Annotated in this window: 51 protein-coding genes, 2 tRNA genes and 1 pseudogene (1 of these 54 only partly in view); 32 read left to right on the forward strand and 22 right to left on the reverse strand. The window is 62.4% G+C overall.

Translation table 11 applies throughout. The features are described 5' to 3' along the window. Positions 1–130 precede the first annotated feature (130 nt). Positions 131–559 (reverse strand): large conductance mechanosensitive channel protein MscL, encoded by a 429-nt coding sequence (gene mscL / locus C8C99_RS19550; protein WP_108626625.1) that lies wholly within the window; start codon positions 557–559, stop codon positions 131–133. A gap of 145 nt (positions 560–704) precedes the next feature. Between mscL and petA the strand changes: the two genes are divergently transcribed. The 6 genes from petA to C8C99_RS19580 all read left to right on the forward strand — a co-directional run bounded on the left by petA (position 705) and on the right by C8C99_RS19580 (position 4,935). Beyond that, on the forward strand, positions 705–1,304 hold the full coding sequence (petA, locus tag C8C99_RS19555) for a ubiquinol-cytochrome c reductase iron-sulfur subunit (protein ID WP_056641080.1): 600 nt from the start codon (positions 705–707) through the stop codon (positions 1,302–1,304). 11 nt (positions 1,305–1,315) lie between these two features. Continuing rightward, positions 1,316–2,731 carry a cytochrome bc complex cytochrome b subunit gene (locus tag C8C99_RS19560; RefSeq protein WP_056641083.1) on the forward strand — a complete coding sequence of 472 codons (1,416 nt, stop codon included), beginning with the start codon at positions 1,316–1,318 and terminating at the stop codon, positions 2,729–2,731. Between the two features lie 17 nt (positions 2,732–2,748). Next, entirely contained in the window at positions 2,749–3,510 is a 762-nt protein-coding gene (locus C8C99_RS19565) for a cytochrome c1 (RefSeq protein WP_056641086.1), read from the forward strand. 101 nt (positions 3,511–3,611) lie between these two features. After that, positions 3,612–4,223 carry a glutathione S-transferase N-terminal domain-containing protein gene (locus tag C8C99_RS19570; RefSeq protein ID WP_005794209.1) on the forward strand — a complete coding sequence of 204 codons (612 nt, stop codon included), beginning with the start codon at positions 3,612–3,614 and terminating at the stop codon, positions 4,221–4,223. Between the two features lie 50 nt (positions 4,224–4,273). Further along, on the forward strand, positions 4,274–4,810 hold the full coding sequence (locus C8C99_RS19575; protein WP_108626626.1) for a ClpXP protease specificity-enhancing factor: 537 nt from the start codon (positions 4,274–4,276) through the stop codon (positions 4,808–4,810). A 49-nt stretch (positions 4,811–4,859) separates the two neighbouring features. Further along, positions 4,860–4,935: transfer RNA gene (locus tag C8C99_RS19580), tRNA-Thr, on the forward strand. A 44-nt stretch (positions 4,936–4,979) separates the two neighbouring features. On the opposite strand, the gene C8C99_RS19585 is transcribed toward C8C99_RS19580, so the two are convergent. Continuing rightward, positions 4,980–5,279, reverse strand: coding sequence for a hypothetical protein (locus tag C8C99_RS19585; protein ID WP_056060290.1), 300 nt, complete (start codon positions 5,277–5,279; stop codon positions 4,980–4,982). 32 nt (positions 5,280–5,311) lie between these two features. On the opposite strand from C8C99_RS19585, the gene C8C99_RS19590 reads away from it, so the two are divergent. From C8C99_RS19590 to C8C99_RS19610, 5 genes are all read left to right on the forward strand, one after another. Then, positions 5,312–6,295 carry a M23 family metallopeptidase gene (locus C8C99_RS19590; RefSeq protein ID WP_108626627.1) on the forward strand — a complete coding sequence of 328 codons (984 nt, stop codon included), beginning with the start codon at positions 5,312–5,314 and terminating at the stop codon, positions 6,293–6,295. Between the two features lie 136 nt (positions 6,296–6,431). Further along, positions 6,432–9,188: a preprotein translocase subunit SecA gene (gene secA / locus C8C99_RS19595; RefSeq protein ID WP_108626628.1), complete on the forward strand. Its 2,757-nt coding sequence runs from the start codon at positions 6,432–6,434 to the stop codon at positions 9,186–9,188. A gap of 96 nt (positions 9,189–9,284) precedes the next feature. Beyond that, complete coding sequence (gene argJ, locus C8C99_RS19600) at positions 9,285–10,514, forward strand: bifunctional glutamate N-acetyltransferase/amino-acid acetyltransferase ArgJ (RefSeq protein WP_108626629.1); 1,230 nt, start codon at positions 9,285–9,287, stop codon at positions 10,512–10,514. Positions 10,515–10,576: 62 nt separating this feature from the next. Then, positions 10,577–11,449 carry an ATP-binding protein gene (locus C8C99_RS19605; protein WP_108626630.1) on the forward strand — a complete coding sequence of 291 codons (873 nt, stop codon included), beginning with the start codon at positions 10,577–10,579 and terminating at the stop codon, positions 11,447–11,449. Continuing rightward, positions 11,427–11,897: an NUDIX domain-containing protein gene (locus C8C99_RS19610; protein WP_199226535.1), complete on the forward strand. Its 471-nt coding sequence runs from the start codon at positions 11,427–11,429 to the stop codon at positions 11,895–11,897. Before C8C99_RS19605 ends, C8C99_RS19610 begins: the two co-directional genes overlap by 23 nt. Before the next feature lie 117 nt (positions 11,898–12,014). Here the strand turns inward: C8C99_RS19610 and C8C99_RS19615 are convergent, their stop codons facing one another. The 8 genes from C8C99_RS19615 to C8C99_RS19650 all read right to left on the reverse strand — a co-directional run bounded on the left by C8C99_RS19615 (position 12,015) and on the right by C8C99_RS19650 (position 18,838). Continuing rightward, complete coding sequence (locus tag C8C99_RS19615) at positions 12,015–12,233, reverse strand: DNA gyrase inhibitor YacG (protein ID WP_056641105.1); 219 nt, start codon at positions 12,231–12,233, stop codon at positions 12,015–12,017. A gap of 95 nt (positions 12,234–12,328) precedes the next feature. Then, positions 12,329–13,084, reverse strand: coding sequence for a cell division protein ZapD (zapD, locus tag C8C99_RS19620; RefSeq protein WP_056641109.1), 756 nt, complete (start codon positions 13,082–13,084; stop codon positions 12,329–12,331). A gap of 85 nt (positions 13,085–13,169) precedes the next feature. After that, the gene (coaE, locus tag C8C99_RS19625) at positions 13,170–13,790 is read right to left on the reverse strand and encodes a dephospho-CoA kinase (protein ID WP_056641110.1); all 621 of its coding nucleotides are present in this window, start codon (positions 13,788–13,790) and stop codon (positions 13,170–13,172) included. Positions 13,791–13,799: 9 nt separating this feature from the next. Then, a complete protein-coding gene (locus tag C8C99_RS19630) occupies positions 13,800–14,672 on the reverse strand; it encodes an A24 family peptidase (protein ID WP_056641113.1) in 873 nt (290 codons plus the stop codon). Continuing rightward, positions 14,672–15,892 carry a type II secretion system F family protein gene (locus C8C99_RS19635; protein ID WP_056641116.1) on the reverse strand — a complete coding sequence of 407 codons (1,221 nt, stop codon included), beginning with the start codon at positions 15,890–15,892 and terminating at the stop codon, positions 14,672–14,674. The genes C8C99_RS19630 and C8C99_RS19635 overlap by 1 nt, the downstream gene beginning before the upstream one ends. Before the next feature lie 20 nt (positions 15,893–15,912). After that, entirely contained in the window at positions 15,913–17,652 is a 1,740-nt protein-coding gene (gene pilB, locus C8C99_RS19640) for a type IV-A pilus assembly ATPase PilB (protein WP_056641119.1), read from the reverse strand. A 139-nt stretch (positions 17,653–17,791) separates the two neighbouring features. Beyond that, positions 17,792–17,868 (reverse strand) — tRNA-Pro (locus C8C99_RS19645). Between the two features lie 40 nt (positions 17,869–17,908). Then, entirely contained in the window at positions 17,909–18,838 is a 930-nt protein-coding gene (locus C8C99_RS19650; RefSeq protein ID WP_056641769.1) for a polyprenyl synthetase family protein, read from the reverse strand. A 235-nt stretch (positions 18,839–19,073) separates the two neighbouring features. Here C8C99_RS19650 and rplU point away from each other — a divergent pair, with 235 nt between their 5' ends. From rplU to proB, 4 genes are all read left to right on the forward strand, one after another. Then, positions 19,074–19,385, forward strand: a complete 312-nt coding sequence (gene rplU / locus C8C99_RS19655; protein ID WP_005794184.1) for a 50S ribosomal protein L21 — start codon at positions 19,074–19,076, stop codon at positions 19,383–19,385. 15 nt (positions 19,386–19,400) lie between these two features. Then, positions 19,401–19,658, forward strand: coding sequence for a 50S ribosomal protein L27 (gene rpmA / locus C8C99_RS19660; RefSeq protein ID WP_005794180.1), 258 nt, complete (start codon positions 19,401–19,403; stop codon positions 19,656–19,658). A gap of 169 nt (positions 19,659–19,827) precedes the next feature. Further along, positions 19,828–20,898 (forward strand): Obg family GTPase CgtA, encoded by a 1,071-nt coding sequence (gene cgtA, locus C8C99_RS19665; protein ID WP_056641121.1) that lies wholly within the window; start codon positions 19,828–19,830, stop codon positions 20,896–20,898. Between the two features lie 91 nt (positions 20,899–20,989). Beyond that, the gene (proB, locus tag C8C99_RS19670) at positions 20,990–22,132 is read left to right on the forward strand and encodes a glutamate 5-kinase (protein ID WP_056641123.1); all 1,143 of its coding nucleotides are present in this window, start codon (positions 20,990–20,992) and stop codon (positions 22,130–22,132) included. A 115-nt stretch (positions 22,133–22,247) separates the two neighbouring features. On the opposite strand, the gene C8C99_RS19675 is transcribed toward proB, so the two are convergent. Then, entirely contained in the window at positions 22,248–22,925 is a 678-nt protein-coding gene (locus tag C8C99_RS19675) for an RNA pyrophosphohydrolase (protein WP_056641126.1), read from the reverse strand. Positions 22,926–23,018: 93 nt separating this feature from the next. On the opposite strand from C8C99_RS19675, the gene C8C99_RS19680 reads away from it, so the two are divergent. Then, positions 23,019–24,761 (forward strand): proline--tRNA ligase, encoded by a 1,743-nt coding sequence (locus C8C99_RS19680; protein WP_056641129.1) that lies wholly within the window; start codon positions 23,019–23,021, stop codon positions 24,759–24,761. Next, positions 24,758–25,465, forward strand: a complete 708-nt coding sequence (locus C8C99_RS19685) for a lytic transglycosylase domain-containing protein (protein WP_056641132.1) — start codon at positions 24,758–24,760, stop codon at positions 25,463–25,465. Before C8C99_RS19680 ends, C8C99_RS19685 begins: the two co-directional genes overlap by 4 nt. 37 nt (positions 25,466–25,502) lie before the next feature. On the opposite strand, the gene C8C99_RS19690 is transcribed toward C8C99_RS19685, so the two are convergent. The 6 genes from C8C99_RS19690 to hemA form a co-directional block, all read right to left on the reverse strand. After that, entirely contained in the window at positions 25,503–26,846 is a 1,344-nt protein-coding gene (locus C8C99_RS19690) for a hemolysin family protein (protein ID WP_056641135.1), read from the reverse strand. A gap of 163 nt (positions 26,847–27,009) precedes the next feature. After that, positions 27,010–28,017 (reverse strand): AAA family ATPase, encoded by a 1,008-nt coding sequence (locus C8C99_RS19695; protein ID WP_108626631.1) that lies wholly within the window; start codon positions 28,015–28,017, stop codon positions 27,010–27,012. Between the two features lie 154 nt (positions 28,018–28,171). Then, positions 28,172–28,495, reverse strand: coding sequence for a Grx4 family monothiol glutaredoxin (gene grxD, locus C8C99_RS19700; RefSeq protein WP_056641141.1), 324 nt, complete (start codon positions 28,493–28,495; stop codon positions 28,172–28,174). 61 nt (positions 28,496–28,556) lie between these two features. Next, positions 28,557–29,423 carry a peptide chain release factor N(5)-glutamine methyltransferase gene (gene prmC, locus C8C99_RS19705; RefSeq protein WP_108626632.1) on the reverse strand — a complete coding sequence of 289 codons (867 nt, stop codon included), beginning with the start codon at positions 29,421–29,423 and terminating at the stop codon, positions 28,557–28,559. A 72-nt stretch (positions 29,424–29,495) separates the two neighbouring features. Continuing rightward, positions 29,496–30,608, reverse strand: a complete 1,113-nt coding sequence (prfA, locus tag C8C99_RS19710; protein ID WP_108626633.1) for a peptide chain release factor 1 — start codon at positions 30,606–30,608, stop codon at positions 29,496–29,498. A 112-nt stretch (positions 30,609–30,720) separates the two neighbouring features. After that, entirely contained in the window at positions 30,721–32,040 is a 1,320-nt protein-coding gene (gene hemA / locus C8C99_RS19715) for a glutamyl-tRNA reductase (protein WP_108626634.1), read from the reverse strand. Positions 32,041–32,112: 72 nt separating this feature from the next. On the opposite strand from hemA, the gene C8C99_RS19720 reads away from it, so the two are divergent. Then, positions 32,113–32,391: a hypothetical protein gene (locus C8C99_RS19720; protein ID WP_056641155.1), complete on the forward strand. Its 279-nt coding sequence runs from the start codon at positions 32,113–32,115 to the stop codon at positions 32,389–32,391. Between the two features lie 338 nt (positions 32,392–32,729). Continuing rightward, on the forward strand, positions 32,730–33,698 hold the full coding sequence (locus C8C99_RS19725; RefSeq protein ID WP_108626635.1) for a tripartite tricarboxylate transporter substrate binding protein: 969 nt from the start codon (positions 32,730–32,732) through the stop codon (positions 33,696–33,698). Positions 33,699–33,771: 73 nt separating this feature from the next. On the opposite strand, the gene ugpQ is transcribed toward C8C99_RS19725, so the two are convergent. The 5 genes from ugpQ to ugpB all read right to left on the reverse strand — a co-directional run bounded on the left by ugpQ (position 33,772) and on the right by ugpB (position 38,910). Continuing rightward, entirely contained in the window at positions 33,772–34,527 is a 756-nt protein-coding gene (gene ugpQ, locus C8C99_RS19730; RefSeq protein WP_108626636.1) for a glycerophosphodiester phosphodiesterase, read from the reverse strand. After that, positions 34,524–35,534 (reverse strand): sn-glycerol-3-phosphate ABC transporter ATP-binding protein UgpC, encoded by a 1,011-nt coding sequence (gene ugpC, locus C8C99_RS19735; protein WP_056641164.1) that lies wholly within the window; start codon positions 35,532–35,534, stop codon positions 34,524–34,526. The genes ugpQ and ugpC overlap by 4 nt, the downstream gene beginning before the upstream one ends. A gap of 62 nt (positions 35,535–35,596) precedes the next feature. Continuing rightward, on the reverse strand, positions 35,597–36,448 hold the full coding sequence (gene ugpE, locus C8C99_RS19740; protein WP_108626637.1) for a sn-glycerol-3-phosphate ABC transporter permease UgpE: 852 nt from the start codon (positions 36,446–36,448) through the stop codon (positions 35,597–35,599). A gap of 147 nt (positions 36,449–36,595) precedes the next feature. Further along, positions 36,596–37,477 carry a sn-glycerol-3-phosphate ABC transporter permease UgpA gene (ugpA, locus tag C8C99_RS19745; RefSeq protein WP_108626638.1) on the reverse strand — a complete coding sequence of 294 codons (882 nt, stop codon included), beginning with the start codon at positions 37,475–37,477 and terminating at the stop codon, positions 36,596–36,598. Positions 37,478–37,596: 119 nt separating this feature from the next. Continuing rightward, the gene (gene ugpB, locus C8C99_RS19750; protein WP_056641173.1) at positions 37,597–38,910 is read right to left on the reverse strand and encodes a sn-glycerol-3-phosphate ABC transporter substrate-binding protein UgpB; all 1,314 of its coding nucleotides are present in this window, start codon (positions 38,908–38,910) and stop codon (positions 37,597–37,599) included. Between the two features lie 299 nt (positions 38,911–39,209). On the opposite strand from ugpB, the gene serA reads away from it, so the two are divergent. The 13 genes and pseudogenes from serA to aspS all read left to right on the forward strand — a co-directional run. Then, complete coding sequence (gene serA, locus C8C99_RS19755; RefSeq protein WP_108627243.1) at positions 39,210–40,439, forward strand: phosphoglycerate dehydrogenase; 1,230 nt, start codon at positions 39,210–39,212, stop codon at positions 40,437–40,439. A gap of 163 nt (positions 40,440–40,602) precedes the next feature. Continuing rightward, a complete protein-coding gene (locus C8C99_RS19760) occupies positions 40,603–44,520 on the forward strand; it encodes an FAD/FMN-binding oxidoreductase (RefSeq protein ID WP_108626639.1) in 3,918 nt (1,305 codons plus the stop codon). Positions 44,521–44,531: 11 nt separating this feature from the next. After that, on the forward strand, positions 44,532–44,951 hold the full coding sequence (locus C8C99_RS19765) for an HIT family protein (RefSeq protein ID WP_233247270.1): 420 nt from the start codon (positions 44,532–44,534) through the stop codon (positions 44,949–44,951). Positions 44,952–45,030: 79 nt separating this feature from the next. Further along, positions 45,031–45,453 carry a gamma-butyrobetaine hydroxylase-like domain-containing protein gene (locus C8C99_RS19770; protein ID WP_108626641.1) on the forward strand — a complete coding sequence of 141 codons (423 nt, stop codon included), beginning with the start codon at positions 45,031–45,033 and terminating at the stop codon, positions 45,451–45,453. A 214-nt stretch (positions 45,454–45,667) separates the two neighbouring features. Further along, positions 45,668–46,399 carry a bifunctional demethylmenaquinone methyltransferase/2-methoxy-6-polyprenyl-1,4-benzoquinol methylase UbiE gene (ubiE, locus tag C8C99_RS19775; RefSeq protein ID WP_056641183.1) on the forward strand — a complete coding sequence of 244 codons (732 nt, stop codon included), beginning with the start codon at positions 45,668–45,670 and terminating at the stop codon, positions 46,397–46,399. Positions 46,400–46,435: 36 nt separating this feature from the next. Beyond that, a complete protein-coding gene (locus tag C8C99_RS19780) occupies positions 46,436–47,476 on the forward strand; it encodes a Tim44 domain-containing protein (protein WP_056641186.1) in 1,041 nt (346 codons plus the stop codon). 61 nt (positions 47,477–47,537) lie between these two features. Beyond that, on the forward strand, positions 47,538–48,185 hold the full coding sequence (locus C8C99_RS19785) for an SCP2 domain-containing protein (protein ID WP_108626642.1): 648 nt from the start codon (positions 47,538–47,540) through the stop codon (positions 48,183–48,185). After that, positions 48,182–49,748: pseudogene (gene ubiB / locus C8C99_RS19790) on the forward strand (ubiquinone biosynthesis regulatory protein kinase UbiB). Before C8C99_RS19785 ends, ubiB begins: the two are co-directional and overlap by 4 nt. A gap of 97 nt (positions 49,749–49,845) precedes the next feature. Next, positions 49,846–51,291, forward strand: coding sequence for a sodium:solute symporter family protein (locus C8C99_RS19795; RefSeq protein ID WP_056641195.1), 1,446 nt, complete (start codon positions 49,846–49,848; stop codon positions 51,289–51,291). Between the two features lie 1,070 nt (positions 51,292–52,361). Continuing rightward, positions 52,362–54,092: a group II intron reverse transcriptase/maturase gene (gene ltrA, locus C8C99_RS19800; RefSeq protein WP_108627244.1), complete on the forward strand. Its 1,731-nt coding sequence runs from the start codon at positions 52,362–52,364 to the stop codon at positions 54,090–54,092. Positions 54,093–54,233: 141 nt separating this feature from the next. Next, positions 54,234–54,575, forward strand: coding sequence for an FmdB family zinc ribbon protein (locus C8C99_RS19805; RefSeq protein ID WP_056641197.1), 342 nt, complete (start codon positions 54,234–54,236; stop codon positions 54,573–54,575). Positions 54,576–54,583: 8 nt separating this feature from the next. Beyond that, a complete protein-coding gene (locus tag C8C99_RS19810) occupies positions 54,584–55,204 on the forward strand; it encodes a DUF502 domain-containing protein (protein WP_056641200.1) in 621 nt (206 codons plus the stop codon). Between the two features lie 48 nt (positions 55,205–55,252). Further along, a protein-coding gene (aspS, locus tag C8C99_RS19815) for an aspartate--tRNA ligase (RefSeq protein WP_056641203.1) crosses the window boundary here: on the forward strand, positions 55,253–56,846 show its 5' portion. 224 nt of this gene lie beyond the right edge of the window; 1,594 of the gene's 1,818 nt are visible here — the first part of the coding sequence; its start codon is at positions 55,253–55,255; its stop codon lies off the right edge, out of view.

Below are 56,846 nucleotides of genomic sequence, written 5' to 3' on the forward strand. Positions count from 1 at the left end.
GAGCCATACCCAGGGCGCAATCCTGCAGGCAGGGCTGCCCAAAAGCCGACGCCACCGGCGGCTGGCTGTACCAGCGCAGCGGTGGCGTTTCTCATTCTTGCGGCCAGAAATGCCGCGGCCCAGGGGCTTTTTACTTCTTCAGGCTATCGCGAATCTCGCGCAGCAGCACGATGTCCTCGGGCGGTGCCACCGGCGCAGCGGGCGCGACAGGCGCCTCGCGCTTGAGGCGGTTGATCTGCTTGATCATCATGAAGATGATGAACGCAAGGATCACGAAGTTGACTGCCACGGTCAGGAAGTTGCCATAGGCAAACACCGGTACGCCGGCCTTTTTGAGGGCATCGAGTGTGGTGCCGGTGCCTGGGGGTACGTTGCCCAGCACGATGAACAGGTTAGAAAAATCGAGCTTGCCAAAGACCAGCCCCACCACCGGCATGATCAGGTCCGCCACCACCGAGTCGACGATCTTGCCAAATGCCCCGCCAATGATGACGCCCACCGCCAGGTCAATCACATTGCCCTTGACCGCGAACTCCCTGAACTCTTGCATCATCCCCATGCTGGTGCTCCTTGTAAAACGGTGATGCGGGAGTATTGCCCGGTTCGCGCCCCTGTCAAGCCAGCAAACCACTTGGAAATAACCATTTTCACTCCGCTACAATTCGCGGTTGACCCCAATCTAGCGATGTTCATCGAGGATCCCCATGAGTGACACTCCAATCGACTCCAGCAAGCGGACGTGGATCATCACGTCAGCATGTGCTGGTGCGGTGGGCGGCGTGGCAACCGCCGTTCCTTTCGTGAGTACTTTCCAGCCCTCAGAGCGTGCCAAAGCCGCTGGTGCTGCCGTTGAGGTGGATATCTCCGCCCTCAAACCTGGAGAAAAGGTCACTGTGGAGTGGCGCGGCAAGCCCGTCTGGATCATCAAGCGCACCCCCGAGCAGCTGGCAGAGTTGCCCAAGCTCGACGGCCAGCTTGCCGACCCCAAGTCGGAGCGCAAGCCCTCTGAACTCACGCCCGAATACGCCCGCAACGAGGCGCGTTCGATCAAGCCGGAAATTTTCGTGGGCGTGGGCATCTGCTCGCACCTGGGCTGCTCGCCGTCGGACAAGTTCCAGCCCGGCGCACAGCCTTCGCTGCCTGACGACTGGAAGGGCGGTTTCCTCTGCCCCTGCCACGGCTCTACGTTCGACATGGCGGGCCGTGTCTTCAAGAACAAGCCGGCTCCGGACAACCTCGAAGTGCCTCCGCACATGTACCTGTCCGACACACGCCTCGTGATCGGTGAAGACAAGAAGGCTTGACGGAGAACGACATGGCCCACGAATTCAAAGAAATCTCGCCGAACGCCTCTGCTGGCGCCAAGGTCACCAACTGGTTCGAGAACCGGTTCCCGACGGCCTTTGACGCCTACAAGGTGCACATGTCGGAGTACTACGCTCCGAAGAATTTCAACTTCTGGTACATCTTCGGCTCGCTCGCGCTGGTCGTGCTGGTGATCCAGATCGTGACCGGGATCTTTCTGGTCATGCACTACAAGCCCGATGCCAGCCTGGCGTTCGCATCGGTCGAGTACATCATGCGGGACGTGCCCTGGGGCTGGCTGATCCGCTACATGCACTCCACGGGCGCATCGGCGTTCTTCGTGGTGGTGTACCTGCACATGTTCCGTGGCCTGATCTACGGCAGCTATCGCAAGCCCCGCGAGCTGGTCTGGATCTTCGGCTGTGCGATTTTCCTGTGCCTGATGGCCGAGGCTTTCATGGGCTATCTGCTGCCCTGGGGCCAGATGTCGTACTGGGGCGCCCAGGTGATCGTGAACCTGTTTGCCGCCATTCCCTTCGTCGGTCCTGATCTTGCATTGCTGATCCGCGGCGACTATGTGGTGGGCGATGCTACCCTGAACCGCTTCTTCAGCTTCCACGTGATTGCCGTGCCCCTGGTGCTGCTGGGCCTGGTGGTGGCGCACTTGCTGGCGCTGCACGATGTGGGCTCCAACAACCCCGACGGCGTGGAAATCAAGGGCCCCAAGGCGCCCAAGGATGCCAACGGCAAGCCGCTCGATGGCGTGCCCTTCCACCCCTACTACACGGTGCATGACATCTTCGCGCTGAGCATGTTCCTGATGGCGTTCACGGCCGTCGTGTTCTTCGCGCCCGAGTTCGGTGGCTACTTCCTCGAATACAACAACTTCATCCCTGCGGATCCGCTCAAGACCCCTGCGCACATTGCTCCGGTCTGGTACTTCACGCCGTTCTATTCGATGCTGCGTGCCATCACCAGCGAAATGATGTACGCCCTGATCGCCTGCGTGCTGGGTGGTGCAGCTGTTGGCGTGATCAAGGCAAAGCTGCCCAGCTTCATCAAGGCCGGTATCGCTGGTGCGGCCGTGGTGGTCGTGCTGCTGATGCTGTCGATCGATGCCAAGTTCTGGGGTGTCGTGGTGATGGGTGGCGCGGTGATCATTCTGTTCTTCCTGCCATGGCTGGATTTCAGCCCGGTCAAGTCGATCCGCTATCGCCCTGACTGGCACAAGTACCTGTACGGCATCTTTGTGATCAACTTCCTGATCCTGGGCTATCTGGGTGTGCAGCCCCCGTCGCCCATCGGCGAGCGTGTGTCGCAAGTGGGCACCTTGTTCTACTTTGGCTTCTTCCTGCTGATGCCCTGGTGGAGCCGCATTGGTCAAACCAAGCCAGTGCCCGATCGCGTGACCTTTGTGGCGCACTGAGCCTGGAGATAACCACAATGAAAAAAATCATTCTCACGTTGATCGCCGCTGTGGGCCTGGCCGCAGGGGCTGCCCATGCGGCGGGAGCCGACACCATCGCCTGGGACAAGGCGCCCAACAAGACCAATGACCTGGCCTCGTTGCAAAACGGTGCCAAGGTGTTCGTCAACTACTGCCTGAGCTGCCACTCGGCGGCTTACATGCGGTTCAACCGCCTGCGCGACATCGGCCTGACCGAGCAGCAGATCAAGGACAACCTGCTGTTCACCACCGACAAGGTGGGTGAAACCATGAAGGCTTCCATTGATCCCAAGCAGGCCAAGGAGTGGTTTGGTGCCAACCCCCCCGACCTTACCGTGATCGCGCGTTCGCGCGCAGGGCACGGTGGCACCGGGGCTGACTACCTGTACACGTTCCTGCGCACGTTCTACCGTGACGACACCAAGGCCACGGGCTGGAACAACCTGGTTTTCCCCAGCGTGGGCATGCCCCATGTGCTCTGGCAGCTTCAGGGCGATCGCCGCCCGGTGTTTGAAGAGCACGAGAGCCACGGCCACAAGACCCAGGTGTTCAAGGGCTGGGAGCAGATCACGCCCGGCACGATGACACCTCTGCAGTTCGACCAGAACATTGGTGATCTGGTGAACTATCTGCAGTGGATGGGTGAGCCCGCACAAAATACCCGCTGGCGCGTGGGCGTCTGGGTGTTGATTTTCCTGGGCGTGTTCACAGTGATTGCCTGGCGCCTGAACGCTGCGTTCTGGAAGGACGTGAAGTAAACGCCAGATCCATTTCCCGCACCCTTCGGGGTGCCATTGGATTTATTGCAGAGTGGGCGCTTTTGGCGTCCCACTCTTTTGATTTTTAGGAGCCTCCCACCATGATGGTGCTTTACTCGGGTACGACCTGTCCCTTCTCCCACCGCTGCCGTTTTGTCCTGTTTGAAAAAGGCATGGACTTTGAAATCCGCGATGTGGACCTGTACAACAAGCCCGAAGACATCAGCGTGATGAATCCGTACGGCCAGGTGCCGATTCTGGTTGAGCGCGACCTGATTCTGTACGAGTCGAACATCATCAACGAGTACATCGACGAGCGCTTCCCCCATCCGCAGCTGATGCCCGGTGACCCGGTGGATCGCGCCCGCGTGCGCCTGTTCCTGCTCAACTTCGAGAAGGAGCTGTTCGTGCATGTGAACACGCTTGAGTCGCGTGCGACCAAGGGCAACGAGAAGGCACTGGAGAAGGCGCGCGCGCACATTCGCGACCGCCTGACCCAGCTGGCCCCCGTGTTCCTCAAGAACAAGTACATGCTGGGCGACAACTTCTCGATGCTGGACGTGGCCATCGCGCCGCTGCTGTGGCGCCTGGATTACTACGGCATTGACCTCTCCAAGAATGCGGCCCCGCTGCTGAAGTACGCGGAGCGCATTTTCTCGCGCCCGGCCTATATCGAAGCACTGACTCCGTCCGAAAAGGTCATGCGCAAGTAAGCAGCGGCCTGCAGACTTCATTTCCTCCACCGCAGCCGTAACACCGCCTCATGACCGCACAGGAATCGACCTCCACGCGCCCCTATCTCATTCGTGCCCTGTACGAATGGTGCACCGACAACGGGCTGACGCCTTATGTGGCGGTGCGTGTGGACGAGTCCGTGCAGGTGCCCCGCGAGTATGTGAAGGACGGCGAGATTGTCCTGAACATCAGTTTTGACGCAACGAGCGCGCTCCAACTGGGCAACGAGTTCATTGAATTCAAGGCCCGGTTTGGTGGCAAGCCCCGTGAAATCCTGGTGCCCGTAGGCCGTGTGATCGCCATCTATGCCCGTGAGAATGGCCAGGGCATGGCGTTCCCGCCTCCGGTGGATCTGTTGTCGTCTGCGGATGGTGCTCCCGGCGCGCTGCCTTCAAATGCGGCACCGACCCCCTTGCAAAACGAAGAGGCTGTCGCTGCCCCTGCCGAAGACCGCGTCGTGCAGCTGGTGGGCGTGGAAGATGGCCACAAGGACGATGGCGGCGATGCGCCCCGGCCGCCGCCCGCCCAAGGCGGTGCACGCCCCTCGCTCAAGCGCATCAAATAGCTGCAGTTTCAAATTTCAGGCAGTTTTTACGGGATAAAATACTGCCTTCGCCGGTTTAGCTCAGTTGGTAGAGCACCCGCCTTGTAAGCGGTAGGTCGTCAGTTCGATTCCGACAACCGGCACCATGTTTCTTCTTTTGTTCTGCATTCCCTGGCACTGACGCTGGCCGTCAGGTTTGAACTTTCAGGCGAATCGCGTTAACCTCCCACCCCCGACTGCGCAGATGCGCCTGCAAAGCAGGCAGCAGTTGGCGTATTTTTGCCGCTGCGGCGTTGCTCTTGACCAGCAGGCACCAGCTATCCCCGTCAATGGGGCCTGCCTGGACTGCTGGACGCAATGCGGCGGGAATCAGCAATTCAATGGCCTTGAGCCGATCACTGGAGTCGCGTGTCAGCGCTGTGAGCTTCGCCAGCGTGGGGGATTCCTCACTGGCTTGCTGCAGGGTGACGGCGTAGTGGCGGCGGTTCATGGTGTGGCGCCTTCGGGCGTGGAGTATGGGCAGTGCATTTGATTATCACGGACGCCAGACTGGCGCGCAGTCGGGCCATTCATTTGTCTGGCACGCGCCTGGTTCTGGTGGGCCTTGCTGTGTCACTGTGCCTGATGGTGGTTGCGGCGGGGCTGTACCACTGGGTGTTTCTGAAAGGGGCGCGTGAAGGGTGGCCCGTCGTGGGCTCGCTGGTGCGCCTGGTGGTCAAGGACGAGTTTGCGGAGCGCGACCGTTTCATGCGTGCCAACCTCGACGCCATGGCCCGGCGTGTGGGCGAAATGCAGGCGCGCATGGTGCAGCTGGAGTCGCTGGGAGACCGTGTGCTGGGTCTTGCGGGCATGGCACCCGCCGACATCCAGAAGCCGGATGCACGCGGTGGTGCTTTGGTGAGTGCACGCAACCTGTCCATGGAGGAGCTGCAAACCACGCTGGATGAGCTGGAGCGCCTGACCAACCAACGTGTGGATCTGATGACGGTGCTGGAGTCCCGTCTGTTCGATCAGCACATCCGCAAGAAGATGATCCCTACCCATGCACCCGTCACGGGGCGTGTCGCGGGTTCGGGCTTTGGCTGGCGGGTCGATCCCATCACGGGGCAGTCGGCGTTGCACACGGGGCTGGATTTCCAGGCCGATACGGGCACTTCGATCCTGGCAGCCGCCGGGGGCGTGGTTGTGACCCAGGAATACCACCCCGCCTACGGCAACATGATCGAGGTAGATCACGGCAATCAGCTGGTGACGCGCTATGCCCATGCTTCGCGCGTCCTGGTCAAGCAGGGCGACATCGTGCGCCGCGGACAAAAGATTGCGGAGATTGGCACAACAGGGCGTTCAACGGGGCCGCATCTGCACTTTGAGGTATTGGTGCAGGGCGTTTTTCAGGACCCGCAGAAGTTCCTGAACGCGGGAGCCACGGCCACCGGCCCGCAGGTGGCAGCCGTTCAGCCCTCCGCATTGGCAGGACAGCGGTCCGCGCCGGCACCAGGCAGGTAAAATCGCGGGTCCGGCGTTCTGTGCCTGGGTTGCAATGCTTGCAATCGCGGTCGCAGCACCCACCTGAACTCAATTCATCTTAGGGATTTCGGTCGCTTGGCGCGCTGATTGCAGCGGGACAGGCGGTCCTGTTCGCATGGCCACCAACTTCCTCACCAAAATATTCGGCAGCCGCAATGACCGGCTTCTCAAGCAGTACCGCAAGACGGTGACCCGCATCAATGCGATGGAGCCCGAGTACGAGAAGCTGTCGGACGAGCAGCTCCGGGCCAAGACGCAGGAGTTCAAGGACCGCGTGGCCAAGGGCGAGACGCTGGACAACATCCTGCCCGAAGCCTTTGCCGTGGTGCGCGAGGGCTCCAAACGCATCATGAAGATGCGGCACTTTGATGTGCAGCTGCTGGGTGGCATGGCGTTGCACTTTGGCAAGATCGCCGAAATGCGCACCGGCGAGGGCAAGACCCTGACGGCCACGCTGCCGGTGTACCTCAACGCTCTGTCGAGCAAGGGCGTGCACGTGGTGACGGTGAACGATTACCTCGCCAACCGGGATGCGCAGTGGATGGGGCGCCTGTACAACTTCCTGGGCCTCACGGTGGGTATCAACCTGCCCAATATGCCGCGCGAAGAAAAGCAGGCGGCGTACCGGGCCGACATCACCTACGGCACCAACAATGAATACGGTTTTGACTACCTGCGCGACAACATGGTCTATGAAGCGCAGGACCGCGTGCAGCAGGGCCTGAACTTCGCCATCGTGGACGAGGTGGACTCCATCTTGATCGACGAAGCCCGTACGCCGCTCATCATCAGCGGCCAGGCCGAAGACCATACGGCGATGTACATCGCCATGAACAAGGTGGTGCCCCTGCTGGTGCGCCAGGAGGGCGAGGCAGATCCCCGCACGGGTGAGGGCGTGACCAAGCCCGGTGACTTCACGCTGGACGAAAAAACCCACCAGGTGTTCCTGACCGAACAGGGCCATGAAACTGCTGAACGCATTCTGGCGTCGCATGGCCTGATCGCCGAAGGCGCTTCGGTGTACGACCCGGCCAACATCACGCTGATGCACCACCTGTATGCGGCGCTGCGGGCCAATCATCTGTACCACCGCGACCAGCACTATGTGGTGCAAAACGGCGAGATCGTCATCGTGGACGAATTCACCGGCCGCCTGATGTCGGGTCGCCGCTGGAGCGAAGGCCTGCACCAGGCCGTGGAAGCCAAGGAAGGTGTGAACATCCAGGCCGAGAACCAGACGCTGGCCTCCATCACCTTCCAGAACTACTTCCGCCTGTACAACAAGCTGGCTGGCATGACCGGTACGGCCGACACCGAGGCCTATGAGTTCCAGGAAATCTATGGCCTGGAAACCACGGTCATTCCACCCAACCGCCCGAGCAAGCGCGACGACCAGCTGGACCGCGTGTACAAGACCACGCGCGAGAAGTACGAAGCCGCTATCAAGGACATTCGCGAATGCCACGAGCGCGGCCAGCCCGTATTGGTGGGGACCACGTCGATCGAGAACTCCGAAATCATCGACCAGTTGCTGAACAAGGAAGGCCTGCCGCACCAGGTGCTCAATGCCAAGCAGCACGCCCGCGAGGCCGATATCGTGGCCCAGGCGGGTCGCGAGGGCATGATCACCATCGCCACCAACATGGCCGGCCGTGGTACCGACATCGTACTGGGCGGCAACATCGAGAAGGACGTGGCGGCCATCGAGGCGGACGAATCCCTGTCCGAGTCCGAGCGCACCGCCAAGGTGGCCGCGCTGCGCGAACAGTGGAAGGTGGACCACGAGAAGGTCAAGGCGCTGGGCGGCCTGCGCATCATCGCCACCGAGCGCCATGAGTCGCGCCGCATCGACAACCAGCTGCGTGGCCGTTCGGGCCGCCAGGGCGACCCTGGTTCCTCGCGTTTCTATCTGAGCCTGGATGACTCGCTGATGCGCATCTTCGCGGGCGACCGCGTCAAGGCGATCATGGACCGCCTGAAGATGCCCGATGGCGAAGCCATCGAAGCGGGCATCGTGACCCGCAGCATCGAGTCTGCCCAGCGCAAGGTCGAGGCCCGCAACTTCGACATCCGCAAGCAGTTGCTGGAGTACGACGATGTGGCCAATGACCAGCGCAAGGTGATCTACCAGCAACGCAACGACATCCTGGATGCTTCGGACCTGTCGGACGTGATCGCTGCTATGCGCGAAGACTGCATGACCGATCTGGTGCGCCAGTATGTGCCTGCCGAATCGGTGGAGGAGCAGTGGGATCTGGCCGTGCTGGAGAAGGCGCTTGCAGAAGAATGGCAGGTATCGATTGCGCTGCAGCAGGAAGTACAAGGCGCCAATGCGATCACCGACGACGAAATCCTGGACAAGGTCCTGCAGGCTGCGCATGCCGCCTTCGACGCCAAGGTCGAGCAGGTCGGCCGCGACAACTTCACGCAGTTTGAGCGCGTGGTGCTGCTGCAGAACTTTGACTCCAACTGGCGCGATCACCTGAGCGCACTTGACTATCTGCGCCAGGGCATCCACCTGCGCGGCTATGCGCAAAAGCAGCCCAAGCAGGAGTACAAGCGCGAAGCCTTCGAGCTATTCCGTCAGCTCATCGACCAGGTCAAGAACGAGGTCACCAAGATTCTCATGACCGTGCAGGTGCAGTCGCAGGCGCAACTCGACCAGGCTGCGCAGGACATGGAGCAGCGCGCCGAAAGCATTGCCAACGTGACCTACACCGCACCCACCGAAACCGGCGAGGTGGAGACCACGGTGGATGCACAGACCGTGGCCCAGCAAGCTTTGCCTGAAGGCATGCGCGTGGGTCGCAATGACCCCTGCCCCTGTGGCAGCGGCAAGAAGTACAAGCAGTGCCACGGCAAACTGGCTTGATTTTCTGATCCAGACAACACGGGCTTCGGCCCGTGTTTTCATTGGCGCGCCACGGTTTTCCGGATAATCGGCCGCAGTTTTTTGAGAAAGACCCCCATGCCCGTCAATCTAGTCGCCCCCGTTGCTGCCGATCTGCACCCCATCGCGGGTGTGCGTATCGGTGTTGCCGAAGCTGGTGTCCGCAAGGCCCACCGCAAGGACCTTACCGTGTTCCTGCTGGACGAGGGTGCCAGCGTGGCGGGCGTGTTCACGCAGAACCGCTTTTGCGCAGCGCCGGTGCAGATCAGCCGTGAGCATCTGGGCAGCGGTCAATCCATCCGCGCCATGGTCATCAACACCGGCAACGCCAATGCGGGCACAGGGGCTGACGGTTTGGCGCGTGCACGCTCCACGTGCATTGCGCTCGCACGCCAACTGAGCGTGGCGCCCGAGCAGATTCTGCCGTTCTCGACCGGCGTGATCATGGAGCCTCTGCCCAACGACCGCATCGAAGCGGGACTGCCCGCCGCCATCGCCGACGCGCAGCCCGACCACTGGGCGCGTGCCGCCGAGGGCATCATGACCACCGACACACTGCCCAAGGCGTTCTCTGCACAGGTGCAGATCGGTGGTGCCACGGTGTCCATCACGGGCATCAGCAAGGGCGCGGGCATGATCCGCCCCAACATGGCCACCATGCTCGGCTTCCTGGCCACGGACGCCTGTGTGGCGCCCACTGTCATGCAGCAACTGGCGCGTGAACTGGCTGACGGCTCCTTCAACCGCGTCACCATCGACGGCGACACATCGACGAATGACTCCTTCGTGGTCGTTGCCACCAACAAGGCAGCGCATGCGCCCGTGACCTCGCTCGACAGCGCGGACGGCCAAGCCCTCAAGGCTGGGATGCTCTCGGTGTCACAAAAGCTGGCGCAGGCGATCGTGCGGGACGGCGAGGGGGCGACCAAGTTCATCACAGTGCGGGTCGAAGGCGGCAAGACTGGCGACGAGTGCCGCAAGGTGGCCTACGCCATTGCCCATTCGCCGTTGGTCAAGACGGCCTTTTTTGCCAGCGACCCCAACCTGGGCCGCATCCTGGCGGCCGTGGGCTACGCCGGCATTGACGACCTGGACCAGACCGGCATCGACCTGTACCTGGACGATGTGCATGTGGCGCTGCAAGGGGGGCGCAATCCTGCCTATCGCGAAGAAGACGGCCAGCGGGTGATGAAGCAGAGCGAGATCACCGTGAGGGTGCTACTCGGGCGCGGTACCGCAGCGGACACGGTGTGGACCTGCGACTTCAGCCACGAGTACGTGACCATCAACGCCGACTATCGCTCGTGAGTTGGTTTTTGCTATCTTTGTGATAGCTGTTGAGGCATATTTCACTAGCGCATGTCGCCACAATGAACGAAAAATTTGAACGCTTGGTCGAGCGTGCCGAGCAGCTCATCGCACGTATCGAATCTGTATTGCCCCAGCCGCTGGGGGCTCCCGACTGGTCCGCCTCCATTGCCTGGCGCTACCGCAAGCGCAGCAGTGGGCATGGCGCGCTGGAGCCCGTGCGCCACGTGGGCGCGATGCGGCTGGAGGACCTCAAGGAAATCGATCCGCAAAAAGAAAAGATTGAGCGCAACACGCAGCAGTTTGTGCAGGGCAAGCCCGCCAACAATGTGCTGCTGACCGGTGCGCGTGGCACCGGCAAGTCGTCGCTCATCAAGGCCTGCCTGAACGCCTATGCGGCCGAAGGCCTGCGCCTGATCGAGGTGGACAAGGCCGACCTGACCGATCTGCCGGACATCGTGGATGTGGTGTCTGACCGGCCCGAGAAATTCATCGTCTTCTGCGACGACCTGAGCTTTGAGGACGGCGAGCCAGGCTACAAGGCGCTCAAGTCGATTCTCGACGGCTCGGTGGCGGCCGCCACACCCAATGTGCTGATCTACGCCACGAGCAACCGGCGCCACCTGCTGCCGGAGTACATGGCCGACAACCTCACCTACACCCATACCGAAGACGGCGAGGTGCACCCGGGCGAGGTGGTGGAGGAGAAGATCTCTCTGTCGGAGCGGTTTGGCCTGTGGGTCAGCTTCTACCCGTTCAGCCAGCAGGAGTACCTGACCATCGTGGGGCAGTGGCTATCGTCGTTCGGTGTGCCTGCGCAGGCTATTGAGGAAGCGCGGCCTGAGGCGCTGGTCTGGGCGCTGGAGCGTGGCTCGCGCAGCGGTCGCGTGGCGTACCAGTTTGCGCGTGACTATGCGGGGCGCCATGGTGGCTGAAAATATCGCCCCTGATGGCACGCCAGCCAGCACCGAACGCAAACACACCGAAGTGGCCGTGGGCATCCTGCTGCGCGCTGACGGCGCGATGCTGTTGTCCACCCGCCCGCCGGGCAAGCCCTACGCCGGGTACTGGGAGTTTCCGGGCGGCAAGCTCGAAGCGGGTGAGACGGTGGAGCAGGCCCTGCGCCGCGAACTGATCGAGGAGCTGGGCGTGACCATCGGCCCGGCCAGCATCTGGAAAGTGACCGAACACGATTATCCCCACGCGCTGGTTCGCCTGCACTGGTGCAAGGTCTGGGCATGGACCGGTGAGTTCGAGATGCGTGAAGGTCAGGCCATGGCCTGGCAGCAAATGCCGATCACGGTGTCTCCCGTGCTGCCGGGTGCCTATCCGGTGCTGCAATGGCTGGCCGAGGAACGGGGTTTGCAGTCTGCGGTGGAGTGAGATTCCCGTCTGTGTGGGACTGATTTGCTATTGAATTAGTAGCTTCTCAGGCATGTGCTACTAGCGCTACCGCTGGTTTTGGATGAAATGGCTCCTGAATGGAGCCTGTGACCTCTGTCAATGCTGCTGGCGCGGGTCGCCATGGGGGGCGTCGTCTGGCGGTGCTTCGGTAGGCATGCGAAAGCTTTCGCTGGCCCATGCACCCAGGTCGATCTGCTTGCAGCGCTCACTGCAGAAAGGGCGGTACTCATTCGCGGGGCTGTACACGCTATCGCCGCCGCAGCTGGGGCAGGTGACGATGCGCGCCTGCGAGGAGGGGGTTGGGGAGTGGGGCATCCTGGGGTGAACCTCTTGCTCAAATCGGCCGGCCTGATCTTCTGCGGGCCTCGGCGCTATGCAGTCTCTGGGCTAGGGCTAGGGCTTGCTAAGGCCTATGCGCACAGGGTCAGTTCAAACGCTGCGTCTTCGTTGCAGGCGTGCAAACGCCCATCAGCTTCCAACCGCATGAGCCGCACCGAGACTATCAGACGGTTGCCACTGATTTCCGGGATCAGGTTCAGCGCCGGGTCGATGCGAAGCCGCAGCAGCTGGAAGGTACGGCCTTGGGGAAGGTTTTGCTGAAATTGCCCTCGTTCGGCAGCCACCTTTTGGGGAACGCCTGAATCGCGCAGCAGCTTGAGCAATACATAGATCGACTCGGCAAGGGGAGCCAGAGTAGAAGCCCATTCTTCCAGCGCCTGCTGACGCACTGCGGGAGTATGGTGCTGCCACGCGTAGTAGGCGGGCAGATCAAAGCCACAGGTCCCACCCGGAATACCGATACGGCTGCGAATGCTCATCAGCCAGTCGTTCTCGGTGAGCGCGTGGCCCGACTTGCCGCTTTGGGTGTTGAGTGCCACGAAGCAGCGATCCAACTGGCTGATGACCGCGTCGAGCGCTGCTTCAGAGATGGAGGGGTTGCCCCGGTATGCGTCGAGCTGGTGCTTGTGCCTTTCGATGTCCTTGAGCACATCCGACTTCAGATCGGCCCGGGCGGCCACGTCCATGATCTCGAAAATCGTGACCAGGGCGAAATGGTGATCCAGCGCGTGGGGCCGGGGGATCAATTCCCCCAAGCGGCGGAACAGCTGCTCCAGCCGCAGGTAGGTTCTGAGACGCTCGTTAAAGGGGTATTCGTAAAGGATCACGCTGGCGGGTTCCTGGAGGCTCAGGCAGTATTCTGACGCCGGTGGCGCACGGCATGGGGTGAAAGCACAAACGGTTTCGTACGCATCATAGCCCGAACAGTGTGGCCACTTGCCGTACCTCGGCCTGCAACTGCTCCAGTGTGCAGTGTGCTTCGTTGGCAATCACCACATCGGCCACCGCCCTGCGCGCTGAGCGCGTGGCTTGTGAGGCAATGATTCCCTGTACGGCTTCAGCGGACAGACCGCTGCGCTGCATAACCCGCGTGATCTGGGTCTGTTCTGTGCAGTCCACCACAATCACGGCGTCAAGCTGGCGAGCCCAGCGCCCGGACTCGGCGAGCAGAGGAATGTCGTGCACGATCAGTCGGGCGCCAGCCTGCAAGGCCTGCTGAATCCGTTGCTGGCTGTGCAAGGCTACCAGGGGGTGCACGATGGCCTCCAGCTGGCTGCGGGCCTCGGGTTGGCTGAAGGCCAATTGCCGCATGCGCGCGCGGTCCAGGGCACCCGATGCATCGACATAGGCATCACCAAAGGTACTTTGGATGGCTGGCACGGCCGCGCCCCCAGATCCGGTCATTTCCCGGGAAATCTGGTCAGCGTCGATCAGGGCTGCGCCGAGGAACGCCAGCATCTGACCTACCGTGCTCTTGCCGCTGCCAATGCCCCCGGTCAGGCCTAGGCGCAAGGGCTGTCGGTCAGTTGTCATGAGCGCACGTCAGAGTCCCAGGAGCCCGAGCACCGTGCCCAGAATGGCATTGGGGCCAAACACCATCGCAGTGAACCCGGCACCTACCAGGAAGGGTCCGAACGGGATGTAGCCACCTTCGCGCAAGCTGCTGAAAATCTTCATGGCGATCCCGATGATGGCGCCAATCACGGAAGACATCAAAATGATGGGCACCAGCGCTTGCCAGCCAAACCATGCGCCTAACGCGGCAAACAGCTTGAAGTCACCGTACCCCATGCCTTCCTTGCCAGTCGCCAGCTTGAACCCCCAGTACACCAACCAGAGCGAAAGGTACCCAGCCGCGGCGCCCATGACAGAGGCATACAACGGCACGTTAGTCCACTGCATGGCCGATGCCAGCAACCCTGCCCACAGCAGAGGCAAGGTGATGTCATCGGGTAAAAGCGTGGTGTCCCAGTCGATGAATGCAAGGGCCACCAGCGCTGCCGAAAAGCCGCACCATGCCAACCCCGCAGGGGTTAAGCCCCAGCGATGGAGGCAGAAAAAAAACAGTGCACCCGTTGCCAGCTCGACCAACGGGTAACGGGGGCTGATGCGTGTTTTGCAGGACGAACAACGCCCACGCAAAAACAGGTAACTCAAAACCGGGATGTTCTCATGCCACCGCACCAGGTGCCCGCAAGCAGGGCAGCGGGACCGAGGCGTCATGAGATTGAAAGTCAGCTGCGTGTCCTCGGGCGGCTCTTTGCCTTGGTTGGATGCCTCGACTTGCGCCAACTCTGCAGCCCACTGCCTTTCCATCATTTTGGGAAGGCGGTAGATCACCACATTCAGAAAACTGCCGACAAGCAACCCAATCACGCCGCCGATAGCGGCATCCAACCATGCTTCCAGCACCATTACACAACCTGACCGAGCTTGAAGATGGGGAGGTACATCGAGACCACGATACCGCCGATGAGCGTGCCAAGAAACACGATGATGATGGGTTCCATCAGGCTGGATAGGCCTGCGACCATGTCGTCTACTTCAGCCTCATAGAAGTCCGCGGCCTTGCCGAGCATGTGGTCGATGGAGCCAGACTCTTCGCCAATCGCGCACATCTGGAGCACCATGGAGGGAAAGATATTGGCGTTGCCCATAGCAGCCGTCAGGCTGGTGCCTGTAGAGACTTCCTGTTGGATCTTGTCGGTGGCCAGGGAGTACACCGAATTGCCAGCGGCCCCGCCCACCGAGTCGAGCGCCTCCACGAGAGGCACGCCAGCAGCGAACATCGTGGAAAGCGTTCGGGTCCAGCGAGCGACACATGATTTGTCAATCAACGCGCCAAAAACCGGAAGCCGCAACAGGAGCCGGTCCATGAACATCTGGACCTTTTCACTGCGGCGCCATGCCTGCATGAAAAAGTAGAAGCCACCGCCAATGACACCAAAAATTAGCCACCACCATTTGACGAACACCTCGCTGATCGCCATTACCAGCAAAGTTGGAGCTGGCAGGTCGGCACCGAATGAAGTGAAAACCTCCTTGAACGCTGGAATCACGAAAATCATGATGACAGTGACCACCACAAAAGCCACGATCACTACGGAAATGGGGTACATCAAGGCTGATTTGATCTTCGATTTGATCGCCTCGGTTTTTTCCATGTAGGTGGCTAGTCGATCCAGCAAGGCTTCCAAAATACCGGCCGCCTCACCTGCTTCCACCAGGTTGCAGTAGAGACTGTCGAAATACATCGGGTACTTTCTGAATGCCCCGTTGAGCGATGTCCCGGTCTCGATATCGGCCCGAACATCGTTGAGCAATTTGGTAACGCTGGCATTCGTGTTGCCACGACCCACAATGTCGAAAGCCTGCAGCAGAGGCACGCCGGCTTTCATCATGGTTGCCAACTGGCGTGTGAACAACGCAATATCCTTGGGCTTGATTTTCTTGCCCGAGCGCATGCGGCGCTTCTTGATTTTGGTGGGAAACACTCCCTGGCGACGCAGGGTCGCCTGTACCTGGTTTTCTCCACCCGCACGCACTTCACCCCGGACGATCTTGCCGTTGCGGTCCTTGCCCTCCCACTCGAAGACAAAATCCTTAATATCTTTGGTTGATGCTGCGGTCGCCATGGTGCCCTCGTCCGTGGATGCTATTCGTTGGTAACGGCCAGCACTTCCTCAAGGGAAGTGAGGCCCAATTTGGCTTTGTAGAGTCCGGATTCGCGCAGCGAACGAACACCCTCGGCGCGCGCCTGCTCTGCAATCTCCAGCGCGCTCCCATCGCGCAGGATGATGCGCTGGATTTCCTCGGAAATGGCCATCACCTGATAGATACCAAGCCGACCTTTGTAGCCGTTGTTGCAGGCCGAGCACCCTACGGGCCGGTAAGTCACCCAAGAGCCGTCAATTTCGTGCTCCTCGTATCCCGCGTCCACCAAGGCCTCATGGGGAATATCGGCCGGCACCTTGCACACGGGGCACAGCCGACGTGCCAATCGCTGCGCCGTGATCAAGATCACACTGGATGCGATATTGAACGGCGCGATCCCCATATTGCGCATCCGCGTGAGGGTGGTCGGAGCATCGTTGGTATGCAGAGTCGACAGCACCAAGTGACCTGTCTGTGCCGCTTTGATGGAAATGTCCGCAGTCTCCAGATCCCGGATTTCACCCACCATGATGATGTCCGGATCCTGCCGCAGAAACGACTTCAGTGCCACTGCAAAGGTCAAACCAGCTTTTTCATTGACGTTCACCTGATTGACGCCGGGCAAGTTGATTTCAGACGGGTCTTCGGCCGTAGCAATATTGACCCCAGGCTTGTTCAGCAGATTCAAGCAGGTATACAAAGATACCGTCTTGCCGGAGCCCGTGGGGCCCGTCACCAGAATCATTCCGTAGGGACGGCCAATTGCCTGGAGCAATCGCTCCTTCTCCACAGGCTCGTAGCCGAGCGCGTCGATTCCAAGCTTGGCGCTGCTCGGATCGAGAATACGAATCACGATTTTCTCGCCGAACAGCGTGGGCAGGGTGCTCACCCGAAAATCGATGACGCGCTCAGGCCCGACTTTCAATTTCATCCGACCGTCTTGAGGCACGCGCTTTTCCGAAATATCTAGGCGTGAAATCACCTTGATGCGTGAAGCAAGCTTGTCCTTGATGGCGATCGGCGGGGAGGCAATTTCGCGAAGCTCTCCGTCAATCCGGAACCGAACACGATATTGGTGTTCGTAGGGCTCAAAATGCAAATCCGATGCGCGCATGTTGAATGCATCGAGCAGCATTTTGTGCAAAAACTTGACGATGGGAGCATCTTCAACTTCCGTCGTCCCGGTATCTGCCTCTTCAGGCGCATCCTCGATGGCTACGTCATCAAAGGCGAAGTCTCCCCCCCCGCTCACCAGCGTTTCCATGGATTCGCTGGCTGACTTGGTAGTGGCTTCTACCAAACGGCTGAGTTTGTCATATTCCGCAATAATCCAATCCACCCCCATTTGGGTTGTGAATTTGATTTTCTCAGCAGCTTCCTGGTCGGTAGGATCGGCCGTTGCCACAATCAGCCGGTTGTTGCGTTTGCTCAGGACCACCACGCGATACGCCTGGCATATCTTGTTGTCGAGCAGCTCCTTGGGCAGGCGCAAAGGGTCGATGGCGTCCAGGTCGAGCAGGGGCGCCCCAAAAACCGCTGACACTGTGTGCGCCAAATCGGCCGCAGAAACAGCCCCCGAACCTGTCAATTCGGCAATGAAACTGGTCCGGCTGATTTGTGATTTTTTGTAAATGTCTTCGGCTGACTTCTGCGTGAGCTTGCCAGCGGACATCAGGGCACGGCCAAGCCCGGGCAGGGCAACTGCAGAGGCTTCTTTGAGGGCAGTATCAACAGCGGCCATGTAACCGAGAATGTGTTAGGTGTGGAAAAGAAACCATCCTATCATCCCCGATCAACCATGGACTGTACAGCGGCGCATATTGGCAACGGCGCTACAAAACGGATTGCATGAAGGGGCAACCACCCGGTGATGTGATACATGGTCGGGGTGAGAGGATTCGAACCTCCGGCCTCTACGTCCCGAACGTAGCGCTCTACCAGGCTAAGCTACACCCCGCAGCTTGCAATAGTAATCAAGTATGAATCTAATGCGATTGTCAATTCCGCCGCGCTAACAACTGTGCGGCTAATTCTAGCAAACCCTCAGAGTACGCATTTGCAGGCAATAGTTCTGCAGCAGCCATGGCGCGGCGGGCTTCAGCAAAAGCTGCGGCGCGGGTAATGTCCAAGGCGCCGGTCGCGCGGACGATATTGACAATTTCTGTGAGCTGCTCGGTCGAACCCTGCTCGATGGCTTGGCGAACGATGTGCGCTTGACTGGGACTTCCTCGCTCCATGGCGGCGATCAGAGGGAGTGTGGATTTGCCTTCGCGCAAATCATCCCCGAGGTTTTTGCCCATCTCGGCAGCGTCGCCGTCGTAATCCAGCACATCGTCAATGATCTGGAAGGCGGTGCCCAGGGCCTGTCCATAAGTCGCGCATGCCTCTTCCACTTCGGTTGGACTGCCCGCCAGGACGGCTCCCAACCGAGCGCTGGCTTCAAACAGTTTGGCCGTCTTGGAGCGGATAACGCGCAAGTAGCCTGCCTCGTCCAGCGATGCGTCGTGCATGTTCATGAGCTGGAGCACTTCACCTTCCGCGATCACATTCGTGGCCTCGGAGAGGATTTCCATGATGCGCATGCTTCCGGCCTCCACCATCATCTGGAATGACCGCGTGTGAAGGAAATCCCCCACCAAGACGCTGGCGGGGTTGCCAAAGGTTTCATTGGCCGTGGGGCGTCCGCGACGCAAGGTGGATGCGTCCACTACGTCATCATGCAGCAGTGTCGCGGTGTGGATGAGCTCAACCACCGCGGCCAAGCTGTGTCGGTGCGTGCCGCGGTAACCCAGAGCCCCACACACCATCAGCAGCAACGCAGGGCGCAGGCGTTTGCCTCCGGCTGCAATGATGTATTGCGAGATTTGGGCCACCAGGGGAACGCTGGATGTCAGGCGCTGACCGATGACCTTGTCAACCTCGTGCATGTCTTGTGCGACGAGCGCGAGGGGGGAAGCTGCGGGGGCGGTATGGTCAGTCAAGATGGTGGTCACAGAAAGTGCACGAATTATAGGAAGGCTGACCGCAGGACCGATGAGGACGGTGGCGTGCTGGTTACGTCGGATCGACGGATGATGGAGGGGCTGGCGGAGCAGCAAAAGATGCGCTATACTCGCGGGCTCTGCGGAAATTCGTCTGCAGAACTCATATCAAGAGGTCAACATGTACGCGGTCATAAAAACCGGCGGCAAGCAGTATCGCGTTGCTTCCGGCGAAAAAATTAAAGTAGAACAGATTGCTGCGGACGTAGGCCAGGAAATTGTGATCGACCAAGTTCTGGCTGTCGGCAACGGCGCTGAACTGAAGGTTGGTACGCCCCTGGTGTCCGGCGCAACCGTGAAAGCCACTGTCGTGGCCCACGGCAAGCACGACAAAGTGCACATCTTCAAGATGCGCCGTCGCAAGCACTATCAAAAACGCCAAGGCCATCGCCAGCAGTTCACTGAACTGCAAATCGGTGCGATTGCTGCTTAATCGAAGGAGCTAGTCATGGCACAGAAAAAAGGCGGCGGCTCTACGCGAAACGGGCGTGATTCCAAGCCAAAGATGCTGGGTGTCAAGGCCTTCGGTGGTGAACTGATCAGCGCTGGCTCGATCATCGTGCGTCAACGTGGTACACGTTTTCATCCCGGCACCAATGTCGGCGTGGGCAAGGACCACACCTTGTTCGCCTTGGTGGACGGCCACGTGTCGTTCGGCACCAAGGGCGCATTGTCCAAGTCCACGGTCAATGTGACTCCCGCCTGAGGATCTCTCCTCTGGCAACCATCGAAGCCCCGCTTTGCCGGGGCTTTGTTGTTTGGTCTGTACGCGTCGCTGATGCGCTGCGGGTCTTTGGCGCTTGGAATGCGTTCTGCTATTCCGCCACAATCGATCACCAGCCACGGTACGGCCCCTTTTGTAAACTGGATACCCCATGAAGTTCGTCGATGAAGCCTTTATTGACATTGCCGCTGGTGATGGTGGCAATGGCTGCGTGTCGTTCCGGCACGAAAAATACAAGGAGTTCGGCGGCCCTAATGGGGGAGACGGGGGGCGTGGGGGGCATGTGTTCGCCGTGGCCGACCCCAACCTCAACACGCTGGTGGACTATCGCTACTCGCGCCGCCACGAGGCCAAACGGGGTGAGCACGGCATGGGCTCGGACATGTTTGGCGCTGCGGGCACGGACATCACACTCAAGATGCCGGTCGGGACCATCATTACCGACGCGGAGACGGGCGAGGTTCTGTACGAGCTGCTCAATCCGGGTGAGGTCATCACCATCGCCAAAGGCGGTGACGGTGGCTTTGGCAATATGCGTTTCAAAAGCGCGATCAACCGTGCTCCACGCCAGAAAACCCCAGGCTGGCCCGGTGAGAAGAAGAACCTGAAGCTGGAGCTGAAAGTGCTGGCCGATGTAGGCCTGCTGGGCATGCCCAATGCAGGCAAGTCCACCTTTATCACCGCAGTGTCCAATGCGCGTCCAAAGATTGCGGACTACCCGTTTACCACACTGCACCCCAATCTGGGTGTTGTGCGGGTGGGGCCTGAGCAGAGCTTCGTGGTGGCCGACATTCCCGGCTTGATCGAGGGGGCCTCTGAAGGCGCGGGATTGGGTCATCAGTTTCTGCGCCATCTGCAGCGCACGCGCCTGCTGTTGCACATCGTGGATCTGGCGCCGTTTGACGACGCCGTGGACCCGGTGGCGCAGGCCAAGGCCATCGTGAACGAGCTCAAGAAATACGATCAGCAGCTGTACAACAAGCCGCGCTGGCTGGTGTTGAACAAGCTGGACATGGTGCCCGCCGACGAGCGTGAGGCGCGTGTGAAGGATTTTGTGAAGCGTTTCAAGTGGAAGGGGCCGGTGTTTGAGATCTCTGCCCTCACTCGGGAGGGCTGCGAGCCACTGATCCATGCCATCTTCCGCCATGTGCAGTCCGAGCAGCGCACGGAGAACGAGCCGGTGGAGGTGGACCCTCGCTTTGCTGGCGGCGCGCCGGTTTGACGCGCCAGTGGTCGGAGTTCAAGAATTGCTATTTTTTTGGTAGCTACTCGGGCATAAAGCAGTAGCGCTACCGGCATCAAAGATATCAAAAATGGTTTCCAGCGTATTGAGAGATGCCCGCCGCATCGTGGTGAAGGTGGGCTCCAGCCTTGTGACCAACGAAGGGCGGGGACTGGATGAAACTGCCATCGGCGAGTGGAGTCGTCAGCTGGCCGCCCTGGTGCGCGGCGATGGGGGTGCGCCGCGCGAGGTGGTGATGGTGTCCAGTGGCGCCATTGCAGAAGGCATGAAGCGACTGGGCTGGACCATGCGGCCCCAGGAAATCCACGAGCTGCAAGCGGCCGCTGCAGTAGGGCAGATGGGGCTGGCGCAGATGTACGAAACCAAGCTGCGTGAGCAGGGCATGGGCAGCGCGCAGGTGCTGCTGACTCATGCCGATCTGGCGGACCGTGAGCGCTATCTCAATGCGCGCTCCACTTTGCTCACGCTCCTGCGTCTGGGCGTGGTGCCGGTGATCAACGAAAACGACACCGTGGTCAATGACGAGATCAAGTTTGGCGACAACGACACGCTGGGCGCGCTGGTGGCCAACCTCGTGGAGGCCGATGCCCTGATCATCCTCACGGACCAGAAGGGGCTCTACACCGCCGACCCGCGCCGTGATCCATCGGCTCAATTTGTGCACGAAGCCAAGGCGGGTGATCTGGCGCTGGAGGCGATGGCGGGTGGTGCGGGCTCCAGCATTGGCAAGGGCGGCATGATCACCAAGATCCTGGCTGCCAAGCGTGCGGCGGGCTCCGGCGCATCGACCGTGATCGCCTGGGGGCGCGAACCCGATGTGCTGGTTCGCTTGGTGGGCGGCGAGTCGTTGGGTACCTTGCTGGTGGCCCAGACGCAGAAAAAGCAGGCCCGCAAGCAGTGGATGGCTGATCACCTGCAGCTGCGCGGCTCCGTGGTGGTCGATGCCGGGGCTGCTGCCAAGGTGCGCGACGAAGGCAAGAGTCTGTTGCCCATCGGCATGACTTCGGTTGAAGGGGACTTTTCGCGTGGTGACGTGATTGCCGTGCGCGACGGGTCGGGAGTCGAAATTGCACGTGGCTTGGCCAACTATGCCGCCGCCGAAGCGCGCCTGCTGTGTCGCAAGCCCTCTACGGAGTTTGAGAAACTGCTGGGCTATATGGCGGAGCCGGAGATGGTCCACCGCGATAATCTCGTGCTGGCGCAGGGCGCGTAGAGATTGACGGAGCGCATCGATAAGACCGCGTCTTTGCCGCCCATGTGCTGAGCGGTCCGTCCATGAAAACAAAACGCCTGCAGATGCAGGCGTTTTTCATGGTGGGGTCTCCAAGTCAGCGCGGTGTGTCTGATACCGATGGCATACCGTCGAGCTCTCCCGGCACGCTGTTTTGCGGGTCGGGATCAAAACTGGCGCCAGGAGGGAGCTCCATGCCGGGGTTGACGAGCATGGAGCCTGTGCGAAACATATTGGCAGCGCCCGTATGTTCGCCCTCGCGAGTACGCAAGCCGCTGCGCAAATAGCGGTTGCGCTGCTCGTTGCGTGGCAGAAAACGCGCCAGCTCGGTCAGCGCCATTTCATACACACCGCGTTTGAACTCCACCACCACATCGAGCGGAACCCAGTAATCGTTCCACCGCCAAGCGTCGAATTCCGGGTGGTTGGTCGCACGCAGGTTCAAATCCCAGTCGTGCCCCATCAATTGCAGCAGATACCAGATCTGCTTCTGGCCCTTGTAATGGCCGCGAGCGTCGCGGCGGATGTACCGGTCAGGCACCTCATAGCGCAACCAGTCCCGGGTGCGGGCCACCACGCGCACGTGGTTAGGCAATAATCCCACCTCCTCATGCAGTTCCCGGAACATGGCCTGCTCAGGGGTTTCGCCCCGGTCAATGCCACCCTGTGGAAACTGCCAGCTGTGGGTGCGTATGCGCTTGCCCCAGAACACCTGGTTTTTCTGGTTGAGCAGGATGATGCCGACGTTCGGCCGAAAGCCGTCCCGGTCAAGCATAATCAAACCCCAAATTTTTAAACTGTGTCCATTATGCACGGCGCCTAGCGCGCAGCAAGTGGACCGCCCCGTTCTGCCTGCAATCGATTTCCGATGAAAGCCTCCCAATTCTTTATTTCCACCCTCAAGGAAGCTCCGGCGGACGCCGAAGTGGTCAGCCACAAACTCATGACGCGGGCGGGGCTGATCAAGAAGCTGGGCGCTGGCATCTATAACTACATGCCGCTGGGGCTGCGGGTGATCCGCAAGGTGGAAGCCATTGTGCGCGAGGAGATGAACCGCGCAGGCGCAGTGGAGCTGACCATGCCGGTGGTCCAGCCTGCAGAGCTGTGGCAGGAAACCGGGCGCTTTGACAAAATGGGCCCCGAGCTGTTGCGTATCCAGGATCGCCATGGGCGCGACTTCGTGGTGCAGCCCACCAGCGAAGAAGTGATCACTGACATCGCGCGTCAGGAGCTCAAGAGCTACAAGCAGCTGCCGAAGAACTTCTATCAGATCCAGACCAAGTTCCGCGACGAGCGCCGCCCCCGTTTTGGCCTCATGCGGGGACGCGAGTTCATCATGAAGGATGCCTACAGCTTTGACCGCGACCAGGCGGCCGCCAAGGCCAGCTACCAGGTGATGGCGGCAGCCTACCGCCGCATCTTTGACCGCTTTGGTCTTACCTATCGCGCCGTGGCGGCCGACAGCGGCGCCATCGGGGGCGACCTTTCGGAAGAATTCCAGGTGATTGCCGCCACGGGAGAGGACGCCATCGTCTATTGCCCGCAAAGCGACTACGCCGCCAACATGGAAAAGGCCGAAGCGCTGGCGCCCGCCGGCCCTCGCGGCGGCGCCACCCAGCCACTGGCGAAAACGGCCACGCCGGGCAAGAGCACCTGTGCCGATGTGGCAGAACTCCTGGGCGTGCCCCTGAACACCACTGTGAAGTCGCTGGTGCTGGCCACGGACGAAACCAACGAAGAGGGTGAGATCGTCAAGACCCGGGTCTGGCTGCTGCTGCTGCGCGGCGACCATGACATGAACGAGATCAAGGTGGGCAAGGTGCCCGGGCTGGCGGGCTTCCGCTTTGCGACGCTCGGCGAAATCGAAGACCACTTTGGCTGCAAGCCCGGTTACCTGGGCCCCATCGGCCTGAAGAAGCCGCTGAAGCTTGTGGTGGACCGCGAAGTCGCGCTGATGGCTGACTGGATCTGCGGCGCCAACGAAGTGGACTTTCACATCACCGGTGTCAACTGGGGCCGCGACCTGCCCGAGCCCGACATGGTGGCCGACCTGCGCAACGTCGTGGCGGGCGACCGATCCCCGGACGGCAAGGGTGAGCTGGCGATTGAGCGTGGCATCGAAGTGGGCCATGTGTTCTACCTGGGCACCAAGTACAGCAAGGGCATGAACGCGACCTTCCTCGGCGACGATGGCAAGCCGGCGTTCTTCGAGATGGGTTGCTACGGCATCGGCGTGACGCGCCTGCCCGCCGCCGCCATTGAACAAAATCACGATGAGCGTGGCATCATCTGGCCGGATGCGATTGCGCCGTTCACGGTGGTGGTTTGCCCCGTGGGCATGGACCGCAGCGAAGCCGTCAAGGCCACGGCCGAGCAGCTGTATGCTGACCTGCTGGCCGCAGGCGTGGACGTGATCCTGGATGACCGTGGCGAGCGCCCTGGTGCGATGTTTGCCGACTGGGAGCTGATCGGTGTGCCCCACCGCGTGACCATTGGCGACAAGAGCCTGAAGGAAGGTGTGGTCGAGTACCAGCACCGCCGTGACCCTGCCGCCACCAAGGTGGGCGTTGCCGACATCCTGGCCCATGTAAAAGGCCGCATGGTTGTATGAGTACGCGCGGCACCTCCTCCATCGCTCCGTCGGCTGTGACTGCGGGTGCCCCTGCGGGGCTGTCGCGGCGTGGCTGCCTGGTGTCGCTGGCTTCGCTGACCGCGCCCGCCGCCTGGCTGGGCGCTCCGCAGGTGGCGCATGCCGGCGGGCAGCTGGAGGAGCCCCTGATGGACTCAGTGCGCACCGCGCTCAGCTCTGCGATTGCCAACCAGGCACCGCCCGAGCCCGAGTTTTTCACCACCGAGGCGCGCCTGCATTACCTGCGCTGGCTGGGCACGCAAAGCGATCGCCTGCGCCCACGCAAGCCGGACCTGGAGGTGCGCCGCGACTTCCTTCAGACCGTCTGGTACGAGTCCAAGCGCGCCGGGCTGGATGTGTCCCTCGTCCTCGGGCTGGTCCAGGTGGAGAGCGGATTCCGCAAGTTTGCGGTGTCCAGCGTGGGGGCGCGGGGCTACATGCAGGTCATGCCTTTCTGGACCCGCGTGATTGGCGATGGCGACCCGGGCAAGCTGTTTCACATGCAGACCAACCTGCGTTTTGGCTGCGTCATCCTGCGCCACTACATTGATCGTGAGCAGGGCGATCTGTTCATGGCACTGGGCCGGTACAACGGCAGCCGGGGCCGGCCACAGTACCCGGACGCCGTGTTTGGCGCCCAGCGCAAGTGGCTGTTTGCCGACCGGCCGCTGTCTCCGGCCGCATAGAGCGATCTGCGCCTGTGCCGCGGGGCGCTAGGCCCGGTCACTGCACCGTGGTTCCGGCTGGTGCTGGCGCGTTCACAGCGGTGCTCCCAGAGGCTCCTCCCAGCCGGGAAACCATGACCTGGTCGATGCGGTAGCTGTCCACATCGAGCACCTCGAACTTGTAGCCGCCCCAGCTCACACTGTCCGTGCGACGGGGCACGCGGCGCAGCATCACCATCAGGAACCCGGCCAGGGTTTCGTATTCACCGGTGTGGGGCAGTTCGTCCAGCGACAGCGCGTGCAGCACATCCTCGATGGGCGTCACACCGTCGATGAGCCACGAGTTCTCATCGCGCCGCACGATCTGCTCTTCGTCCGCTGGGCCGACCAGATCGCCCATCACGGTGCTCATCACGTCGTTCAGTGTGACCACGCCCACCACCAGGCTGTATTCGTTCACGATGACCGCAAAGTCCTCGTGCACCTGGCGGAACTGCTCCAGCACCTCCGACAGGGTCAGCCGGTCGGGCACGATCAGCACCTTGCGCACCAGGCTGTCGTCGGCCAGCGAAATGGGCTGGTTGTTCAGCACTCGCTGGAACAGGTCCTTGGCATCCACATAGCCCACCACGTGGTCGATGTCGCCCTCGCACACCGGGTAGGTTGAAAACGGCTCGGCCGCAATGCGCAGGCGGATGACCGAGTCGGGCTCGTCGCGCAGGAAGAATGCAATCCGGTCGCGCGGCGACATGGCGCTGGACACCGTGCGGGTATCCAGTTCAAACACATTGGTGATGACCTGCTGCTCGCGCGCCGCCAGCACCCCGGCGCGGGCGCCTGCTTCCATCATGGCCAGGATGTCGTCCGACGTGATGCGGTCATCGCGCAGCGATGACAAGCCCAGCAAGCGGAACAGCGCATCGGCCCCCCGGCTGTAAAACCACACCAGCGGCCGCAGCAGTGTCATGCACCAGGCCATGGGCTGAGCCAGCCGCACCACCAGTCGCTCGGGCTCTGCCATGCCCAGGCGTTTGGGGAACAGGTCGGCGAACAGGATGAACAGCGAGGTGATGATGAGGAAGGACGCCAGGAACCCCGCCCGCTCGGCCGTGGGCCCCGACACCCACAGCGCGAACAGTTCGCTGAAATGCGGGCTCAACGCCCCCTCGCCCACGATACCGCCCAGGATGGCCACGGCGTTTTGCCCCACCTGCACCACCGTGAAATAGTCTCCTGGCTGCTCCTGCATGCGCAGCACCCGGTCCGCACGCGCGTCGCCTTCGTCGGCCATCTGGCGCAGGCGCAGGCGGCGGGCGGCTGCGAGCGAAATCTCGGCCATGGAGAAAAAGGCGCTGGCTGCAATCAGCAGCCCGATCACGAAGAGGCTTTGGGACAGGGTCATGGGACGAGGGTGGAGCCGGTGCACGGCGTGTGTGCCACGGGCCACCAAGTGTATCTGCGCACCTTGGCGCCGGCCTGCTGTTGCCGCCTGGGCGGGAGGTGCCAACCCCGCACTAGGCCCTTGCCTGCTGCGGCGGGCGGCAGCCAGTGGGCGACCGCGCTACTTACTGCACAAAGCCGATGCGGCTGCGCCCCGTGGCGGCCTTGGGCAGGTCGGCAATCTCCACGGTAGACCGACGGTCCAACCGCGCGTTGCCAAAACCCGTCATCAGCGCCCGCCGCATCTCGCGCGGGGGCATCTGGGCGAGGTGGTCCAGCACGTCATCCAGCGGTTCCGGGTCCAGCAGACGGCCCCAGTCGTGCCCAGCGCGGATGCCCTGGTACAGGTTGCGGGCGATGGTGCGGGCCTGATCCAGCGTGGGCGCCTCCACCTCGAATACGTTCATGCGGTTCAGGATGGGGTCGGGAATGCCGCGCGTGTCGTTGGCCGTGGTGATCCAGATCACCTGGCTTGCGTCGATGGCCACTTCGGCAAACTCGTCGGTAAAGCTCTGGGCGGTGTCGTATTCGAGCAAGCTGTACAGCGCGCCGAGCGGGTCGTACTGTGCGTCGGTGCTGGCCTTGTCGATCTCGTCCACCACGATCACAGGGTTGGCGTATTCACCCTCCACCAGCGCCTCGAACACCTTGCCGGGGCGCGCGCCCTTCCACTGGGCCGACGAGCCCGACAGCAGCCAGCCCGCGGTCATGGAACTCATCGGCAGCAGGTTCATGCCCGTGCCCAGCAGCTCGGCCAAGTGGCGGGCAAAGTGGGTCTTGCCGATGCCGGGCGGGCCCAGCAGCAGCATGGGCGTGACTTCCAGCCCATCGCTGCTGTCCTGCGCCAGCGCCACGTGGCGTTTCACATCGTCCAGCACCTCGGTGAAGTTGGGCAGTTGCTCGTACAGGCTGGCCATGTCGGGGATGCCCGAGGGCTTGACCTGAAAGCGCTCCGGGCCGCGCTCCAGCATGCGTTCGTAGACGGTGCGCAAGGTTTCGTATTCGCGCTGGTTGCCGGACTCCTGCAGCCGTGCGAGCTTGCGCTCGACATCGCCGGGGTGGAACACGTTGCGCATCTGGGCCACCGGAAGGTGCAGGGCCGGCGGCTGGGGAACAAGGCTATGGCTGGTCATTGCATGCTCCTGTGAGGGTTACGTCACGCAATCATTCAAGCACACAACATGCCCGCTGCTCCATCGGAAAAGCCCCTGATTGGTGCCTCTGTTGCGGACAAACAAAAAGGCCGCCCGAAGGCGGCCTGATGGGAGGCGGGGAGGACTCTGCCGATCAGCCTTCGGTGCCCAGCACCTGCTTGAGTTCGCCCGACTCGTACATCTCCATCATGATGTCCGAGCCGCCAATGAATTCGCCCTTCACGTACAGCTGCGGAATGGTGGGCCACTGGCTGTAGTCCTTGATGCCTTGGCGGATTTCGTCGTCTTCCAGCACGTTGACGGTGACCACGCTCTTGGGGTCCACGCCGCAGGCCTTGAGGATCTGGATCGCGCGGCCGGAGAAGCCGCACATGGGGAAGCTGGCGCTGCCCTTCATGAACAGCAGGATGTCGCTGGATTTGACGAGGGCGTCGATGCGTTGCTGGGTGTCGCTCATGGGAAAACTCCTGGTAAGGGGCAGCGGGCAGAGGGTGGGTAGGAGCCCGCGATAGGGGGGATTATTTCACTGTCTGTGCCAGAGGCCACTGTCCGCCCGTGCAACGCGCAATGCCAGCGAGGTCATTGCGACTTTGCACCTGGACAAAGCCCCGGGTGGTGAGCAGCGCCTGCACGGCGTCTGCCTGGTCGTGGCCATGCTCCAGCAGCAGCCACCCGCCCGGCTGCAGGTGCGCTGGCGCCTGGGCGATGATGGTACGGATGTCTTCGAGGCCATCTGCCCCGCTGGCCAGGGCTTGCAGGGGCTCATGCGTGAGCGCGGCCAGGTGCGGATCGGCGCTGGGGATGTAGGGGGGGTTGGAGACGATAGCGTCAAACCGACCGTCAACCCCTGCCAGCCAGTTGGCTTGCTGGAACTGAACAGCCAGCCCCAGCCGTTCTGCGTTGGCCTGGGCCACGGCCAGTGCGTCGGCACTGGCATCCACCGCCAATACCTGGGCGTCGGCGCGCTGGCTGCACAGGGCCAGCGCAATGGCGCCGCTCCCAGTGCCCAGGTCCACCACGCGAGGGGCGTGGGCATTCAGGTACGGTGGGGCGATCACCTCCAGCGCCCAGTCCACCAGCGTTTCGGTGTCGGGGCGCGGGTCCAGCACGCGTGCGTCCACCTGCAGCGGCAGGCCGTAGAACTCCTTGCGTCCGGTGAGGTAAGCCACGGGCTCGCCACCCAAGCGGCGCTGGCACAGGGCGATGAACCGGGCGTGTGCTGCATCGTCCAGCGCGTCCGTGTCGTGCGCCAGCAGCCAGGCACGGCCTGCATCGGGGCGGCCTACGGTGTGCAGCAGCAGCAGTTGCGCGTCGATGCGTGCCAGACCCAAGGTATGGGCCTGCGCCAAGGCCTGGGCCAGGGTGGGGGATGCAGAGTTATTCACTATTGTTTTGATAGCTGCAAGGGCATATGAATCGGGCGCTAGAAGCCAATCGATTTCATATTCTGGTCTTGCTCAACCGGTGGTGCCCATCTCCAGCTCTTCGAGCTGCTCGGCCTCGCGGGCGTGGGCCAGAGCCTGCAGCACATCGCCGAGGTCGCCTTCCATCACGTACAGCAGCTTGTACAGCGTGAGGTTGATGCGGTGGTCCGTCAGGCGCCCCTGCGGGAAGTTGTAGGTGCGGATGCGGTCGCTGCGGTCGCCGCTGCCGATCAGGCCCTTGCGCAGCGCGGCCTCCTTGGCGGCGCGTTCGCTGCGCTCCTTTTCCTGGATGCGGGCCTGCAGCACTTGCAGCGCCTTGGCCTTGTTGCTGTGCTGGCTGCGGCCGTCCTGGCATTCGGCCACGATGCCGGTGGGCAAGTGCACCACGCGCACGGCCGAGTCCGTCTTGTTGATGTGCTGGCCGCCCGCGCCCGATGCACGGAAGGTGTCGATGCGCAGATCTGCCGGGTTGAGCTTGATGGCCTCGTGCTCGTCGGGCTCCGGCATCACGGCCACGGTGCAGGCGCTGGTGTGGATGCGGCCTTGCGTCTCGGTGGCCGGCACGCGCTGCACGCGGTGGCCGCCGGACTCGAACTTGAGGGCACCGTACACACCGCTCCCGGAGGGCCCCGTGCCGGGCTGACCCTCAATGCGCAGCACGATTTCCTTGTAGCCACCCAGCTCGGCGGCGTTCTCGCTCACCACCTCGACCTTCCAGCCCACGTTGGCGGCATAGCGGGTGTACATGCGAGTGAGGTCGCCCGCGAACAGGGCCGACTCGTCGCCGCCCGTGCCCGCGCGGATTTCGACGAACGCATTGCGTGCGTCGTCGGGGTCCTTGGGCAGCAGCAGGCGTTGCAGTTCATCTTCGAGCTGCAGCAGTTCGGCCTCGGCACTGGTGATTTCTTCCTGCGCCATTTCGGCCATGTCGGGGTCGGCCAGCATCTCGCGGGCCCCGGCCAGGTCGGCCTCGCGCTGCTGGTAGCGGGCGTAGCGGCCTGCGACCTGCGTGACTTCGGCATGCTCTACGGAGATGCGCCGGTACTGCGCCATGTCGCTCATGATGTCTTCGCGCGACAGCAGAAAGTCGAGTTCGCCCAGGCGCTGTGCGTAGCGCTCCAGCTGGCTTCGGAGGAAGGGTTTCATGAATATCTGGAAAATGGTTTGCTACGAATTTGGTAGCTATTGGCGCATATAAATCAAGCGCCTGGGGCCGATTTGGTATCAAATCGGGGAGGGGCGGAGCGGGCGAGCGCCGCTACAGCCCGTTGTTGTTCGCAGTCTTGCTTTGTGAGCGCAGGAACAGGCGCGAGACGGTCTGGGCCGTCTGGGCGCGCATCTCGGCGTCGCCCGCGCGCAGCTCGGCCAGGGTGCCGTGCAGCATCTTTTGTGTGAGGCCGCGCGACAGCGCTTCGAGCACCGCGTCCACGTCCTCGCCCTTGGCCAGCAGCTTCTTGGCGCGGGCGATTTCCAGCGCGCGCCACTCGTCGGTCTGGGCATTGAGCTGCTGGATCAGCGGCACCACGCCGCCGGCCTCGCCCAGTGGGCTGCGCAACTCCATCCAGTGCATGAAGCTCTGCACGCCCGCGTCGATGATGGCCTCGGCCTGGGCCACGGCGGCCTGGCGATTGGCCTGGGCCGTCTGCACCACGGTGGCCAGGTCGTCCACGGTGTACAGGTACACGTCGCCCAGGGCTTTCACCTCGGGCTCGATGTCGCGCGGCACGGCCAAATCCACCATGAAGATGGGGCGGTGGCGGCGCTTCTTGAGCGCCCGCTCCACAGCACCCAGGCCGATGATGGGCAGGCTGCTCGCAGTGCAGCTGATCACGGCGTCGAACTCGTGCAGGCGCTCGGGCAGGTCGGCCAGACGCATCACCTCGCCGCCAAAGCGGGTGGCGAGCTTTTCGCCGCGCTCCAGCGTGCGGTTGGCAATGGCGATCTGCTTGGGGTTCTTGGCAGCAAAGTGCGTGGCGCACAGCTCGATCATCTCGCCCGCGCCGACGAACAGCACGCGGATCTTGGTGAGGTCTTCAAACAGCTGGCTGGCCAGGCGCACGGCCGCGGCGGCCATGCTGATGCTGTGCGCGCCGATCTCGGTGCTGGTGCGCACTTCCTTGGCCACGGCAAAGCTGCGCTGGAAAAGCTGGTTGAGCGTAGTACCCAGGGCGCCGGCGGTTTCGGCCGCGCGCACAGCGTCCTTCATCTGGCCCAGGATCTGGGCTTCGCCCAGCACCATCGAATCGAGCCCGCTGGCCACGCGGAACGCATGGCGCGCCACCAGGCTGTCTTCGAGGGTGTAGGAATGTGAGCGCAGCAGCGCGGGGCTCACGCCACCGCTTTGGGCCAGCCAGCCCAGCGTGTGATCCACGGCGGGCTGGTCGCCAGCGCAGTAAATTTCGGTGCGATTGCAGGTGGAGATAATGGCCGTTTCCACGCCCGGGTGGCGGCTGTTGGTGCCCAGCGACTGGCGCAAACCCTGCAACGTAGGGGCGATCTGGTCGAGCGCGAACGCAAACCTGCCGCGCAGATCGAGCGGCGCGGTGGTGTGGTTGATGCCGAGGGCCCAGACTGCCATAGTCACGGATTATAAAATTGTTGGCCCGAACAGGCGGCGTTGCTTGTTCATGCCTTGATTTGGGTCAATTCCATGGGTCCGCTGGACGTCATCAACCACCTTCTCAACTTTGTTGCGCCCGCTGCCGCCATGGCTCTGGTGCTGGTGCTTTCAGGCCGCCTCGTGGGCTCCCGAAGCGCCTCGCCGATGGCGGGTTGGCTGCGCTGGATGGTGTTGTTTGCCGTGGGGGTCGCGGTACTGGCTGGGGGGCTGGTGCTCTGGGGGCGTGACGGCAAGATGCTGACCTACGCCGCGCTGGTTGTGGCCTGCGCCACCTGCCAGTGGGTGCTGGTGCGGGGCTGGAAGGCTTGAGGATGTCCTGCATGACTCCCTGCGGCCTGTGATAGCGCGGCCTCGGGCAGTCCGCTGCGTTGCTTTTTTTGCCAATAGCCGGGCTATTGGCAAAAAAAGGCGCCTTGCGGTCTCTCCCGATCCGCGCTACCACCGACACGCGAGGGTTATGCAGGACATCCTTGAAGCTTTCAGCAAGCCGTCACGTGTTTTGAGGGTTTGCGAGAGGGGATGTTGAGGGCTGTCGCGCCCTGGTGTCTGATAGCCTCTTTGCATCTTCCAACGCGGCTGCCACGGCCTGCGCCGACGGAAGCGGCAAGTACCCCACACACCCACAACCAATGCTGGAGACAACCCCCATGAAGCTGCTGCGTACCTGCGTCACCCTGGCCGCGGGCCTGGCCTTGTCTGCTACCGTGCTGGCGCAGGCGTTTCCGTCCAAGCCTGTTCGTATCGTGGTGGGCTTCCCGGCCGGTGGGCCTTTGGACCAGCATGCGCGTTTGCTGTCCGACAAGCTGCAGACCGTGCTGGGCCAGCCCGTGGTGATGGACTACAAGGCGGGTGCGGGCGGCACAGTGGGGGCTCAGGACGTGATGAAAGCGCCCCCGGACGGCCACACCATCATGCTGGCCAATACCGGGGTGATGGTGATCAACCCCGCGCTGTACAGCCGCCTGCCCTATGCCACCCTCAAGGACTTTGTGCCCGTGGCACGCACGGCCATGCAGCCGCTGGCCCTGCTGGTCAACACCAGCGTGCCCGCCAAGAACCTGCAGGAGTTCATGGCCTATGCCAAGTCGCGGCCGGGGCAGGTCAACTTTGGCTCGGCGGGCAATGGCGGCATCAGCCATCTGGTGCCCGAGATGTTCAAGGCGGCCACGGGCCTGTTCATGGTGCACATCCCCTACCGGGGCAGCGCGCCCGCGTTCACCGACCTCATGGGCGGGCAGGTGCAGTTCATGGCCGAGAGCATTCCGCAGGCTGCTTCGTACCACAAGCAAGGCAAGGTGCGCGCCCTGGCCGTGACCAGCAGGGAGCGCAACCCCGCGCTGCCCGAGGTGCCCACCGTGATCGAGAGCGGCATCAAGGGCTTTGAGGTGGTGGGTTTCTACGGCTTTCTGGCGCCCGCTGGTACGCCCAAGGACGTGGTCAACAAGCTCAGTGACGCCTTTGGCCAGGTGCTGCAGATGCCCGATGTGCGCAATCGCATGGTGAGCCAGGGGGCCGATCCGGCGTTTCTGGGCGCGGACGACTTTGCGAAGTTCCTGGCCTCAGAGATGCCCCGCTGGGCCGACGCCGTCAAGAAGTCCGGCGCGAAGCTGGATTGACCCCCTGAGGCGCTGAGCGCCTTCCTCTGGAAGGGACTTCACCCGCAGCCCGTACTGGGCTGTGGTTGAGCGGTCAGAGTGCGGCTGGCGAAAACAGGTCCACCCGGTCGGTGATGATGCCGTCCGTGCCCAGCGCGATGAGGCGCTGCGCTGCCCAGTCGTCATTCACCGTGTAGCTCAGCGTACGCATGCCCATGCCGTGCACTTGGGTCACCAGGGCCTGGTCCCACAACGCGTGGTTGCACACGATGGCTACGCAGTCGAGCGCCTGGGCCTTGTCAAAACATCCGTCCCACAGCGCGTCGATCAGCAGCGCGCGGGGTATGTGGGGGGCGGTGGCCATGGCACCGGCCAGTGCCTCGGGCTTGAACGACGAAAACAGGGGCGGCACAGCTTGGCCTTGCCACAGCCGCGCGGCGTATTCACCCACCACGCGACCGGTCACTTCTTCCTGCCCCGGCGTGGGCTTGATCTCGATGTTCAGGAAAAAACCGTTGGCGATGCAGTAGCGCGCCAGGTTCTCCATGGTGGGCAGGGGCTCGCCTGCGTAGCTGCGCGAGTGCCAGCCACCCGCATCCAGCTGAGCGAGCTGGGTCCAGGGCAGGTCGCCGCCTGTGCCACGGCCGTTGGTCGTGCGCTCCAGCGTAGCGTCGTGCATCAGAAACGGCACGCCGTCGGCACTCAGTTTGGCGTCGCACTCGAACATGCGGTAGCCGTACTGGGCGCCCAGCCGGAACGCGGCCAGCGTGTTCTCGGGGGCCAGCTTGCCTGCGCCACGGTGGGCGACCCAGCGGGGGTAGGGCCAGGGGGCGAGCAGGGCGGCACTCATGGGGCGATGCGTTGACCGGTGGTGGCGTCGAACGCGTGCAGGCGGTCGGGGCGGGGGAGCACGTGGATCACCGCGTCGGGCAGCGGCGCGTGGGTGCCTTCTTCCACCCGCACGATGATCTGCTCGCCGTTGATGCGGCCGTAGATGAGGCGCTCAGCCCCCAGCAGCTCGACCGTTTCGACAGTGACAGCCCAGCCTTCGCTGCCCACGTCCAGATGCTCGGGGCGGATGCCCAGGATGGTGCCCGACTTGGCGCCAGGTGCGTTCTTGAGCAGGTTCATCGGCGGCGAGCCGATGAAGCTGGCCACGAAGGTGGTGGCGGGCGTGTGGTAGACCTCTTCAGGGGTGCCGAACTGCTCCATGTTGCCCGCGTTCATCACGATCATGCGCTGTGCGAGCGTCATGGCCTCGACCTGGTCGTGGGTGACGAACAGGCTGGTGATGCCCAGTTCGCGGTGCAGCTTCTGGATCTCCAGGCGGGTTTGTGCGCGCAGCTTGGCGTCGAGGTTGGACAAGGGCTCGTCGAACAGGAACACCTGCGGTTGGCGCACGATGGCACGGCCCATGGCCACGCGCTGGCGCTGCCCGCCGGACAGCTCGCGTGGCTTGCGCTCCAGCAGGTGCGAGAGTTCGAGGATCTTGGCGGCCTTGTCCACGCGGCGCTGGATTTCTTCCTTGGGTACCTTGGCGATCTTCAGGCCATAGGCCATGTTCTCGAAGTTCGTCATGTGCGGGTAGAGCGCGTAGTTCTGGAACACCATCGCGATATCGCGCTGGGCGGGCTCCAGGTTGTTGACCACGCGGTCGCCAATGCGCAGCTCACCGCCGGAGATTTCCTCCAGGCCCGCCACCATACGCAGCAGGGTGGACTTGCCGCAGCCGGAGGGGCCCACGATGACGACGAATTCGCCGTCCTTGACCTCGGCATTCACGCCATGGATGACCTGGTTGGCCTTGGGGCCGACGCCGTAGCGCTTGACGATGTTGCGAAGAGAGAGGGATGCCATATTTGCAATGAATTTGATAGCTACAGAGGCTTATTGAGAAAGCACTTGCAGGGGTTTTTGTCTTATTTTTCGGTATCCACCAGGCCCTTGACGAACCAGCGCTGCATGACCACCACCACGAAGGCTGGGGGCAGCATGGCCAGCAGGGCCGTGGCCATCACGATGTTCCACTCGTTGCCTGCATCGCCGCCGGCCAGCATGCGCTTGATGCCGATCACCACGGGGTACATGTCTTCGGACGTGGTCACCAGCAGGGGCCAGAGGTACTGGTTCCAGCCGTAGATGAACTGGATCACGAACAGCGCGGCAATCGAGGTGCGCGACAGCGGCACCAGGATGTCCTTGAAGAAGCGCATCGGGCCGGCGCCGTCCACGCGCGCCGCTTCCACCAGCTCGTCGGGCACCGTGAGGAAGAACTGCCGGAACAGGAAGGTGGCGGTGGCCGAGGCGATCAGTGGCACCGTCAAGCCCGCGTAGGTGTTGAGCATGCCCAGGTTGGAGACGACCTGATAGGTAGGCCCGATGCGCACTTCCACGGGCAGCATCAGCGTGATGAAGATCAGCCAGAAGCAGATGCCCTTGAAGGGGAAGCGGAAGTACACGATAGCGAACGCCGACAGCAGCGAGATGGCGATCTTGCCCACGGTGATCACGATGGCGGTGACGAAGCTCACCCACATCATGCGCGCCACGGGGGCGGTGGAGCCCGCACCCGCGCCGCCGCCAAACAGCGCGTCGTGGTAGGTCTGCCAGAAGTTGCTGCCGGGCACCATGGGCATGGGCACCTGCACGATGTCCTGCGCCGTGTGGGTGGAGGCCACAAAGGCCAGGTACAGCGGAAAGCCGACGATGATCACGCCCAGCACCATGATGAGGTGCGAGAACGCGGTGAGGTAAGGACTACGTTCAACCATTGGAATCTTTCAGGATCGAAGCATGGCCCGCAGCGCCCGCAAAGGGCACGATGCAGGCGAGGGCCGCCGAGCAAGAGCCGCCCCGCAGTGAGGGCGGCGTCCCCCTGGAGGGGGAAGGCGCGAAGCGACTCAGGGGGGGCTTCATATTCAGTACTGCACTTTCTTCTCGACGTAGCGGAATTGGATGACCGTGAGCACAACCACGATGGCCATCAGCACCACCGACTGCGCCGCCGAGCCGCCCATGTCCATGGCCTTGAAACCATCGTGGTAGACCTTGTAGACCAGGATGGAGGTGTCGCGTCCCGGGCCGCCCTGCGTGGTCGAGTCCACGATGGCAAAGGTGTCGAAGAACGCGTACACGACGTTGATCACCAGCAGGAAGAACGTGGTGGGCGACAGCAGCGGAAACTGGATGCTCCAGAACCGGCGCCAGGGGCCGGCGCCGTCGATAGCGGCGGCTTCGATCAGCGACTTGGGGATGGACTGCAACCCTGCCAGGAAGAACAGGAAGTTGTAGGAAATCTGCTTCCACACCGCTGCAATCACGATCAGTGCCATGGCGTGGTCGGAGTTGAGCATGTGGTTCCAGTCAAAGCCCGACTGGCGCAGCATGTAGGCTACCACCCCCAGCGAGGGCGAGAACATGAACATCCACAGCACGCCTGCCACCGCAGGGGCCACGGCGTAAGGCAGCAGCAGGGCAGTCTTGTAAACGATGGCGCCCTTGACGATGCGGTCGGCAAAGATTGCAAGGATGAGCGACAGGCCAATGCCCACCACCGCCACCAGGATCGAGAAGAAAGCCGTGGTCTTGAAGGACGCCAGGTAGCCCGGGTCTTCAAACAGGGCCTTGAAGTTGTCCAGCCCCACCCATTCGGTGGACATGCCAAAGCTGTCCTGCATCTGGAACGACTGCACCAGGGCTTGGCCTGCGGGCCAGAAGAAGAACACGCTGATGATGACCAGCTGAGGCGCCAGAAGCACCCAGGGCAGCCATGCGGAGCGGAAAAGTACGCGTTTTTCCATGACGAAACTCTCAAAAAGAAAACCCCACCGCCCCGTGAACCAAGATGGTTGACGGGGCGGCGGGCTTTCGATGCAACCCGCCAGGTGGCGGGCGGCATCGACAGATGGTGGGACCGTACTTACTTGTTGGCGCGTGCGAAGCGGGCCAGTTGTTCGTTGCCACGGGTCACAGCGGTGTCCAGGGCTTCCTTGGGCGACTTCTTGCCCGACCAGATCTGTTCGGTTTCCTCGTCGATGATCGTGCGGATCTGCACGAAGTTGCCCAGGCGGATACCGCGCGACTTGTCGGTGGCCTTGCGGATCATCTGCGTCACGGCCACGTCGGTGCCGGGGTTCTTGTCATAGAAGCCCGATGCTTCGGTCAGCTTGTACGCGCCCATGGTCACTGGCAGATAGCCGGTGCGCTGGTGGCTGGCGGCCTGCACCTTGGTGTCGTTCAGGAAGTTCAGGAAGCTGGCCACGCCCTTGTATTCCTCCGTCTTCTTGCCGGCCATCACCCACAGGCTGGCACCGCCGATGGCGGTGTTCTGTGGGGCGCCCTTCACATCGGGGTAGTAGGGCAGGGTGGAGATGCCGTAGGCAAACTTGGCTTCCTTGGCCACGCGGGCATACAGACCCGACGAGCCGGTGATCATGGCGCACTCACCCGAGGGGAAGGACGCATCGGCCGTGTTGTTGCGGCCCTTGTAGACGAAGCTGCCTTCCTTGGAGGCCTTGGCCAGGTTCTCGAAGTGGCGCACGTGCAGCGGGGTGTTGATCTGCAGCTGGGCGTCGTTGCCGTCAAAGCCGTTGTTCTTGGAAGCGAACAGGGTGTTGTGCCACAGCGAGAAGCTTTCCAGCTGCGTCCAGCTCACCCAACTGGTGGTGAACGGGCAACTATGGCCGCTGGCCTTGAGCTTGGAGGCGGCAGCGAACACTTCGGGCCAGGTCTTGGGCGGCTTGTCGGCGTCCAGGCCGGCCTTCTTGAAGGCGTCCTTGTTGTAATAGAAGATGGTGGTGGAACTGTTGAGCGGGTAGCTCAGCATCTGGCCGTTGGGGGCGGTGTAGTAACCGGCCACGGCAGAGACGTACTGCGTGGGGTCGAACTTGAAGCCGGCGTCGTTCAGCACCTTGGCCGCAGGCACGATGGCGCCCTTGCTGGCCATCATGGTGGCGGTGCCTACCTCGAACACTTGCAGGATGTGGGGGGCATTGCCGGCGCGGAAGGCGGCGATGGCACCGGTCATCGATTCGTCATACTGGCCCTTGTAGGTGGGCACGATCTTGTACTGGGTCTGGCTGGCGTTGTATTGCTTGGCCAGGTCGTTGACCCAGTCGCCCAGCGCTGCACTCATCGAGTGCCACCATTGGATCTCAATGGGTGCCTGTGCTTGCGCAGGTGCGCAGACCGACATGGCAACAGCAGCGCAGACCGCCAGAAGCTTCGTTTTCATGAATATTTCCTCCGAGGATGACGAAAAGCACAAGGGCCGGATGCTATGCAGCCTCTGTGACATTGATATGTCGTTGTCGCATGAGCCCGCGCCCTGCAACAACCGGGGAAACCCCTTGGGGTACCCGTGAGGGGAGCGATTGTGACCTTTTTGTGACAATGTGTGGTGCATTTGCCGAGGCTTGCAAGGTTTTGTGCAATGCACCATGCTGGGGGCTGTTCGCACATCGGTGCAGCACCGTTTCGTTCGCGCCGTCGCGCGCCGCTTCCTTCTTCCATCCCTTCTTCATCCTCATCGCCATGGCTACCAACTCGCTGGACAAGAACAAAATCAAGTTTCTGCTGCTCGAAGGCATCCATTCTTCTGCGGTGGACGTGATCCGTGCGGCGGGCTATACCCAGATCGAGACCGTGTCCGGCGCGCTGCCCGATGAAGAGCTCAAGCGCAAGATCGCTGATGTGCACTTTGTGGGCATTCGCTCGCGCACCCAGCTCACTGAGGAAGTGTTTGCCCAGGCTCACAAGCTGGTGGCCGTGGGCTGCTTTTGTATTGGCACCAACCAGGTGGACCTGAATGCGGCGCGCGAGCGGGGCATTGCAGTGTTCAATGCGCCGTACTCCAACACCCGCTCGGTGGCTGAGCTGGTTCTGGCCGAAGCCATCCTGCTGCTGCGCGGCGTGCCCGAGAAGAACGCGGTGGCGCACCGGGGAGGCTGGCTCAAGTCGGCCGACAACGCGTACGAGATCCGGGGCAAGACCCTGGGCATCGTCGGCTATGGCTCCATCGGCACACAGTTGTCGGTGCTGGCCGAGGCCATGGGCATGCACGTGGCGTTCTTTGATGTGGTCAACAAGCTGCCCCTGGGCAATGCGCGGCAGGTGCAGCACCTGCACGACCTGCTGGGCCAGAGCGACATCGTGAGCCTGCATGTGCCCGAGCTGCCGTCCACCGAAGGCATGATCGGTGCCGCCGAAATCGCGGCCATGAAGCCGGGCGGCATCCTTATCAACGCTGCGCGGGGCACGGTGGTGGATATTGAAGCGCTGGCGGGCGCGCTCAAGGCCAAGAAGCTGCTGGGCGCTGCCATCGACGTGTTCCCGGTCGAGCCACGTACCAACAAGGATGAGTTCCAGTCGCCCCTGCGCGGCCTGGACAACGTGATCCTCACCCCCCACATCGGCGGCTCCACCATGGAGGCGCAGGCCAACATTGGCCTGGAGGTGGCCGAGAAGCTGGTGAAGTACAGCGACAACGGCACCAGCACCTCGTCGGTCAACTTCCCCGAGGTGGCGCTGCCGGCCCACCCCGGCAAGCACCGCTTGCTGCACATCCACCGCAACGTGCCAGGGGTGCTGTCCGAGATCAACCGCATCTTCTCGGACAACCAGATCAATATCTCCGCCCAGTACCTGCAAACGAACGAGAAGATCGGCTACGTGGTCATCGACATCGATGCCGCCTCGTCGGACCTGGCGCTGGACAAGCTGGCGCAGGTCAGCGGCACGCTGCGCAGCCGCGTGCTGTTCTGACACTATTGCAAGGCCGCGCACGGCCTTGCACGTTCTTTTTGCGCCCGGCCACCCGCCCCGATCTGCGGCGAGCGCTTTCCGCCAGATGCGTGCAGGGGCCCCCTGGCCCGGCAAGGCACAGGCCGGTGGCTTAAAATCGCGCCCCCACCCCAGGTAGACCCCCATGAATGTACCGATCGCGTTGGCGGCCTTGCAGACGCAGGCCGCCGAGCCTGCCCGACTGCGAGAAATTCCCTATAACTACACCTCGTTCTCCGACCGGGAGATCGTGATCCGGCTGCTGGGCTCCGCCTCCTGGGAGGTCCTGGACCAACTGCGCAAAGAACGCCGTACCGGCCGCTCCGCCCGCATGCTGTATGAGGTGCTGGGCGATATCTGGGTGGTGCAGCGCAACCCCTATCTGCAGGACGACCTGCTGGACAACCCGGGCCGCCGCAAGCTGCTGGTCGATGCACTGAACCACCGGCTGGCCGAGATTGAGAAGCGCCGCACCCCCGCCGACGACGCCGACCGCGACCGCCTCGTGGGCGAGCTGGTTGTCGCCGCGCGCCGTGCGGTGGCCGAGTTCAACGCCACCTTCGAGCAGGCCGCGCAGCTGCGCCGCCAGATCCAGCGCACGCTGGGCCGCCTCACCGCCAAGGACAACATCAAGTTTGACGGCCTTTCGCGCGTGTCCCACGTGACCGATGCGACCGACTGGCGTGTGGAGTACCCGTTCGTGGTACTCACCCCCGACACCGAGGTGGAGATGGCGGGCCTGGTCAAGGGCTGTATCGAACTGGGCCTGACCATCGTTCCCCGTGGGGGCGGCACCGGCTACACCGGCGGCGCGATCCCGCTGACCTGGAAGAGCGTTGTCATCAACACCGAAAAGCTCGAAGCCATGACCGAGGTGGAAATGCGCCGCCTGCCGGGCCTGGACCGCGAGGTGGGCACGGTGTGGACCGAAGCCGGCGTGGTCACCCAGCGCGTGGCCGACGCCGCCGAGCGTGCAGGTTTTGTGTTTGCGGTGGACCCGACCAGTGCCGAGGCATCGTGCATTGGTGGCAATATCGCCATGAACGCAGGCGGCAAGAAGGCCGTGCTGTGGGGCACGGCGCTCGACAACCTGGCCAGCTGGCGCATGGTCACGCCCGACGCCCAATGGCTGGAGGTGACCCGCCTGGACCACAACATGGGCAAGATCCATGATGTGGAAGTGGCGACCTTCGAGCTGCAGTACTTCGAGGCCGACGGCAAGACGCCCGTGCGCACCGAGCGCCTGAGCATCCCGGGCCGCACCTTCCGCAAGGAAGGCCTGGGCAAGGACGTGACGGACAAGTTCCTGGCGGGCCTGCCCGGCATCCAGAAGGAAGGCTGCGACGGCCTCATCACCAGTGCGCGCTGGGTGGTGCACCGGATGCCCGAGCACACGCGCACCGTGTGCCTGGAGTTCTTTGGCAACGCCAAGGACGCCGTGCCTTCGATTGTGGAAATCAAGGACTTCATGTTCGCCGAGCAAAAGCGCAGTGGCGTGCTGCTGGCCGGGCTGGAGCACCTGGACGACCGCTATCTGAAAGCCGTGGGCTACGCCACCAAGAGCAAGAAGGGCAATGGCGGCCTGCCCAAGATGGTGCTGATTGGCGACATTGCCGGCGACAACGCCGACGACGTGGCCCGCGTGACCAGCGAGGTCGTGCGCCTGGCCAACACCCGCAGCGGCGAAGGCTTTGTGGCCATCACGGCTGACGCGCGCAAGAAGTTCTGGGCCGACCGCAAGAAGACGGCGGCCATCAGCCGTCACACCAACGCCTTCAAGATCAACGAAGACGTGGTGATCCCGCTGCCGCGCATGGCCGAGTACACCGACGGCATCGAGCGCATCAACATCGAACTGAGCCTGCGCAACAAGCTCAAGCTGTGCGATGCGCTGACCGAGTTCTTCGAACGCGGCAACCTGCCCCTGGGCAAGCACGACGCCGACGACGAAGTGCCCTCGCCCGAACTGCTGCAAGAGCGCGTGGCCCAAGCCATCGCCCTGGTGGACGAGGTGCGCGGCCTGTGGCAAGGGTGGCTGCACGATGTGGAGACGTTGTTCCCGCAATTGCAGGACCATACGCTGCGTGCCAGCTGGAAGACCCAGCTGCGCGCGCCGCTGCAAGGCATCTTCACCGGTGCGGCGTTCAAGCCCATCCTGGACGAGGCCGTGGCCATTCACAAGCGTGTGCTCAAGGGCCGCGTGTGGGTGGCGCTGCACATGCACGCCGGCGACGGCAATGTGCACACCAACATCCCCGTCAACAGCGACGATTACGAGATGCTGCAGACCGCCCACGAGGCCGTGGCGCGCATCATGGTGCTGGCGCGCAGCCTCAATGGCGTGATCTCTGGCGAACACGGCATTGGCATCACCAAGCTGGAGTTCCTGACCGACGACGAACTGCGCCCGTTTGCCGAGTACAAGCGCAAGGTGGACCCGGAGGGCCGTTTCAATAAGGGTAAGTTGCTCCGAAATCAGGAGCAATCTGGGCATGTTTCACCGGCGCTTGATGCCGATTTGGCCTCAAAACCTGCGCTGCATGCCGACTTGACCAACGCCTACACGCCGAGCTTCGGCCTGATGGGACACGAGTCGCTGATCATGCAGCAGAGCGACATTGGCGCCATTGCCGATTCGGTCAAGGACTGCCTGCGCTGCGGCAAGTGCAAGCCCGTGTGCTCCACGCACGTGCCGCGCGCCAACCTGCTGTACAGCCCGCGCAACAAGATCCTGGCAACGTCGCTGCTGGTCGAGGCGTTTTTGTATGAAGAGCAGACCCGCCGGGGCGTGAGCATCAAGCACTGGCAGGAGTTCGAGGATGTGGCAGACCACTGCACGGTGTGCCACAAGTGCGAGAGCCCTTGCCCGGTGAAGATCGACTTCGGCGATGTCACGATGAACATGCGCAACCTGCTGCGCAAGATGGGCAAGAAGAGCTTCCGGCCCGGCAACGCGCTGGCCATGACCATGCTCAACGCCACCAACCCCGACACCATCAAGCTGCTGCGCACGGCCATGGTGGGCGTGGGCTTCAAGGCCCAGCGCATGGCGGTGGACCTGCTGCGCAAGGTGTCCCGCAAGCAGACGGCCAAGCCGCCTGCCACGGTGGGCACGGCGCCGATCAAGGAACAGGTGATCCACTTCGTCAACAAGAAGCTGCCGGGTGGTCTGCCCAAGAAAACCGCGCGCGCGTTGCTGGACATCGAGGACAAGGACTACGTGCCCATCATCCGCAACCCGCAGGCCACCACGGCCGAGACGGAGGCGGTGTTCTACTTCCCCGGGTGCGGGTCGGAGCGCTTGTTCTCGCAGGTCGGCTTGGCGACCCAGGCCATGCTGTGGCATGCAGGCGTGCAGACGGTGCTGCCGCCGGGCTACCTGTGCTGCGGCTACCCGCAGCGCGGCAGCGGCCAGTTCGACAAGGCCGAGAAGATGATCACGGACAACCGCGTGCTCTTCCACCGCGTCGCCAACACGCTCAACTACCTGGATATCAAGACCGTGGTGGTGAGCTGCGGCACCTGCTACGACCAGCTGCAGGGCTACGAATTCGACAAGATTTTCCCGGGCTGCCGCATCATCGACATCCACGAATACCTGCTCGAAAAAGGCATCACGCTGCCCGCAGGCCAGGGCGGTTACCTGTACCACGAGCCCTGCCACAACCCGATGAAGCAGGGAGACTCGATGAAGACCGTGCGCGCTCTCGTGGGCGACAAGGTGCTCAAGAGCGAACGGTGCTGCGGCGAATCGGGCACGCTGGGCGTGACGCGGCCCGACGTGTCGACCCAGGTGCGCTTCCGCAAGGAAGAGGAAATCCGCAAGGGCGAGACCCAGCTGCGCGCCAGCGGCGCCGTGGGCGCGCAGGACAACATCAAGATCCTGACCAGCTGCCCCAGCTGCCTGCAGGGCATCACACGCTACGGCGACGACCTGCAGACCGGCTTGCTCGAAGCCGACTACATCGTCATCGAGATGGCCAAGCAGATCCTGGGCGAGAACTGGCTGCCCGAATATGTGCAGCGTGCCAACCAGGGCGGCATCGAGCGGGTTCTCGTGTGACGGCGTGCCCTTTGTGCGCCGAAGACGGCGGCGCGCTCGTCTGGCGCGATGCGCATCTGCGCGTGATCCGGGCCAACGAAGCGGGCTTTCCGGCGTTCTACCGCGTGGTGTGGAATGCGCATGTGGCCGAGTGGTCGGACCTGGCCGCCGCTGACCGCCTGCATTGCATGGAAGCCGTGACCGTGGTGGAGCAGGCGCTGCGCCAGCACCTGTCGCCCACCAAGGTCAACATTGCGGCGCTGGGCAACCTGGTTCCCCATCTGCACTGGCACGTGATTGCCCGGTTTGACTGGGACAGCCACTTTCCGGCGCCTGTGTGGGCGGCTGCGCAGCGGCGCAGCCCTGCGGCGCAAGAGGCGGCCGTGCAGGCGTTGCTGCCAGCGCTGGAGGCGCACCTGCAATCGCAACTGGCGCAGTGGGCCATCCGGTAACCCGCATGCAGAGTGCGCCCACGCGGGTGGGACAATTGCCGCCGTCGTTTCTGACAACAGTTTTCTCACAGGTGATTCCATGGCAGGTTTGAAAGCGGGTGCGCCCACGCCGCAAGCCCTCACGGTGCATGAGCAGTCGCGCGTGCTGGAGGTGGGCTTTTCGGATGGCGCCACGTTCCGCATTCCGTTTGAGCTGATGCGCGTGTACTCGCCGTCGGCCGAGGTGCAGGGCCACGGCCCGGGGCAAGAGGTGCTGCAGACGGGCAAGCGCAACGTGACGCTGGTCAATCTGGAGCCGGTGGGCAACTATGCCGTCAAGCCCACGTTCTCCGACGGGCATGACAGCGGCATCTTCACCTGGGACTATCTGTACGAACTGGGCCAGAAGCAGGACGCACTGTGGGCCCAGTACACCGAGCGGCTGGCTGCGGCAGGAGCGGATCGCGATGCGCCCATGGCGGCCAAGGGCGGCGCCGGGGGCCATGCCTGCGGTGGCCACTGAGGCTCCCTGCCAGCTCGGCCACGCTGCTGGCGCGTAAAGTCGCCGAAGCCCCTGCACACCAAGGTGCTATTGAAAACATAGCTGTAGGCGCAATATTTACTTGCACCAGCGGCTGGTTTTGTTTCAATGGCGTTCTCCAAATTGCGACAGATGCCCCAATGCAACGCGGGGTTGTCGCTGTACCTCTGGCGTTCACGCGCCTAGCATGATTCTTATGAGCACCACGCATTTTGGTTTTCAGTCGGTGGACGAGCAGGACAAGGCACGCCGCGTGCGTGGCGTGTTCGATTCCGTGGCCTCCAAGTACGACGTGATGAACGACCTCATGTCGGCGGGTTTGCACCGCGCCTGGAAGGCTTACACCGTGATGGTGGCCAACCTGCGCGAAGGCAGCCAGGTGCTGGACATCGCGGGTGGCACGGGTGACCTGTCGCTGGCGTTCTCCAAGAAGGTGGGCGCGTCGGGCCGCGTGGTGCACACGGATATCAACGAAGCCATGCTGCGCGTGGGCCGCGACCGGCTCATCAACGAAGGCGTGGTGTTGCCCACCCTGGTCTGCGACGCCGAGAAGCTGCCGTTCCCCGACGCGCATTTCGACGTGGTGAGCGTGGCCTTTGGCCTGCGCAACATGACGCACAAGGACCAGGCCATTGCCGAGATGTGCCGCGTGCTCAAGCCCGGCGGCAAGCTGCTGGTGCTGGAATTTTCCAAGGTGGCGCAGCCGCTGACCAAGGTGTACGACTGGTATTCATTCAAGGTGCTGCCCCAGTTGGGCAAGCTGGTGGCGGGCGACGACGCGAGCTACCGGTACCTGGCGGAGTCGATCCGCATGCACCCGGGGCAGGAAGAACTCAAAAGCCTCATGCAAAAAAATGGTTTTGGGCATGTGGACTATCACAACATGACGGGGGGCATTGTGGCTCTTCATGTTGGAATCAAGTGCTGAGCGGTTTGCTCGGCGGATAACGGAGACGGAGAAGTCATGATGAAACTGTGGTCTGTGGTGTTGGTCGCGATGCTGGCGTTTGCGCACGCCGATGCCGACGCCGCGCGGCGACTGGGTGGTGGCAAATCGGTGGGCAAGCAGTCCAGCAACGTGACGCAGCGCGAGTCGGCCACGCCGCCCGCCACGCCCGGGGCACCGGCGCAGAGCGCGACCAATACGGCCGCCGCTGCCAAGCCTGCCACCGCCACGCCGGCGACGGCACCGGCCGCACCGGCCAAGAAGCCCTGGGGCGCCATGCTGGGCGGCCTGGCGGCTGGCCTGGGCCTGGCCTGGCTGGCGCATTCGCTGGGCCTGGGTGCAGGCTTTGGCAACATCCTGATGATTGCGTTGCTGGCCTTTGCCGCGTTTGCCATCTTCAAGATGGTGATGCGGTCCCGCAATGGGGGAGGCAGCAACGGTGCGGGGACCGCTGCCGGTGGCGCTCCGTTCGCGTTCCAGGGCGCAGGGGCCGCAACGCCCGCCGCCGCCCAGGTGCCGCGGCAGTACAGCCCCAACAATGTGGGCAACGACGCTTCTGCCCGCCCCTGGGAGCGCAGCAGCATGGCATTTGACGCATCGCGTGCCGGCCAGGCAGGCGTGGGTTCGGGCGTGGTGATCGGGTCGGGCCTGTCGGGCTCGCAAAACTGGGGCGTGCCTGCCGATTTCGACACCGAGGGTTTCCTGTCGGCGGCCAAGCGCAACTTCGTGACCTTGCAGGGTGCGTGGGACCGCTCGGACATCGCCACCCTGCGGTCCATGATGACGGACAACATGCTCGACGAGATCCGCACCCAGCTGACCGAGCGTGAAGACCACCGCGGCACCCAGCCCAACCACACCGACGTGGTCATGATCGAGGCGCAGCTGCTGGGCATCGAAGACCTGGGCGACGGCTACATGGCCAGCGTCGAGTTCTCGGGCATGATCCGTGAAGAACCCTCGGCCGGGCCCAGCCCCTTCCGCGAGGTCTGGAACATGACCAAGCCCAAGGCGGGCAACACCGGCTGGCTGGTGGCAGGCGTGCAGGCACTGCAGTAATCGCAGCCCAGGGCGCTCCTGTGCGCCAGGGGCATTCCAGTTCAGGGAATAATCGGGGACTATGGCAACACCACAGTCCCCTTTTCCTTTTCTGGACGGCCTCTTCGAGCGGCTGGCCGCCGGTCCACAGCCCCCGCAATGGCTGGTGCATGAAGTGCAGCAGCGTCTGGTGCTGTTTCTCAACCATGTGCTGATGCAGGAAAAAGAGGCCACCGACCGGCTGGTGCGCCAAAAAGGCCGCGTCGCTCGCGTGCAGTGGCGGGTTTACTCCCTGTCGCTGGTCATCACCCCGGCAGGCCTGTTCAACCTGGCGCCCGAATCTGCCGTGCCGGATCTGCGGCTGGAAGTGACCGACAGCTCTCCCTTCACCCTGGCCCAGGCCGCGCTGCGGGGCGACAAGCCGACCATCCGCATCGAGGGCGATGTGCAACTGGCCGCAGAGATCAACTGGCTGGTGGACCATGTGCGCTGGGACGTGGAAGAGGACCTGGCCCGCGTGATCGGTGATGCCCCCGCGCACACGCTGGCGCAGTTTGCCAGCCGCGCTGCACAGGCGCTGCGCCAGTTTGTGGGTTCGCGCATGGCCGCAGCCGGCCAGTCGCCCTCATCGGCGGTCGCGCCGATGGCTACGGTGGCGCCGGTGGCTCCTGGCACTCCGACGGCTGCGCCGCTGTCGCCCTCGGGTGGTTCCGACCGGGCTGACGCATGAAGCGCTTCTTGCGGGGGGCTGCCATCCTGTGGGTGGTGTTCCGGTTCGGCCTGGACGGCTTGCTGCTAGACAGCTTTCAAAAGCCCTGGCTGCGCATGATCTCGCGCATCCTGTCCATCGGGCGCAACCTGGATGCGCCGCGTGGACAGCGCCTGCGCGAGGCGCTGGAGAGCCTGGGGCCCATCTTCGTCAAGTTTGGCCAGGTGCTGTCCACCCGGCGCGACCTGCTACCGCCCGACATGGCCGACGAACTGGCCCGCCTGCAGGATCGGGTGCCGCCGTTCGACCCCGACATTGCGATTGCCACCATCGAGCGCGCTTTTCGCCGCCCCGTGGACGAGGTGTTCACCACCTTCGACCGTATCCCGGTGGCCAGTGCGTCCATTGCCCAGGTCCATTTCGCCACGTTGCGTGATCGCCAGGGCATCGAGCGCGAGGTAGCGGTCAAGGTGCTGCGTCCGGGCATGCTGCCCGTGATCGAAAAGGACCTGAGCCTCATGCGCATGATGGCGGGCTGGGTCGAGAGCCTGTCGGCCGATGGCAAGCGCCTCAAGCCGCGTGAGGTGGTCGCCGAGTTCGACAACTACCTGCACGACGAGCTGGATCTGGTGCGCGAGGCGGCCAACGCCGCGCAGCTGCGGCGCAACATGACCGGGCTGGACCTGGTGCTGATTCCCGAGATCTTCTGGGACTTCTGCCACCCCGAGGTCATGGTGATGCAGCGCATGAAGGGCGTTCCCATCAGCCAGGTCGAGCGCCTGCGTGATGCCGGGGTGGACATCCCCAAGCTGGCGCGCGACGGCGTCACCATCTTCTTCACCCAGGTGTTTCGCGACGGCTTTTTCCACGCTGACATGCACCCGGGCAACATCCAGGTGAGTCTGGAGCCAGCCACGTTCGGCCGCTATATCTCGCTGGACTTCGGCATCGTCGGCACGTTGACCGAAGTGGACAAGGAATACCTGGCGCAGAACTTCGTGGCGTTTTTTCCGCCGGGACTACAAGCGGGTGGCGGAGCTGCACATCGAAAGTGGCTGGGTGCCCCCGGGGACGCGGGTCAACGACCTCGAATCGGCCATTCGCGCCGTGTGCGAACCGTATTTCGACCGGCCGCTCAAGGAAATCTCGCTCGGCATGGTGCTGATGCGCCTGTTCCAGACCTCACGCCGTTTTCAGGTCGAAATCCAGCCCCAGCTGGTGCTGCTGCAAAAAACCCTGCTCAACATCGAAGGCCTGGGCCGCCAGCTCGACCCCGAACTCGATCTCTGGAGCACGGCCAAGCCTTTCCTCGAAAAGTGGATGCTCGAGCAGATGGGCCCCCAGCGCCTGTGGCGCGAACTGCGGGCGGAGGCGCCGCACTATGCCAAGCTGCTGCCCGAGCTGCCACGGCTGGTCTACGACGCGCTGCGCCAGCGCCCGGCGGACCACCAGTCGGCGATCCGCGAGCTGCTGGAAGCCCAAAACCGCACCAACCGGCTGCTGCAAGGCATCATTTTTGCTGGGGTGGGGTTTGTGCTGGGCTTGCTGCTCATCCAACTGCTGATCAGAATCCGGCTTTTCTGACGATCTGCATGTGCGGGGCCCCCGGGCAGGGGGCCGGTGCTGTCGTCGGATTTCTTCACCATCGACCGACCGAGACAAAAAGAGAGAGGAGCGCGCTGTGCTGCTGACCCTGGTTATCGTTTACCTGCTGATCACGATCGGCATCGGCCTGTTGGCAGCCCGGCGCGTCAAGAACGCTGCGGACTTCGCCATCGCCGGGCGCCACCTGCCGCTGTACATGATCATCACCACCACGTTCGCCACGTGGTTCGGGTCAGAGACCGTGCTGGGCATTCCCGCCAAGTTCATCGAGGGTGGCCTGGGCAATGTGGTGGAAGACCCCTTCGGCGCGGGCTTCTGCCTGATCCTGGTCGGCCTTTTCTTTGCTGGCAAGCTGTACCGCATGACGCTGCTCACCATCAGCGACTACTACCGCGAGCGCTACGGCCGTGCGGTGGAAGTCGTCTGCTCGCTGATCATCATGCTGAGCTATCTGGGCTGGGTTTCGGCCCAGGTCACGGCGCTGGGGCTGGTGTTCAACCTGTTGTCTGGCGGCGCCATCAGCATTCCGGTGGGCATGACGATTGGCGTGGTCTCCATCCTGGCCTACACGCTGTTCGGCGGCATGTGGTCGGTGGCGGTCACCGACTTCATCCAGATGATCATCCTGGTGGTGGGCCTGGCCATCATTGCCGTGTTTGCGGGCAACATGGCCGGCGGGGCCGACAAGGTGATCGAGTTCGCGTCCAGCCGTGAGCTGTTCCGGTTCCTGCCTGAACCGAAGTTCCATGACGTGATGTTCTTCATCGCGGCGGGCGTGACCATGATGTTCGGCTCCATCCCCCAACAGGACGTCTTTCAGCGCGTGATGTCGGCCAACAACATTCAGGCGGCCACGCGAGGCCCTGTGATCGGCGGCATCTGCTACATCCTGTTCGCCTTTGTCCCCATGTTCCTGGTGGCCAGCGCACTCATCATCATGCCGACCGAAACGGCTGCGCTGCTCAAGGACGACCCGCAAAAGGTGCTGCCCACGCTGGTGCTGGAGAAGATGCCTTTCGTGATGCAGGTGCTGTTCTTCGGGGCCCTGCTGTCGGCGCTCAAATCCACGGCCTCGGCCACCCTGCTGGCGCCGAGCGTCACTTTCACCGAGAACATCTGGCGCCAGTTCCGCCCGCACAGCTCGGACAAGCAGCACCTGCGCACGATGCGCATCACCACGCTGGTGTTCAGCGCCTGTGTGCTGGCTTATGCCATCTACATGCAGGGCACGTCGATCTATGAGCTGGTGTCGGGCGCCTACCAGGTGCCGCTGGTGGGTGCGTTTGTTCCGCTGGTGTTCGGCCTGTACTGGAAGCGCGCCACCACGCAGGGCGCGATCTTTGCCATCGTGCTGGGCCTCGTGACCTGGCTGTTGTTCCTGGCCACACCGGCAGGGGCAACCTTCCCGGCGCAGTTGGCAGGTTTGCTCGCTGCGCTGGCGGGCATGCTGATCGGCTCTCTCGGGCCACAGGCCATCCGCAACAGCCACGCCACTCACCACAAGATGGTCGGTGTGGAATAGACCAGTGGTTATGGGCATGCCGCCTATAATTGAGGGTTTTGGTGCGACACGTAACGTGTTGCTCTGAGAGAGGTAGCTAGCCTCACTAAATAATTAGCAATTAAATCAAGCACTTACGGTGCTTTTATTTAGAGATTGAGAGCCGGTAAAACGGTCCTCTACAGACCGCAACCTAGTTGCGGTTTTGATAATTGCAGCGGGTAAAACCGACTGCAATGCAGGGTTAAACCTGCTTTCATCGCGGCAGTGATGCCGTCTGTGGCGCTCGCGCAACTTGCCGACGAGTCCGCCACAAGCGGAACTCGCCAATGGGATGACCAAATCCGTCCACGGATTGGTCACCTTGTAAATTGCGCTGCGCATCTCTGACTCTCAGAGTGCTCTGCTCTGTTTTGCCTTGTCACACCTTCGTCCGAAGTGCTGTGACCTCTTGTACGACCATGAGTAGCCTAGAGTGGCATGCGGGGACGGTAACGTCTCCGTGTGAAGCCCGCTCGACAATGCGTCCCCGTAACACGGCTGGAGTCCCCTGCGAGGGGGGCGTCAGGACCATCGCCAGCAGAGGTGATATAGGACGCTAGGCTAGTTCCGCATGGGCAACATAAGTGAATCATCGTTTGAACCAGGGTAACAATTGAGCGGCCAAATCTGCTGATAGGCCGTAACCAAACGGTGCGCTGCTGGCATCACCTGTCAAAACTAGGTGTTCGTCGTCACACATGCAGCCCCTGGAGAGATGAGCCCTAAACGGATAGACGTAAACAACGCAAGTTGTCATTCGTCGGCAAGACAGGGAACGTGGTAAGCCCCACTGTCCGCCCAAGCGCTCTGCGCAAGGGCAGGGAAGTCGCGAGACGACCTGTTGGATGAGGGGGTATGGGATAGCGGAGAAAGCGAATGGTTACCTGTAATGGGTGGCATAGGGGCCCGTGCCCTGACGCGAAAGCGTGCTGACTTCCGCGTGGTGCAATCGTCGTTACACGACTGACTAAGTTCAAACTGACCCCGAAGGGATGCAATTCCCCTTCGGGGGAGGTGTGCGTCTCCAGGGGTTCAACCTGGAGGAAAGCATGAGAAAACACGTCGCTTCGCGCGACGAGTCTGCGTCCTCACGCGAACCGCAAGACTGGCACTCCATCGATTGGGGTCTAGTGGCGCGGAACGTGCGGACGACGCAGACCCGTCTAGCGAAGGCTACGCAAGAAAAAGACTGGCGCCGCGTGAAAGCGCTGCAAAGGTCCCTAACTCACTCGTTCTCGGCCAGAGCGCTGGCCGTGAGAAGAGTGACCGAAAACCAAGGCAAACGAACGAGTGGCGTCGATCGCGAACTTTGGGATTCGCCTGCCTCCAAATGGGCGGCGATCGGTCGGTTGAAGAATCTTCGAGGGTACAAACCGCAGCCCTTGCGGCGGGTCTACATTCCCAAAGCAAACGGGAAGGAAAGGCCGCTTGGCATTCCGACCATGTTTGACAGGGCCATGCAGGCGTTGTTCTTACTGGCATTGGAACCAGTGTCAGAGAGCACCAGCGACCCGAACAGCTACGGCTTTCGGACTGGGCGCTCAACGCACGATGCCATGAGCCAGTTGTTCGTTTCCTTGTCTCAGAAGGCCTCGGCCGAATGGGTACTGGAAGCCGACATTCAGGGGTTCTTCGACCATATCAACCATGACTGGATGCTCGACCGTGTTCTCACAAACAGGGAAGTGCTACGGAAATGGTTGAAAGCCGGAGTGGTCCATCAAGGCCGCTTCTCGCCGACTGATGAGGGAACACCGCAAGGTGGTGTCATTTCGCCAGCCCTGGCGAACTGCGTTCTGAACGGGTTGGAAACGGGACTCGCCGCGCACTTAAAGGCGCGGCTGGGTGTTGTGAAAGTCCGCAGAGCCAAAGTAAATGTGGTCCGCTTCGCGGACGACTTCGTCATCACTGGGAGCTCACGAGAGCTGTTAGAGATTGAAGTCCGACCATGGGTAGAAGCCTTCCTTGCAAAACGAGGATTGCGACTATCGCTGGAAAAGACCTGCGTCACGCACATTGACCGAGGCTTCGATTTCCTTGGATGGAACTTCCGCAAATACCGTGGAAAGTTGCTAATCAAGCCTAGCAAGAAAAACGTGAAAGCGTTTTACCGAAAGGTATCGGAAATCGTACGGACGCATCTATCGACGAAACAGGAGAATCTCATTGCGCAACTGAACCCAATCCTTCGGGGCTGGGCTAGGTATCACCAACCGGTGGTCGCGAAAGAGACGTTCAGTCGGATGGACTACCTCATCTACTGGCGGCTTGTCCGCTGGGCGAGGAGGCGACATCCGAAGAAGTCCCCAAGCTGGTGCACCCAACGTTACTGGAAGGTCATTGGTGAAAGGACAGAGTTCGCAACCAAAGTAGGTACAGAAGACGAACCGATCATGAAACGGTTGGCGCGATTAAGCGACACAGTGATTGAAAGGCATGAAAAGATCAAAGGAGACTACAACCCCTTTGATCCTGTCTGGGAGGAGTATGGAGAGATGTTGCGGACGAAACGCACGGCAAAGAGCCTGCGCCATCGTTACGAAGCGTCAATGCTGTATATCTCCCAGGACGGGCGCTGTGCACTCTGCACGGAACTGCTCGATCATGAGGGCGGCTGGCACGATCATCACATTGTTTACAAGGTGAATGGCGGGTCGGACGCTATGTCTAACCGGGTGCTCCTGCACCCGGTGTGCCATCAGAGGCTGCATGCCCTTGGGTTGCCGGTCGCGAAGCCGGCCTCAACAAGGCTTAGGGTCCAAGATAAGAAAGGCGCGTAGAGTAAAATCGCGTGTTTTGCTTATTGCTGGACTAAGTTGTGCTTGAGCCGTGTGCGGTGAAAGTCGCACGCACGGTTCTTAGGGGGGGATGGTCCAGTAATGGGCTGTCCCTACCCTCCCACTTTCCCTCAACACACTGACATGCCTATTTACGCCTACAAATGCGGCTCCTGTGGCCATGCCAAGGATGTGCTGCAAAAAATCTCCGACGCACCGCTGACGGTGTGCCCCGCTTGCGGCGCCGAGGCCTTCTCCAAGCAGGTCACGGCCGCAGGTTTCCAGCTCAAGGGCTCGGGCTGGTATGTGACCGATTTCCGCGGAGGCAACGGGGGTAACTCGGCCCCGGCCACCGAGGCCAAGTCGGAGTCCAAGACCGAGTCGGCAGCACCGGCCAGTGGCGGTGATGCTCCTAAAAAAGAAGCGGCCAGCACAAGCAGCACTAGCGCCACCGGCGCCAGCGGCACTTCTTCGTCTTCGAGCTGAGGATCTGCATGGCTGCCTTGCGCAAATGGCTGTTGACAGGCCTCCTGGTCATCGTGCCCGGTGTCATCACCGCCTGGGTGCTCAACTGGATTGTGAGCACGCTCGACCAGACCCTGCAGATCCTGCCTGGCGCGTGGCAACCCGACAAGCTGCTCGGGGTGCATGTCCCGGGCTTTGGCGTGGTGCTGACACTGGCCATCTTGCTGGTGGTGGGCGCCATTGCCAGCAACTTCGCGGGCCGCAAGCTCGTGCAGTGGGGTGATGCACTGGTGCACCGCATCCCGGTGGTGCGCTCGATCTACTCCAGCGTCAAGCAGGTGTCGGACACGCTGTTTTCCGAAAGCGGCAATGCCTTTCGCAAGGCCGTGCTCGTGCAGTGGCCCCGCGAAGGGGTATGGACCGTGGCGTTCGTCACGGGTGCCCCCAATGGTGAAGTGGCTGCGTACCTGCGCGACGAGTTCGTCAGCGTGTACGTGCCCACCACCCCCAACCCTACCGGTGGGTATTTTGTGATGGTGCGCAAGAGCGACTGTGTCGAGCTCGACATGAGCGTGGACAGTGCCCTCAAGTACATCGTCTCGATGGGCGTTGTGGCTCCTGCGGACCCCACGCTGCCCCCACCCAAGTAAGCAATCTCTTTCAACGTCAACGCGCCCCCCGGCGCCGGAAGTTTTGTCATGGCCATGCGTTCCCACTATTGCGGTCTTGTGACCGAAGCCCTGATGGGCCAAACCGTTACCCTGTCGGGCTGGGTGAACCGCCGCCGTGACCATGGTGGCGTGATCTTCATCGACCTGCGTGACCGCGAAGGCTACGTGCAGGTGGTGTGCGACCCCGACCGCGCCGAGATGTTCAAGGTCGCCGAAGACGTGCGCAACGAGTTCTGCGTGCAGGTCAAGGGTGTGGTGCGTGCCCGCCCCGTTGGCACCACCAACGACAAGCTCAAGACCGGCCAGATCGAAGTGCTGTGCCACGAGCTGAACGTGCTCAACCCCTCGGTCACGCCCCCGTTCCAGATCGACGAGGAAAACCTGTCCGAAACCACGCGCCTCACGCACCGCGTGCTGGACCTGCGCCGCCCCTACATGCAGAACAACCTGATGCTGCGCTACAAGGTGGCCATGGAAGTGCGCAAGTTCCTCGATGCCAACGGCTTCATCGACATCGAAACCCCCATGCTCACCAAGAGCACGCCCGAAGGCGCGCGCGACTACCTCGTGCCCAGCCGTGTGCACGATGGCCATTTCTTCGCGCTGCCCCAGTCGCCCCAGCTGTTCAAGCAGCTGCTGATGGTGGCGGGCTTCGACCGTTACTACCAGATCACCAAGTGCTTCCGCGACGAAGACCTGCGCGCCGACCGCCAGCCTGAGTTCACCCAGATCGATATCGAAACATCGTTCATGGAAGAGCAGGACATCCGCGACATGTTCCAGGGCATGATCAAAACGGTGTTCCAGAACACGCTGGGCGTGGACCTGGGCGAGTTCCCCGTCATGACCTACCAGGACGCTGCGCGCCTGTATGGCTCCGACAAGCCCGACCTGCGCGTGAAGCTCGAATTCACCGAGCTGACCGACGTGATGAAGGACGTGGACTTCAAGGTGTTCTCCGGCGCCGCCAACATGAAGAACGGCCGCGTGGTGGCCTTGCGCGTGCCTGGTGGCTCGGTCGAAGGCGGTGGCATCAGCCGCGGCGAGATTGACGCCTACACCGAATTCGTCAAGATCTACGGCGCCAAGGGCCTGGCCTATATCCGCGTCAACGAGCTCGCCAAGGGCCGTGACGGCCTGCAGTCGCCCATCGTGAAGAACATCCACGACGCCGCCCTGCAAGCCGTGCTGGAGCGCACTGGCGCACAAGACGGCGACCTGATCTTCTTTGGCGCCGACAAGGAAAAGATCGTCAACGACGCGATCGGCGCGCTGCGCATCAAGATCGGCCACAGCGAGTTTGGCAAGAAGAACGGCCTGTTCGAGAACCGCTGGGCCCCGCTCTGGGTGGTGGACTTCCCGATGTTCGAGTACGACGAGGAAAACCAGCGCTGGAACTCGGTGCACCACCCCTTCACCAGCCCCAAGGACGGCCACGAAGACTGGATGGTCACCGCGCCCGAGAAGTGCATCTCCAAGGGCTACGACATGGTGCTCAACGGCTGGGAAATGGGTGGCGGCTCCGTCCGTATCCACCGCGCCGACGTGCAGCAGAAGGTGTTCGACGCCCTCAACATCACGCCCGAAGAAGCCCAGCTGAAGTTCGGCTTCCTGCTGGACG

It is taken from the genome of Acidovorax sp. 107, from assembly GCF_003058055.1.
Classification (GTDB): Bacteria; Pseudomonadota; Gammaproteobacteria; order Burkholderiales; family Burkholderiaceae_C; genus Acidovorax.

Excerpts from the sequence above, each read along its gene's own strand:
- C8C99_RS19690 (WP_056641135.1), bottom strand. The coding sequence starts at position 26,846 with ATGACCCTGTCCCAAAGCCTCTTCGTGATCGGGCTGCTGATTGCAGCC.
- C8C99_RS19570 (WP_005794209.1), top strand. The coding sequence starts at position 3,612 with ATGATGGTGCTTTACTCGGGTACGACCTGTCCCTTCTCCCACCGCTGC.
- C8C99_RS19770 (WP_108626641.1), top strand. The coding sequence starts at position 45,031 with ATGGCAGGTTTGAAAGCGGGTGCGCCCACGCCGCAAGCCCTCACGGTG.
- C8C99_RS19810 (WP_056641200.1), top strand. The coding sequence starts at position 54,584 with ATGGCTGCCTTGCGCAAATGGCTGTTGACAGGCCTCCTGGTCATCGTG.
- C8C99_RS19720 (WP_056641155.1), top strand. The coding sequence starts at position 32,113 with ATGGGTCCGCTGGACGTCATCAACCACCTTCTCAACTTTGTTGCGCCC.
- mscL (WP_108626625.1), bottom strand. The coding sequence starts at position 559 with ATGGGGATGATGCAAGAGTTCAGGGAGTTCGCGGTCAAGGGCAATGTG.
- C8C99_RS19675 (WP_056641126.1), bottom strand. The coding sequence starts at position 22,925 with ATGCTTGACCGGGACGGCTTTCGGCCGAACGTCGGCATCATCCTGCTC.
- prfA (WP_108626633.1), bottom strand. The coding sequence starts at position 30,608 with ATGAAACCCTTCCTCCGAAGCCAGCTGGAGCGCTACGCACAGCGCCTG.
- proB (WP_056641123.1), top strand. The coding sequence starts at position 20,990 with ATGGTTTCCAGCGTATTGAGAGATGCCCGCCGCATCGTGGTGAAGGTG.
- C8C99_RS19695 (WP_108626631.1), bottom strand. The coding sequence starts at position 28,017 with ATGACCAGCCATAGCCTTGTTCCCCAGCCGCCGGCCCTGCACCTTCCG.
- argJ (WP_108626629.1), top strand. The coding sequence starts at position 9,285 with ATGCCCGTCAATCTAGTCGCCCCCGTTGCTGCCGATCTGCACCCCATC.
- C8C99_RS19610 (WP_199226535.1), top strand. The coding sequence starts at position 11,427 with ATGCGGGGCGCCATGGTGGCTGAAAATATCGCCCCTGATGGCACGCCA.
- C8C99_RS19585 (WP_056060290.1), bottom strand. The coding sequence starts at position 5,279 with ATGAACCGCCGCCACTACGCCGTCACCCTGCAGCAAGCCAGTGAGGAA.
- ubiE (WP_056641183.1), top strand. The coding sequence starts at position 45,668 with ATGAGCACCACGCATTTTGGTTTTCAGTCGGTGGACGAGCAGGACAAG.
- pilB (WP_056641119.1), bottom strand. The coding sequence starts at position 17,652 with ATGGCCGCTGTTGATACTGCCCTCAAAGAAGCCTCTGCAGTTGCCCTG.
- hemA (WP_108626634.1), bottom strand. The coding sequence starts at position 32,040 with ATGGCAGTCTGGGCCCTCGGCATCAACCACACCACCGCGCCGCTCGAT.
- C8C99_RS19630 (WP_056641113.1), bottom strand. The coding sequence starts at position 14,672 with ATGGTGCTGGAAGCATGGTTGGATGCCGCTATCGGCGGCGTGATTGGG.
- C8C99_RS19615 (WP_056641105.1), bottom strand. The coding sequence starts at position 12,233 with ATGCCCCACTCCCCAACCCCCTCCTCGCAGGCGCGCATCGTCACCTGC.
- serA (WP_108627243.1), top strand. The coding sequence starts at position 39,210 with ATGGCTACCAACTCGCTGGACAAGAACAAAATCAAGTTTCTGCTGCTC.
- cgtA (WP_056641121.1), top strand. The coding sequence starts at position 19,828 with ATGAAGTTCGTCGATGAAGCCTTTATTGACATTGCCGCTGGTGATGGT.
- C8C99_RS19780 (WP_056641186.1), top strand. The coding sequence starts at position 46,436 with ATGATGAAACTGTGGTCTGTGGTGTTGGTCGCGATGCTGGCGTTTGCG.
- grxD (WP_056641141.1), bottom strand. The coding sequence starts at position 28,495 with ATGAGCGACACCCAGCAACGCATCGACGCCCTCGTCAAATCCAGCGAC.
- C8C99_RS19635 (WP_056641116.1), bottom strand. The coding sequence starts at position 15,892 with ATGGCGACCGCAGCATCAACCAAAGATATTAAGGATTTTGTCTTCGAG.
- ugpE (WP_108626637.1), bottom strand. The coding sequence starts at position 36,448 with ATGGTTGAACGTAGTCCTTACCTCACCGCGTTCTCGCACCTCATCATG.
- C8C99_RS19575 (WP_108626626.1), top strand. The coding sequence starts at position 4,274 with ATGACCGCACAGGAATCGACCTCCACGCGCCCCTATCTCATTCGTGCC.
- ugpA (WP_108626638.1), bottom strand. The coding sequence starts at position 37,477 with ATGGAAAAACGCGTACTTTTCCGCTCCGCATGGCTGCCCTGGGTGCTT.
- rplU (WP_005794184.1), top strand. The coding sequence starts at position 19,074 with ATGTACGCGGTCATAAAAACCGGCGGCAAGCAGTATCGCGTTGCTTCC.
- C8C99_RS19560 (WP_056641083.1), top strand. The coding sequence starts at position 1,316 with ATGGCCCACGAATTCAAAGAAATCTCGCCGAACGCCTCTGCTGGCGCC.
- ugpC (WP_056641164.1), bottom strand. The coding sequence starts at position 35,534 with ATGGCATCCCTCTCTCTTCGCAACATCGTCAAGCGCTACGGCGTCGGC.
- petA (WP_056641080.1), top strand. The coding sequence starts at position 705 with ATGAGTGACACTCCAATCGACTCCAGCAAGCGGACGTGGATCATCACG.
- C8C99_RS19785 (WP_108626642.1), top strand. The coding sequence starts at position 47,538 with ATGGCAACACCACAGTCCCCTTTTCCTTTTCTGGACGGCCTCTTCGAG.
- C8C99_RS19760 (WP_108626639.1), top strand. The coding sequence starts at position 40,603 with ATGAATGTACCGATCGCGTTGGCGGCCTTGCAGACGCAGGCCGCCGAG.
- C8C99_RS19565 (WP_056641086.1), top strand. The coding sequence starts at position 2,749 with ATGAAAAAAATCATTCTCACGTTGATCGCCGCTGTGGGCCTGGCCGCA.
- secA (WP_108626628.1), top strand. The coding sequence starts at position 6,432 with ATGGCCACCAACTTCCTCACCAAAATATTCGGCAGCCGCAATGACCGG.
- C8C99_RS19605 (WP_108626630.1), top strand. The coding sequence starts at position 10,577 with ATGAACGAAAAATTTGAACGCTTGGTCGAGCGTGCCGAGCAGCTCATC.
- C8C99_RS19650 (WP_056641769.1), bottom strand. The coding sequence starts at position 18,838 with ATGCACGAGGTTGACAAGGTCATCGGTCAGCGCCTGACATCCAGCGTT.
- ltrA (WP_108627244.1), top strand. The coding sequence starts at position 52,362 with ATGAGAAAACACGTCGCTTCGCGCGACGAGTCTGCGTCCTCACGCGAA.
- coaE (WP_056641110.1), bottom strand. The coding sequence starts at position 13,790 with ATGACAACTGACCGACAGCCCTTGCGCCTAGGCCTGACCGGGGGCATT.
- C8C99_RS19680 (WP_056641129.1), top strand. The coding sequence starts at position 23,019 with ATGAAAGCCTCCCAATTCTTTATTTCCACCCTCAAGGAAGCTCCGGCG.
- rpmA (WP_005794180.1), top strand. The coding sequence starts at position 19,401 with ATGGCACAGAAAAAAGGCGGCGGCTCTACGCGAAACGGGCGTGATTCC.
- ugpB (WP_056641173.1), bottom strand. The coding sequence starts at position 38,910 with ATGAAAACGAAGCTTCTGGCGGTCTGCGCTGCTGTTGCCATGTCGGTC.
- C8C99_RS19685 (WP_056641132.1), top strand. The coding sequence starts at position 24,758 with ATGAGTACGCGCGGCACCTCCTCCATCGCTCCGTCGGCTGTGACTGCG.
- C8C99_RS19725 (WP_108626635.1), top strand. The coding sequence starts at position 32,730 with ATGAAGCTGCTGCGTACCTGCGTCACCCTGGCCGCGGGCCTGGCCTTG.
- ugpQ (WP_108626636.1), bottom strand. The coding sequence starts at position 34,527 with ATGAGTGCCGCCCTGCTCGCCCCCTGGCCCTACCCCCGCTGGGTCGCC.
- C8C99_RS19805 (WP_056641197.1), top strand. The coding sequence starts at position 54,234 with ATGCCTATTTACGCCTACAAATGCGGCTCCTGTGGCCATGCCAAGGAT.